This window comes from Micromonospora sp. I033, assembly GCF_053890995.1.
In genome coordinates this window covers 1-49,259 of sequence record NZ_JBSSLX010000017.1, presented here as the reverse complement: position 1 = coordinate 49,259, position 49,259 = coordinate 1, and the positions used below count along the sequence as shown (strand labels likewise).

Sequence of the window (49,259 nt, the reverse complement as noted above, 5' to 3'; positions counted from 1 at the left end):
GGTACGACACCCGGGAAACCTGCCGCCCCGCCCTCACCCGGGAGTTCCGTCGATCATGAGGTTGGCGGCACTCACGGAGGTCGACTTCGCCGTCAACCTCATGATCGACCACGGTCGGCGGGGGTCAGGTCAGGCGGGACTCCAGGAGGGTCAGGGCCTCGGGGACGGTGTCGGCCACCAGGAGGAGGTCCAGGCCGGCGGGCTTCAGGAAGTGCTGGCCGGCCAGGGTGCGCAGCCAGTCGAGCAGCGGGCGGTAGAAGCCGTCGGCGTCGACCAGCACCATCGGCTTGGCGTGCAGGGCCAGGGTGGCGGTGGTCCAGACCTCGAACAGCTCGTCCAGGGTGCCGAGCCCGCCGGGCAGCGTCACGAACGCGTCCGACTTGTCGATCATCAGGGTCTTGCGGCTGGCCATCCCCTCGGTGACCAGCAGCTCGTCGGAGGCGAGGTCGGCGACCTCCAGGTCGACCAGGGCCTGCGGGATGACGCCCAGGGTCCGGCCGCCGGCCGCCCGCGCCCCGTCGGCCACCGCGCCCATCATCCCCACGCACCCGCCGCCGCTGACCAGCGTGTGCCCGCGCCGGGCCAGCTCCGCGCCGGTCTCGGTGGCCAGGTCCAGCCAGCGGGCGTCGAGGGTACGGGAGGACGCGCAGAACACGCAGACGTTGGCCATGGTCAGCCCTGCTCCGCCGGCCCCTCGGGGGCGGCGTCGGCGGCGGCCCGCTGGTCGGCGGCGAGCCGGGCGACCGCCTCCTCGCGGACCGCCTCCTTCTCGGCGGAGAGCACCGCCTCGGCCTCCACGATGTGCCGGACCGCCTCGTTGACGTCGTCGGTGAGGCAGATCAGGTCCAGGTCGGTCGGGCCGAGCTTGCCCTCGGCGGCCATGGTGTCCCGCATCCAGTCGAGCAGGCCCCGCCAGTAGTCGACGCCCATGAGCACCACCGGGAAGCGGGTCACCTTGCCGGTCTGCACCAGGGTGAGCGCCTCGAAGAGCTCGTCCATGGTGCCGAAGCCGCCGGGCAGGACCACGAAGGCCTGGGCGTACTTGACGAACATGGTCTTGCGGGCGAAGAAGTAGCGGAAGTCGATGGCAAGGTCGACCCACTCGTTGATGCCCTGCTCGAACGGCAGCTCGATGCCGAGCCCGACGGAGAGCCCGCCCGCCTCGCCGGCGCCCCGGTTGGCCGCCTCCATCACGCCCGGCCCGCCGCCGGTGATCAACGCGTAGCCGGCCCGGGCCAGCGCGCCGCCCAGTTCCTCGGCCAGCCGGCACTCGGGGCTCTCCGGCTTGCTCCGGGCCGAGCCGAAGACGCTGACCGCGGCCGGCAGGTCGGCGAGGGTGTCGAAGCCCTCGACGAACTCGGACAGGATGCGCAGCGCCCGCCAGGCGTCCTTGGTCTTCCAGTCGCCCCGGCCCCGGGAGTCGAGCAGCCGCTGGTCGGCGGTGCTGGTCGGGATGGCCTGGTTGCGCAGCGTGACGGCGCCCCGGTGCCGCTCCCCGCTCGGCCCGCGGCCGGACGGCCGCCCGTTGCTCTGGCTCATGGGGCCACCGTAGTGGAGCCGGGGCGGCGCGGTGCGGAGGCGGGCGACGCGGAGAAATTCTTCGTGATCATGGGCAACTAAATGGCTCGCTCGTACGTCTTACTATTCACATACCGGGTATGCCCCGGCGCGCGCCTTCGGGGGAGGAGCCAGCGTTGATCAGCAACAGCGAGATGATCCGGATCCGCCGGCAGATGCAGCGGCGGATCCGTGACGTGGTGGCCGAGCGCCGCCGCGCCCGGATGATGGAAGCTCACCACACCGACGTCACCGGCGAGAGCAGCGAGACGGACGCCCCGTTCACGACCACCGTCTGACGGCCCGGCCGGGCGACCCGGGGGTCCGCGTCACCGACGCGGGCCCCCGGTCGCATGTTCAGGACGAGGCGAGCCAGCGGTGCAGGGTCGCCGCGCCGTCGCGGATCTTGGTCAGCTCGACGTGCTCGTCCTTGTGATGGGCCAGGTTGGGGTCGCCGGGGCCGAAGTTCAGCGCCGGGATGCCCATGGCCGCGAACCGGGCCACGTCGGTCCAGCCCAACTTGCCGATCGGGGCCGCGCCGACCGCGGCCAGGAACTCCTGGGCCGGCGGGTTGTCCAGGCCCGGGGCCGCGCCGGCCGCCGCGTCGGTGACGGTCAGGTCGAAGCCGGCGAAGACCTCGCGCAGGTGCGCCTCGGCCGCGGCCGGGTCACGGTCGGGGGCGTACCGGTAGTTGATTTCGATTTCGCAGCGGTCCGGGATGACGTTGCCCGCCACCCCGCCGGCGATCCGCACCGCGTTGAGGCCCTCGCGGTAGTCGCAGCCCTCGATGGTCACCCGGCGCGCCTCGTACGCGGTCAGCCGGCGCAGCACCTCGCCGGCGCCGTGGATGGCGTTCACCCCGTGCCAGGACCGGGCCGCGTGGGCCCGCTCGCCGTGCGTGGTGACGACCGCCCGCATGGTGCCCTGGCAGCCCGCCTCGACGATCCCGTACGTCGGCTCCAGCAGCAGCGCGAAGTCGGCCTGGAGCCAGTCCGGGTGCGCCTGGGAGACCAGGGTGAGGCCGTTGTACCTCGACTCGATCTCCTCGGCCTCGTAGAAGAGGTAGGTCACGTCGTAACGCGGGTCGGGCAGGGTCACCGCCAGGTGCAGCGCGAAGGCCACGCCGGACTTCATGTCGGAGGTGCCGCAGCCGTACATCAGGTCGCCGCGCATGGTCGACGGAAAGTTGTCGTTCAGCGGGACGGTGTCCAGGTGGCCGGCGAGCACCACCCGCTGCGCCCGGCCCAGGTCGGTACGCGCCATCACCGTGTTGGAGTGCCGGTAGGTGGTGAGGTGCGGCACGCCCCGCAGCACCTCCGCGACGCAGTCGGCGATCGCCTTCTCGTTGAGCGAGACGGACTCGATGTCGACCAGCGCGCGGGTCAGCGCCACCGGATCGGCCAAGACCTCGGGGGTCAACGGGTTCTGCATGGGTGGCACGGTACCGTCATTTTCGGTGAGCGCGAGGAGTGAGCTTGCGAGCCCCGCAGCCGCGAACGAAAGGTGAAACAGTGACGACCGCACAGTCTGCCTGGGGCATCGGCCTGGCCACGGTCACCGCTGAGGACCTGGTGCTGGACACCTGGTACCCGACCGGCAAGCTGGGGCTCGGCGAGCTGCCGCTGGTCCCCGGGGAGGACCAGGCCGACGTGCTCGACCTGCCGCCCGGCGCGGTCGGCGAGCGCGCGCTGCCCGGCCTGCGCACGGTCCAGGTGGTCACCGTGATCGGCTCGCTGGACGACCCGATCAAGGACGCGGCCGACGCGTACCTCCGGTTGCACCTGCTCTCCCACCGCCTGGTGCGGCCCAACGAGCTCAACCTCGACGGCATCTTCGGCAAGCTGGCCAACGTGGCCTGGACCTCGGCCGGGCCGTGCCCGCCGGAGCGGGTCGACGAGCTGCGGGTCATCGAGCGGGGCGCCGGCCGCCACCTGGCCGTCTACGGGGTGGACAAGTTCCCCCGGATGACCGACTACGTGGTCCCCTCCGGCGTTCGGATCGCCGACGCGGACCGGGTCCGGCTCGGCGCCCACCTGGCCGCCGGCACCACCGTGATGCACGAGGGCTTCGTCAACTTCAACGCCGGCACGCTGGGCACCTCCATGGTGGAGGGGCGGATCGTGCAGGGCGTGGTGGTCGGCGACGGCTCCGACATCGGCGGCGGCGCGTCGATCATGGGGACCCTCTCCGGCGGCGGCACCGAGAAGGTGCGCATCGGCGAGCGGAGCCTGGTCGGCGCGAACGCCGGCGTGGGCATCACCCTCGGCGACGACTGCGTGGTGGAGGCCGGCTGCTACATCACCGCCGCCTCGAAGATCAGCCTGCCGGACGGCCGGGTGGTCAAGGCCCGCGAGCTCTCCGGCGTGGACGGCCTGCTGTTCTGGCGCAACTCGGTGACCGGCGCGCTGGAGGCGAAGCCACGGACCGGTCGGGGCATCGAGCTGAACGCGGCGCTGCACGCCAACGACTGACCGGCGACGCGGGACGGGCCGGGGCACGACGCCCCGGCCCGTCCGCCGTCCGGGCCTCTCGGCCCGGACGACCGGTTCACCGCAGGCGGTACGCCTGGATGATCCGCTGCGTGACCGTGTTGCCGGTGCCGTCCCGGGCGGCGGCCCGCAGCGAGACGTAGCCGGGGCCGGCCGGGTGCCGGACGGTGGCCGCCCAGCCCGCGCCCCGCTTGTGCAGGGCCGCCTTCCGCCAGGTCTTCCCGCCGTCGTACGAGACCTCGACGGTGAGCGCCGCGACCGGGGACGCCGGCGCGCCGGGCTGGCGCTGGACCGTCACCGGGATGGTGAAGGTCCGGCCGGCCGGGGCGCTGTTGTCCACGGCCAGCGGCGGCGCGAAGCGGACCACCATGGCCGGCAGCCGAGCCCAGTCCTCACCCGGGACACGCCTGGAGCGGAACGTCCAGCTCGCCGAGACCTCGGTGCTGAGATCGGTGAAGCCCCGCGTGGCCGAGGTCTCCAGCCGGTAGCTCGCCGCGCCCGGCGGCACCTGGAACTCCCCGTACCCCGCGGCGGGCTGCTCGGCGAGCAGCTTCCCGTTGCGGTAGAGGGCCGTCCGTCCGGTGTCGTTGAGCGAGCCACCGGGATGACCGGCGGCGTCGCTGTGCACCGGCAGGGCGACGACGAGGGTGTCGCCGTTGCGCGTGATGCCCTGCTCCGGCCAGCGCGGCCGCGGGAACGACGGCCCGTACGGCGCGCTGTTCCAGTCCTCCCGGTAGGTCCGGCCGGCCTGGTACCGGGTGGGCACCGACTCCAGCACCGCCCGCACCTCCAGCCAGCCGTCCTCGCCCCGCTCACCGAAGCCCAGTTCGGAACTCCAGCGGGTGCGGGCCGTGCTGTAGTGCTCGACCCGCTTGCCGGGCACCGGCACGGGCACGACGATCGCCGAGCCGCCGATGTTGTAGTCGGACTCCGGGAAGACGATCCGCTCGTTCTCCAGCCCCGCGTAGCCGGCCGCGAACCGGTGGGTCACGGTGGCCAGGTCGGCCGGCCGGTAGTGCCGGACGAACCCGGTCGGCATCCGGCCCGGGAACAGCTCGTTGAGGGCGTAGAAGTACGGGCTGCGCTCCGGCGCCATCGGCTCGGCCCACTGGCTGGCCAGCGCGCCGACGAAGAGCGAGTCGGAGACGCCGCGCCCGAGTTGGCCGCTGTAGAGGCCGTCGAAGCTGGACGCCCAGAGCCCGAACCCGTAGGAGAACTCCTCGGTGGACCAGTTGGCCGAGAGGTCGATCAGCAACGGGGCCGCACCGCGCTGCGGCACGGTGGACCGGACCGGTTTCGCCCGCCGGGCGTCGACGGTGAGCCGCTGGTCGCCGCTCACCACCAGCTCCGGCTGGGCGAGCATGGACACCTCGGTCCAGCCCTCGTCCCCCGGCCGGTAGATCAGGCTGTTCAGGCCGTACCGGCCCTTCGGGAGGCGGATCCGCGCCTCGCCGTCCGGGTCGTACACGTCCCGGTACGCGACGCCGTCCAGCCCGACCAGGGTGGTGAAGTAGTCGCCGGTCAGCTTGCCGGCCCGGTCCCGGTGCGCGACGGTCAGGTCGTAGCTCTCCACCTCGCGGTTCATCGCCAGCGGGGTCACGGCGACCGCGTCGCCCGCGCGGGCGACCAGCCGGCCGGTCCAGTAGCCGTCCAGACCGCCGAGCCGGGTGTCCGCGGTGACGGTGACCTGGGCCGTCCCGCCGGCCGGCACGGCGAGCCGGGACGCGCCGAGGGCGAACATGCCGGCCGGGGCGGCACGCCCGTCCGGGCCGGTCACCTCGGCGGTGAGGTCGAGGGTGAGTGGGGACGTCCCGCCGTTGCGGTAGGTGACCGTGCGGGCGATCGGCTGGTCGTCGCCGTGCGGCCAGGCCGCCACGCCGAACGAGACACTGGGCGGGTCGCTGGTGACCTGCTCGGTGATCGCGTGCGCCACGTCGACCCGGCCCGCGCCCTGCTGAAACGCCGTCTGTCCGGGGTGCGGCCGCGCCGAGGCCATCAGGGTGGCCTTGTACCGCCCGGCCGTCCACCCGGGGTGCTGCTGGGCGAGCAGCGCCGCCGCGCCGGCCACGTGCGGTGTGGCCATCGAGGTGCCGGAGAGGGAGACGTACTTCTCCCCCACCGGGTCGCCGATCGCGCCGTTGGCGGCCCGGGCGGCCACGATCTCGACTCCCGGGGCGGTGATGTCGGGCTTGAGCCCGCCGTCGACCCGCGGCCCCCGGCTGGAGAAGTCGGCCAGGGCGTCGTCCCGGTCGACCGCGCCGACCGCCAGGGCGGCGTCGGCGGTGGCCGGCGAGCCGACCGAGCCGTCGGCGCCGTCGTTGCCGGCGGCCACCACGAAGAGCGTGCCGGTCTGCGCGGTCAGCGTCTCGACCGCCTGCTCCAGCGGGTCGACCTCGGGGAAGTCCGCGCCGCTGAGGCTCATGTTGACCACGGTGGCGTGCTTCTCGGCCGCGGCCCACTGCATGCCGGCGAGGATCGCCGACTCGGTGCAGCCCTGGTTCTCGCAGACCTTGCCGGAGAGCAGGGTGGCGTCGGGGGCGACGCCCCGGTACTTCCCGCCGGAGGCGGCCCCGCTCCCGGCGATGATCGAGGCGACGTGGGTGCCGTGCCCCACCACGTCGTCCGACTCGGCCGCCTCGCTGAAGTTGCGCGCGTCGGCGACCTTGCCGGCCACGTCGGGGTGGGTGAGGTCGACGCCGGTGTCGAGCACCGCGACGCTGACCCCCTTGCCGGTGAAGCCGGCGGCCCAGGCGGTGGGGGCGCCGATCTGCGGCACGCTGTGGTCGAGGGTGACCCGCCGCCGGCCGTCCAGCCAGATCCGGTCGACATCCCCCGCCGCGTCGACCCGGGTGCCGGCCCGGTTGGCCGTCACCGCGCCCCAGACCGCGCCGGCGTCGGCCTTCGCCGCGACCAGCGCCGCACCGCCGATGGCCGGCAGGCCGCGGGTCACCCGGGTGCCGGCCACCGGGGCCGCCGCCCGCCGGGCCGACCCGGGCCGGTACGACACCAGCAGCGGCAGCGTGTCCCGCCGGGCGTCGTCGTAGCCGGCCGCGACCAGCCCGGTGACGTCGAACAGCCGCCGGTCGACCCGGCCCGCCCGGACCAGGGCCAGCGCGTCCTGCGGCACCACGGTGAGGTGGCCGCGTTCCCGGCCGACCAGGAAGCCCATCCCGGCGCGGCCGGCGCCGGGGCGGACCGCCGCCTGGCCTGCGGCGGTGACGGTGACCTGGTCGCCGGTGATCAGGGTGACGGTGACCGGCTCGCCGGCGCGGGCGGCGCGGGCGGGGCTGCCGCCCGGGGCCGCCGGCGGGGCGGCCGAGGCCGGCACGGGCACGCCCAGGGCCAGCCCCAGGGTGAGGCCGAGGCCGGCGATTCTTCTTCGATTTCGGCGCAACGTTCCTCCTTCGCCAAGCGTCTTCATCGATGGGGATTACATCGACGGAGACCGTCAGAATTACATACCGCGTATGCAATCGGAAGTCGCCAATCCGACGGAACCGGTTCCCCGTCCACCGCCCGGCCGGGCATGATCCCCCCGTGAGCGCCATGAAGGACCGCATGCTCGCCGGCGAGCCGTACATCGCCGACGACCCCGAGATCACCGCCGACCTCGACCGGGCCGCACGGCTCACCGAACGCTTCAACCGCAGCTCCGCCGACGACCCCGAGGGACGCCTCGCCGCCCTCCGCGAACTGCTCGGGTCGGTCGGCGAGGACACCTGGGTGCGGCCGCCGTTCCACTGCGACTACGGCTACCAGACCCACATCGGGCCACGCAGCTTCGTCAACTTCAACGCCGTCTTCCTCGACGTCGCCCGGATCACCATCGGCGCGGACGTCCAGATCGGACCCAACGTGCAACTGCTCACCGCCACCCACCCCGTCGAGGCGGCGGCCCGGCGGGCCAAGTGGGAGGCCGCCGAGCCGATCACCATCGGCGACAACGTCTGGCTCGGCGGCGGGGCGATCGTGCTGGCCGGCGTGACCATCGGGGAGAACACCGTGGTCGGGGCGGGCGCCGTGGTGACCCGCGACCTACCCCCCGATGTGGTGGCGGTGGGTAACCCCGCCCGCCCGGTCCGGAGCCTGGAAGAACCCACCTGAGCGGGCGGTGGTGGCCCGGCTGCTGCGCCGGGCCGTGCCGTCACCCCGGCAGGGGGTCGGCCAGCCGGACCACCAGGTCGGCGTGCCCGGCGGTGTCGGCGACGAGCCGGGCGTTCGCCTCGTCGCTGCCCAGTGCCCAGGCGCGGGCCTGCTCCGGCGTCTTCCCGTACGCCTCGTGCCGGGCGGTGAGCCGGCGCACCCGCAGCTCGGCGTCGAGGTCGAGGAACCAGATCTGGTGCAGCAGGGTGCGCACCTCCTCCCACGGGTCGTCACGCAGCAGCAGGTAGTTGCCCTCGGTCACCACCAGCCGCACCTCGGGCGGCACCTCGATGGCCCCGGCGACCGGCTCCTCCAGGTCGCGGCGGAACGCCGGCGCCCAGACCGAGGTCGGCTCCAGCCGGCGCAGCCGGCGCAGGGTGGAGACGAAGCCGTTGACGTCGAACGTGTCCGGCGCGCCCTTGCGCGCCTCCCGGCCCAGCCGGGCCAGCTCCGCCTGGGCCAGGTGGAAGCCGTCCATCGGCACCAGCCGGGCGGCCGGACCGACCTCGGCGACGATCCGCTCGGCCAGCGTGGACTTGCCCGCCCCGGGCGCGCCGGCGATGCCGAGCAGCTGCCGCGGGCCGTCCCCGGCGAGAGCCCGGGCCCGGGCCACCAGCTCGCCGAGTGGGAGCACCTGCGCGGGCGGCATCAGCCGAGCACCGGCTCGCTGATGGTGAACCGGGCCTCGACCGCCGCCTGCACCGGTTGCGGCTGCGGATCCAGCTCCAGCTCGGGCGCGGCCTCCCCGGCCCGCGCGAAGCCCGCCTTCGCCAGCATCGGCGGGGCCGCGGCCAGGCCGGTGTCGGCGAGTTCCAGCAGGGCGGTCACCCGGGCGCCGAGCGCCTCGGCGTATTCCCGGGCGCGGGCCAGCGCGTCCGCGATCGCGGCGTGCCGGGCCTCCCGGTACGCCGGGCTGTCCGGCCGCAGCGACCACCACGGGCCGGCCACCTCGACCTGCTCCTGGTCGGCCAGGCGGAGCATCAGCTCGCCGAGCGCGGTGAAGTCGGCCACGGTGACCGTGGTGGTCACGCTGCCGTGGTAGGCCACCACCCGCTCACCGGAGCGCTTCGTCTCCGGCCAGACCCGCAGCTGGCCGGTCTCCCGCCGTTCCACGGCGGGCTCGGCCGCGTCGAGCAGCACCCGCACGGCGGCCGTCCGCTCGGCCAGCCGGGTCAGCGTGGTCTCCCGGTCGCGGTCCCGCGCGGTCGCGGTCACCGCGAACCGGGCCAGCTCGGGGGCGACCTCCCGGTAGGCCTCGCCGCGTACCGCCACGACCGGTGCGTCCGCCATGCCGCTCAGCCTAGTGGCGGGGTGGCCGGAAGGTGCGCGGTGTAGACGACCGCGTCGCCCACCACCCGGCACCCGGTCAGGTGGCCGCCGGCCGCGCCCAGCTCCCGCAGGTAGGCCAGCTCCCCGGCGTGGTCGGCGGCGGCCGGGAACTCCCTCCGGTGGGCGGTGAACGCCCGGCCGCGCAGCGCGGCCCGGGCGGTGCGGCCCTCGGCCAGCCGGCCGGCCAGCTTCCCGGAATCGCCGGCCCGGAGCGTCTCGGCCAGCTCGTCGAGGTAGGCCCGGACCGCGTCCAGCTCGGCCAGCACCCGCTCCCGGTTGCCGAGCAGCATGTTCGCGGTCCGCTCGGGCGGACCACCGGCGACCCGGGTGCCGTCGGAGAAGCTGCCGGCGGCGAGCGCGAGCACCGCGTCGCGCAGCGCCGAGCGCTGCACCGTCCCGGCCAGCGCACCGGCGAGCAGGTGCGGCAGGTGCGAGGCGAGCGCGGCGGCGCTGTCGTGCTCGGGGGCGGACATCGGCACCACCCGCGCGTGGAAGACCTCGATGAGCAGCGCGGCGAGCCGCCGGAACGCGGCCATCCCGGTCGGCCCCGGGCAGAGCACCCACGCGGCCCCGTCGAGCAGCGCCGGGGTGGCGGCGGCAAGACCGGCGCGGTCGGCGCCGGCCATCGGGTGGCCCGGCACGAACCGGTGCCCGAGCCCCTGCGTGGCGGCGGCGATGGCCACCTCGGCCTTGGTGCTGCCCACGTCGGTGAGCACGCACCGGTCGTCGGTGGCCGCGGCCACCCGGGCCAGCGTGCCGGGCAGGGTGGGCAGCGGGCCGCAGAGGAAGACCACGTCCCGGCCGGCGACCGCCTCCTCGATCGTGTCCGGCGCGGTGCCGCCCTGCTCCCGGACCCGCCGCCGGGTCGCCTCGTCCGGGTCCCAGGCGGCCACGTCGAGCCCGGCGTCGCGGAGCCGGAACAGCACCGATCCCCCGATCAGGCCGGTGCCGACCACCGCCGCGCGTGCCTGCCCGCCGGCCCCGCCCACCATCGGCCCACCTCGGCGTCCCGTCGTCCGGAGCCGGATCGGCCCCGCTGGAAGTCCCGCCGAGAATACCGTCCGGGATTCAGGCGGGGCTGTCCGTCACCTTCCGCCGCCACTTCCGGAACACCCGGACCGGGTTGCCGCCGTACGCCCAGGGCAGCTCGGTGACCTGGTCGCCGATCATCCGGAACTGCTCGGCCGCCGCGGCGCGGTCACCGCCCACGGCGAACGCCATGGCGAACATGTTGTGCGGGGTCGGCCAGCCGGCGTACCGCCCGTGCCGGGAGTGCCGCACCGAGTGGTCCGCCGCGGCGCGCAGCTCGGCGCGCACCTCGGCCCGCTGGAGGTACCGGTCGTCCTCGCCGGACCGCAGCTTCAGCCAGATCTGCAGGTGCGCCGAGGCCACCAGGTGGGCCAACCCGCTGGCCGCCGGCGCCTTGGCCGCCGCGGTGCGGGCGAAGTCGAACATCTGCTCGTCGCTGCCGAACCACTTCGCGCAGCGGTACTGGAGCATCTGGGCGTGGGCCAGCCGGTGCCAGGGGTGCCGGGTGACCACCTCGGCGAAGCGTCGGTCCGCCTCGTCCCGGTCCACCTGGCGGCCCCGTGCCGCGGTGACCAGGAAGGCCCGCGCCGTGGTGTCGTCCGGGTCCCGGGCGGCGACCTCGTCCAGCAGGTTCTCGGCGAACGTCAGCCGCCGGTGGAACTCACGGAACTGCTCCTCGCGGGTCCGGGAGGCGGAGGCGGAGCCCCGCGCCTGCCACGCCCAGTGCACGGCATGGGTGCCCCGGACCAGCAGGGGCAGGGTCGAGCGGGGCTCGGCGTCGGCCCACTCGCCGATCCACTCCTGGACGTCCGGCACCCGGCCGGCCGCGTACATGCAGAAGGCCCGGTCGTCGGGGTCGGTCACGGTGACCAGGACGTCCCGGGCGGCCCGCCAGTTCCGGTCCCGCAGCGCGGCGCAGAGGGCCCGGGCGGCCGGATCACCCATCGCCGGGTCCACCGCCGGGCCCGCGTCGTCCGGTCCCGTCCTCCGCCGGAACGGCCACATGTCTCGCTCCTCCCCCGTGCAGGTCGTCGCAGATCGTATGGGTGAGGACGATGCGGACGGAAGGGGCTTGTCCGAGTCGGACTCACGTCGTAGGGTCCCCCGGCGGCCCGACCGGCATCGACGGGGGACGGGCCTATCGCACGGGGAAAGGAAGCACATGTCCGCGACAAACCGGGCGCTCGCCTCGGTGGTCATGTTGATCGGTTTCTACGTCGTCGCGCTGCTCCAGCTCGCCGCCGTGGCCGCGCTCGGCGTCTGGCTGTTCAGCCACACCAGCGGCCTGGTCACCGGCAAGCTGCTGCTCCCGCTGGTGGTCGCCCTCGGCGCGGTCGGGGTCGGGCTGTGGAAGGCGATCCGTACGAAGAACGAGCCGGCGCCCGGCCTGATCCTGGACGAGCGGGCCGCGCCGTGGCTCTGGGCCACGGTGCGCGAGCTGGCCACGGCGGTCGGCACCCGCGCGCCGGACGAGATCCGCCTGGTGCCGGAGGTGAACGCGGCGGTCGGCGAGCAGAGCCGGCTGCTCGGCCTGATCGGCGGCCGGCGCACCCTCTACGTCGGACTGCCGCTGCTCCAGGCCATGCGGGTCGACCAGCTCCGCTCGGTGCTGGCGCACGAGCTGGGCCACTACTCCGGCCAACACACCCGGCTGGGCGGGGTCGCCTACCGGGGCCGGCTGGCCATCGGCGAGACCATCGAGCGGATCAGCCCGCGAAACCCGATCGGCTGGGTCTTCAAGCAGTACGCGAAGCTCTACCTGATGGTCGACAACGCCGCGTCCCGTCGCCAGGAACTGGAGGCGGACCGCGCGTCGGTGCAGATCGCCGGGCACCAGGCCGCGGCCTCGGCGCTGCGGACCCTGCCCGCCCTCGACGCCGCCTGGCGCTTCTACGAGACCCGGTACGTCGACCCGGGCTGGTCGGTCGGGCTGGCGCCGGACGACTTCTTCGGCGGCTTCGGCCACCTCCTCCAGGCGCGTCGGGACGAGATCGACAAGCTGCGGGAGAACGCGCCGGAGCTGCCGGCATCCCGCTGGGACACCCACCCGCCGATCGGCGCACGCGTCGCCGCGATGGACCAGATCCCTCCGGTGCACGTCGCGCCGGACGACCGGCCGGCCTGGACCATGCTCGCCGACGTGGTGGGCGCCGGCCGGGCGCTCCAGAGCCTGATCGTCGCGCACGGCTCCCGCCGCCTGCTGCCCTGGCCGGAGTTCATCGCCGAGTCGATCGCCGCCGGGGTGCAGCAGCGGGCGGACCGGATCTACCGCGCGGCCGGCCGGTTCACCGGCACGCCGGAGCCGGGCCTGCCCACCGTGCTGGACCTGGTCCGCACCGGCCGGCTCGGTGAGTTCGCCGAGCAGTTCTTCACCAACGCCACCCGCCGGGAGGCGGCGGCCGCCTTCGCCGGCCCGATGGAGACGCTGCTCGACAACGCGGCGGTCCGCTCGGGCCGGGCGTACTGGCAGCTCTCCTGGTCCGAACCCGCCCGGCTGGTCGGTCGCTCCGGCGAGCCGTGGGACCTGGCCGAGATCGCCAAGCTGGCGGTCGCCCCGGAGACCCTCGACGAGGCGCTCGCCCGGCTGGCCGAGCTGGGCGTCGACGTGCGGCAGTCGACGGTGGTCCAGGCCCGGGCGTCGGCGCGGAACGCCGACCTGATCGCCGCGCTCGCCAACATCAAGATCGACGGCCGGGAGCACGACGTGTACGTGCTGGACAACGGCCTGGTCCTGGTCCCCGACCCGGGGAAGGCGCACGAGGGTGAGAAGCGGCTCAAGGAGGTGCTGAGCGCGGCGCCGGTCGCCGAGGTGGCCAGCCGGAACCCGTTCCTGCCCTACGAGGAGATCCGCTCGGTCGAGGTGACCAAGCGGGTGCCGCTGAAGGCGGCCATCACCCTCCACGACGGCCGGACCGTGCAGGTGCAGGAGCTGATGGCCAGCGAGTTCCTGGAGAAGCACAGCCGGGACACCCTGCTGCGGGTGTTCGAGCAGATCAACGACTGACCCGGTCGCGGCGGTCGACCCTTCGGGGCCGGCCGCCGCGACGGACGGGTCAGAGCTGGGCGAGCCGGCCGGCGACCGCGTCGACGTGCTCGTCGGACTCGGTCAGCGCCACCCGGACGTGCCGGGCGCCGGCCGGGCCGTAGAAGACGCCGGCGGCGACCAGGATGCCCCGGCGGGCCAGCCAGTCGACGGTGTCCCAGCAGTCCTCGTCCCGGGTCATCCAGAGGTAGAGCCCCGCCTCGGAGTGCTCGACCGTGAAGCCGGCGCCGGTGAAGGCCGCGTACAGCTTCTCCCGCCGGGCCCGGTAGCGCTCCCGCTGCGCGTCGGCGTGCGCCTGGTCGCCCAGCGCGGCCACCATGGCGGCCTGCACCGGGGCGGGCACGATCATGCCGGCGTGCTTACGGATCTTGAGCAGCTCGGCCACCAGCGCCGGATCGCCGGCCACGAAGCCGGCCCGGTAGCCGGCCAGGTTGGAGCGCTTGGAGAGCGAGTGCACCGCCAGCACGCCCGCGTACGAGCCGCCGCACACCTCCGGCGAGAGGACCGAGACGGGCTCGGCGTCCCAGCCCAGCGGCAGGTAGCACTCGTCGCTGGCGACCACCGCACCGCGCTCCCGCGCCCAGTCGACCACCTTGCGCAGGTGCCCGGCGGGCAGCACCCGCCCGGTCGGGTTGCCGGGCGAGTTCACCCAGACCAGCCGGACCCGCGGGTCGGGACCGAGGGCGGTCAGCGAGTCGGTGCGCACCGTGGTGGCGCCGGCCAGCCGGGCCCCGTCCTCGTACGTCGGGTAGGCGATGGACGGCACCACGACCACGTCACCGGGGCCGACGCCGAGCAGCGTGGGCAGCCAGGCGACCAGCTCCTTGGAGCCGATCGTGGGCAGCACCCCGAGCCCGTCGACGCCCGCCCCGCAGGCGCGGGCCACCCAGGCCGCGATCGCGTCCCGGAGCGCCGGGGTGCCCGCGGTGAGCGGGTAGCCCGGCGCGTCCGACGCGTCGGCCAGCGCCTGCCGGATCAGCGCCGGCACCGGGTCGACCGGCGTGCCCATCGAGAGGTTGATCAGACCGTCCGGGTGCGCCGCGGCCGTCGCGGCCGCCGCGTCCAGGGTGTCCCAGGTGAACTCGGGCAGCCGCGACGAGACCGGCGCGGGCCGGTTCAGTGGCCCTCTCCGCGCGGCGGCTGCGCGGCCACGAAGGTCGCGTCCTTCTCCACCTTGCCGATCTTGGAGGCGCCGCCCGGCGAGCCCAGGTCCTCGAAGAACTCGTAGTTCGCCCCGGTGTAGTCCTTCCACTGCTCCGGGACGTCGTCCTCGTAGAAGATCGCTTCGACCGGGCAGACCGGCTCACAGGCACCACAGTCGACGCACTCGTCGGGGTGGATGTAGAGCATCCGATTGCCCTCGTAGATGCAGTCGACCGGGCACTCCTCGATGCATGCCTTGTCGAGCACATCCACGCACGGCTCGGCGATGATGTAGGTCACCGGTCTTCTCCTCCGCAAGACTCGTCGCGATCATCCGCGACGGTAAGAGCCTAGTATCTCGCCGGGGAGGGGGTCGATCGTGCTCCGACAGCAGGACGTGGGACACCGGATCGTGGTCCGCCGGATTGTGGGGATTCGCGAAGGCCGGCCGCTCTTCACCGACGCGCTCGGTGAACTGGTCGAGCTGAGCGAGACCCACATCACGCTGGCCACCGACCGGGGCCGGCTGCGGGTCCCCGTGGAGCAGGTGCACCGCGCGAAGCGGGTGCCGCCGGCCCGCCGGCCGACGGCCGCCGCCGTGGTCGCCCTGGAGCTGGCCGCCGACGAGGCGTGGCCCGCCCCGGTACGCGGCCGGCTCGGCGACTGGCTGCTGCGCAGCGCCGCGGGCTGGACCGGCCGGGCGAACACCGCGCTGCCGATCGGCGACCCGGACCGCCCGCTCCCCGCCGCGCTGGACGCGGTGCAGCGCTGGTACGCCGAGCGCGGCCAGCCCGCCATGGTCAACACCCCGCTGCCGCTGGCCGCACCGGTCGGCGCCGAGCTGGACGCGCGCGGCTGGTCCGCCCGCCCACCGGTGCTGGTGCAGACCACGCCGCTCGCCGCGCTGCCGCCGGGGCACCCCGACCCGCCCCCGGTCGGCCTCTCGCCGGCGCCCTCGGCGGAGTGGCTGGCGGTGGCCGCCGGCCGCAAGGGCGGGCTGCCGGACGCCGCCCGGCACGTGCTGACCGCCGTGGACCGGATCCGCTTCGCCCACCTGCACGTCGACGGCCAGCTGCTCGCGGTGGGCCGGGGCACGGTCACCGGCGAGGGGCGCTGGCTCGGCCTCACGCTCATCGAGGTGCTACCCGAAGCCCGCCGGCGCGGTTTCGCCGGCGCGGTCATCCGGGCGCTGGCCGACTGGGGCCGGGCGGAGGGCGCCACCCACGCCTTTCTCCAGGTGGAGCAGCGCAACGCCCCCGCCGTGGCCCTCTACCAGCGGCTCGGCTTCACCACCCACCACACCTACCTGACCCGGGTCGCCCCGGACTGATCGAAGGGTTCCGGCAGGTCGTCCGGGGTACGGAGAGATCCGTACCCCGGTGAGGAAGGACCTGCTCGATGGCCAAGCAGCACACGGCGCGGCGCGGGAGCGGCGCGGCGGCAACCAAGAACCAGCCCGGCAACCAGACGCCGGACACCCCCGACATCAACGAGAGCGAGATCGCCCGCCTGAAGGTGGACCAGCTCCGCGACCGGCTCCGCCGGCGCGGCGTCACCGGCACCGCCGACATGCGCAAGCCCGACCTCGTCGACGCGCTCATCCAGGCCCTGCGCGAGGGCCGGAAGACCACCCGTTCACGCGGCGGCTCGGGTTCCGGTCGCGACCGGGCCTCGTCCGCCTCCGGACCCGGCCGGCGCGGCACGGGCGGCCGCTCGGGCGCCGGTTCCGCGCCCCGCGGTCGCGGCACCGGCGGCGAACAACCCGGCAACCAGACACCGAACACCCCCGAGGTCAACGAGAGCGAGATCGCCCGCCTCACGGTCGACCAGCTCCGCGACCGCCTCCGCCGGCGCGGCGTCACCGGCACCGCCGACCTGCGCAAGCCCGACCTGGTCGACGCGCTCGTCAAGGCCCTCCGCGAAGGCCGGAAGACCACCCGCTCCAGCGGCAGCTCCGGCTCCCGGGGCAGCTCCGGCTCTCGCGGCAGCTCCGGCTCCCGCAGCGGCTCCGGCACGACCGCGCGCCGCTCGGCCACGCCGGCGGGCGCGGCGCCGGACACGACGGAGCTCGCGGAGGTGGAGCGGCGGGCGGCGGAACTCGCGGACGTCGCGCCGCAGGCCCCGGAGGTCGAGGAGGTCGAGCGCCGCGCCGCGGAGCTGGAGGGCGCCGGCACGGAGGCGACCCCGTTGCCGGCGCTGCCGGCCTCCCCGGCCGACCGCACGCCCGCGCAGCGCGACGGGGAGGACAGCGGCTCCGGCGCCCGCATCCCGCGGCACCGGTCGGGCACCCACGACACCGTCACGGACGACGGCGACCGGCAGCCGGTCCGGGTCACCGGCGATGCCCGCCCCGGGGCGTCGACGCTGGCGGCGGCGGACCGGGTGGTGGCCTCGATGGTGCCGCCGGAGATGGACCGGGTGGACGAGGTGGTCACGCCCGAGGGCACCATGATCACGACTGACGCCGGCCAGGCCGTCGAGTCGGTCGACTCGCCGCCCCTTCCCTGCACGCGGAAGCCCCGGCCGTAGCCGGCGCACGACAGCCGCACGCCGCAGCGGGCCGGTCCCGCCTGGACGCCGCGCCCCAGGGCCGGCGCCGGGCGGGATCCGCCGCCCGGGCCGGGCCCGGCCTCAGCGGCGGACGACCTTGCGGGGCTTGGTCGCCTTCAGCTCGGCGTAGCGCTTGAGCTGCCGCGAGCGGTGGTCGCGGCCCAGCGCGGTGAGGGTCAGGTAGCCGACCAGCACGCCGGCCACCGTGGCCGCGAGGTAGAGCCAGATCTGGGCGAAGAAGAGGCCGGCGCCCCCGTCGAACGGGTTCTCGCCGACCAGCAGCGGGCCGACGAAGACGGTCAGCGCCAGCGCCGCGACCACCGCGACGGCCAGGTCGCCGGTCCAGTGGGCGGCCGGCCGGTCCGCGCCCCAGCGGAACGCCGTCGCGGCCAGGATCAGCCCGATGACCAGGAACATCACCAGCGAGACGCGGCCGGCGGCGGTGTCGTCGTCCGGGTACGCGAACTTGATGACCAACCGGGCCGCCACGTTGACCACGAACAACGCGGCCGCCAGCACGCCGACCGCACGCCACCGCTGGAACATCGCACGCCTCCCGCCGTACCGCCCGCCGCCTTGGTGGGCTCCTGGCAGGAATATCTACCACCGCAACCTGTGCGGCGTCTGCACCCTCAGCGGACGGCGGGTGGCACCACGATCTGCCGGAAGCCCATCACCGCGAAGGTGATCGCCCCGGCCACGATCAGCCCGAGGCCGAGCGCGTTGTCGCCGCTGAGCGCGAGGTCTCCCTCGACGGTGCGGAAGCCGCCCGCGACGATCACCACGAACCAGGGCAGGGCGGCCAGCACCGCCGCCCAGCGGGTGCCGACCGCCAGGTGCGCGAACCAGCTCACCAGCACCGTCAGCACCACCACCGCGGCGATCCCGCCCACCGCCAGCGAGATGCCGACCAGGGCTTTTCCGGCCCCCGAAAGGCCTCCGACCACCTCCCACGCCCAGGTGGCGAAGAGCAGGTCGAGCACCGCGGCGAGCACGCCGGCCCAGACCGCCACCACCCCGCCGGCCACGCGCAGCGCGAGGTCGACCGCCCGCCCCGCCGGCTCGGGCGGCGCGGCGGGCTGCTGCTCGGGGGCGACCGACATGGGTACGGCGGGCAGCGTCACCGGAGACCGGCCGCCGTGACCGGGGACCGGTCCGGCCCGTTCACCGCCAACCCGGCGAAGAGGTCGTCCTCCCAGCCGTACGGGCCACTGCCCGGGCCCTTGCCGCCGACCGCGAGGGTGAAGTACTCGACCCCCATGAACTCGGCGCCGAAGTTGCCGGCGATCGAGTAGAGCCAGGAGTTCGCCGGGATCTGGGTGGCGTGCGCCCGCATCGCCGCCTCCTTGGCGGCGTGCTGGTCGGTGGCGTCGATCCGCGCGGCGATCCCCGCGTCCGGGGTGCCGAAGGGCAGGTCGTCGATGTTCTCGATGCCGGCGAAGGGGTTGTCCGCCGACTCGGTGAACGCGTCCAGGCCGGCCTCCAGCACGCCGCGCGGCATCGCCGTCCAGTAGACCTTCGCCGGGGCGATCCCCTCGGCCGCGGCGAGCTCGACAGCGCGCATCGCCACCCGGTGCGCCTGGATGTGGTCGGGGTGGCCGTAGAAGCCGTTCGGGTCGTACGTGATCATCACCTGCGGGCGGACCTCGCGGATCACCGCCAGCAGGTGGCCGGCGGCCTCGTCGAGGTCGGCCTGCCAGAACGCCCGGGGGTGCTCGTTGGTGGCCAGCCCCATCATCCCCGAGTCGCGGTAGCGGCCCGCGCCGCCGAGGAAGCGGTGGTCGGTGACGCCGAGCGCGGCGCAGGCGGCCGCCAGCTCGCCGATCCGGTAGCCGCCGAGCTGGTCGGCCTCGGCCGCGGCGAGCTGGGCCAGCGCCGGCACGTGGATCTCGCCCTCCTCGCCCAGCGTGCAGGTCACCAGCGTGACGTGGGCGCCGGTGGCGGCGTAGTGCGCCATCGTCGCGCCGGTGCCGATCGACTCGTCGTCGGGGTGCGCGTGGACCAGCAGCAGGCGTCGGTCGGGCAGCGTCGTCACGCCCGTCACTCTAACTGGCGGTCCTCCCCGCCCGATGCTTACGCGTCCGCCCAGGTCGGCCACATCACGCCCGGCGCGCGCCTACTCTCTACAGGCGTGGACTTTCCCGAGCTGGCCGCCCGCACCCGTCGGTTCAGCCACGGGGCGCCGCGCGCCGTCTCCGTCGCCGACGATGGTTCCCGGGTCGTCTTCCTGCGCTCGTCGGGTCCGGAGGACCCCGCCGACGCGCTCTGGCTGCTCGACGTCGCCTCCGGCGAGGAGCACCTCGTCGCCGATCCGGCGGTGCTGCTCGGCACCGACGGCGAGCCGGCCGAGCTGGCGCCGGGCGAGCGGGCGCTGCGCGAGCGGCTGCGGCTCAGCGCCGCCGGCATCGGCTCGTACGCCCTGGACGGCGCCGGCCGGGTGGCCGCGTTCGCGCTGGCCGGCCGGTTGTTCCGGGCCGACCTGGTGCACCGCGACGTGGTCGAGGTGACGGCCGTCGGCCCGGTGATCGACCCGCGTCCCGACCCGACCGGCGCGCGGCTGGCCTACGTCACCGACGCCGCCGAGGGGGTACGCCGCGGCCAGCTTCGGGTGGTCGAGCCGGACGGCACGGACAACCTGCTCGCCGGCGAGGACAGCGGGGTGACCTGGGGGCTGGCCGAGCACATCGCGGCCGAGGAGTTCAGCCGGTTCCGCGGCTACTGGTGGGCCCCGGACGGGCGCTCGGTGCTGGCCGCCCGGGTGGACGAGTCCCGGCTGGACCGCTGGCACCTGCACGACCCGGCCGACCCGGCGAGCCCGCCGACCACCGTCGCGTACCCCCGGTCGGGTGGGCCGAACGCGGAGGTCAGCCTGCACCTGCTGGACCTCGACGGCGGCTGGGTCGACGTGCACTGGGACCGGGAGACCTACCCGTACCTGACGTCGGTGGACTGGGCGGACGGCGGCCCGCTGATCACCGTGCTGCGCCGGTCGCAGCAGCACGGGCTGGTGCTGGCCGTGGACCCGCGCACCGGGGAGACGCAGGTGCACGCGGAACTGGCCGACCCGCGCTGGGTGGAGCCGATCCCGGGCACCCCGGCATACCTGCCCGACGGGCGGGTGCTGGTCGGCGGCGAGCTGGCCCACGACGGCTACGACGCCCGCTGCCTGTTCGCCGACGGCACCCTGCTCACCCCGCCCTCGCTCTACGTGCGGCGGGTGGTGGGCCGGCTGCCCGCCGGCCCGAACTCGGCGGCGGACCTGCTGGTCGAGGCGAGCGAGGGCGAGCCGAGCCAGCGCCACCTCTACCGGGTGCGGACGGCGATCGGCGGCGGGGTGGACGCCCGCCGGATGGGCAGCGACCCGGGCTGGCACACCGCCGCGATCGGCGGCAGCACGCTGGCGGTGGGCGTGGCCTCGCTGGAGCACCCGGGCACCCGGTGGCGGGTGTGGCACGGCGACCGCGAGGTTGGTGAGCTGGCCTCGCGCGCCGCGACGCCGCCGTACGCGCCGCGGCCGACGCTGGTCCGGGTGACCGACCGGCGGCTGCCGAGCGCGGTCCTCTATCCCGGGGAGCACGTCAAGGGCACGAAGCTGCCGGTGCTGCTGGACATCTACGGCGGCCCGGGCCACCAGGAGGTGATCGCCGCGCGGGGGGCCTGGCTGGAGCGGCAGTGGTGGGCCGAGCAGGGCTTCGCGGTGGTGACCATCGACAACCGGGGCACCCCGGGCATCGCCCCCTCCTTCGAGAAGGCCATCCACCGGCGCGTGGCCGACGTGATCCTGACCGACCAGGTGGACGCGCTGACCGCACTCGCCGGCAAGCACCCGGACCTGGACCTGGAGCGGGTGGCGGTGCGCGGCTGGTCGTTCGGCGGCTGGCTGGCCGGGCTGGCGGTGCTGCGCCACCCGGAGCTGTTCCGGTGCGCGGTCGTCGGCGCGCCGGTCACCGACTGGACGCTGTACGACACCGCCTACACCGAGCGCTACCTGGGCATGCCGGACGACGGGATGGACGTCTACGCCCACCACTCGCTGGTCGAGCTGGCCGCCGAGCCGGTCGGCGACCCGGCGCAGGCCCGGCCGATGCTGCTGGTGCACGGCCTGGTCGACGACAACGTGCTGGCCGCGCACACGCTGCGGCTCTCGGCGGCGCTGCTGGCCGCGGGCCGGCCGCACGCCGTGCTGCCGCTCACCGGGGCCAGCCACATGGCCGCCGGCGGGGTGGCCGAGCGGCTGCTCCGGCTGGAGTTGGACTTCGTCCGCCGGCACCTGTGAACGCGCGAGGGCCCCGGCCGGATCGGACCGGGGCCCCGCGCGCTCAGGCCGTCACTGCTTCACGTAGACGTTCGTGAAGGCGGGGTAGCCGAAGATGCTGGACAGGTAGATCCCGCCCACCTTGGAGCCGTGCAGGTAGTAGCCCTGCTCGACGAAGAGCGGCACGGCCGGGGCCAGCTCGGTCATGATCCGCTTGTCGAGCTTGGCCCACTCCTTGCCCTGCTCACCGGCGGGCATGGCGAGGATGCGGTCGAACTCCTTGTTGATCTCGTCGCTGTTCACGTACGAGGTGTTGCTGTTGCTCTCGGCCTTGATGGTGCGACCGTCGAAGAGCACCGGCAGGATCGCCGCGCCGCTCGGCCAGTCCGCCGCCCACTGGTCGGTCCAGAGGTCGTACGGGTTGTTCTTCTTGCTGGTCTCGTCGAGCTTGGCGTCGGTCGGGATGGTCTTCACCGTGATCTTGAAGCCGGCCTTCTCCAGGTTGGCCTTGAGCTGGGTGGCCAGCTCCGGCGAGTCGTCGCTGATGCCGAGCACCAGCTCCGGGGTCTTGCCGGCGAGCAGCTCCTTGGCCTTCTCGACGTTGCCGCTCGGGCCGGCCGGGTAGGCGTCGTAGTTCTCCCAGCCGATGGTCGACGGCGGCATCAGCGTGGTGACCGCCTTGGCGGAGGCCTCACCGCCGTACGCCTTGACGAAGCCGTCCCGGTCGATCGCGTAGTTGAGCGCCTGGCGCACCGACAGGTCGGTGACCCGCTGGGTGTTGATGGTCAGCCGCCACAGGCTGGGGGTCTGGCCGCGCACCGAGCGGTCCTTGAGCGACGCGTCGCCGGTGACCCGGGCGACAAGCGCCGACGGCACACCGTTCCAGGCCAGCGCCGACTGGTCGTCGCCGTTGTCGGAGATCACCCGGTTGGCGCCCGCCTCGGCGTCCGGGCCGTAGTTCCAGACGATCTTGTCGGGGTACGCGTGGCGCACCGGGTCGGTCTTCGGGTCCCAGTTCTCGTTCCGCTCCATCACCAGCTCGACACCGGCGGTGTTCTTGGTGATCTTGTAGGGCCCGGAGGAGAACGGCTGGTTGTCCAGGTTGACGCCGGTGTCCTTGTCGGCCTTCAGCGGCGCGGTGTACGGCAGGGACGCCGCGAACGGCAGGTCACAGTGCGGCTTGGCGAACTCGAACTTGAGCGTCTTCGCGTCCGGCGTGGTCAGGCCCGGCGGCAGCGAGGTCTTGTTCGCCTTGAAGTCCCACTTGGTGTCGTACTGCGGGTCGTTGGCGAGCCACTCCTGCAGGTAGGTCGGGCCGCCGGTCAGGTCCGGGTCGAAGGAGCGGGCGATGCCGTACGCGATCTCCTTGGAGGTGATCGGGCTGCCGTCCTCGAACTTCACCCCGTCCTTGATCTTGAATTCCCAGACCTTGCAGTCCTTGTTGACGTCGGTGCCCGGGGTCTCGGCGAGGTCGCCGACCAGGGTCACCTTGCCCGAGCCGTCGTCCTTGAACGTGGTCAGGAAGCGGCTGTAGAGCGGGGCGTTCATCAGGCCGGCGAACGAGTAGACCCGCTGCGGGTCGAGGTGCGAGATCTTGGTCTCCCGGATCACCCGGAAGGTCCCGCCCTTGGCCGCGCCCGGCACCTCGGCGGCCGGCCCCATCGAGTCCTTCGGGTCGGTGGCGATGGAGCCGCTCTGCACCCGGGTCTCGCCGGAGTCGCCGTCGGTGCCCTTGTTCTCGCTGCACGCCCCCATCACCACGAGCAGTGCGAGCGCGCCGCCCGTGGCGGCTGCCCTCTTCAGGCGCATCTGCGCCTCCTCCCTATCCGGAGCCTCGTCAGACGACGTAGGAAAACTACGGTTTGTGTAACAGAGAGCGGTGGATTTCTCCACGCCCTGCCGGGCGCCGTTGCGCTATCGCAACCGGACCCGGGGGTCGATGGCGGCATAGAGCAGGTCGACCACGATGTTGGCGACCACGATGAAGACCGCCGAGATCAGCACGGTGGCCATGATGGTCGGCAGGTCACCGCTCTTGACCGCGTCCACCGCGGTGCGGCCGAGTCCCTGGATGCCGAAGGTGGTCTCGGTGATGACCGTGCCGCCCAGCGCACTGCCCACGTCCAGGCCGGCGATGGTGACGATCGGCGTGATCGCCGCGCGCAGCGCGTGCCGGCCGTACACCTTGGGTTTGGCCAGGCCCTTGGCCCGCGCGGTGCGGACGAAGTCCTCGGAGAGCGTCTCCAGCATCTGGGCCCGGGAGAGCCGGGCGTAGATCGCCGAGAAGAGGAAGGCCAGGCAGACCCAGGCGAGGACGAGCCCGCTGGCCCACTTCACCGGATTGTCGAAGATGGAGGTGTAGCCGGGTGTCGGCGTGATCCGCAGGTTGTAGGTGAAGATCAGGAGCAGCACCGCGCCGACGAAGTAGAGCTGCATCGAGGCGCCGGCCAGCGAGAAGCCGATGGCCAGCCGGTCCAGCAGGGTGCCCCGCCTCAGCGCCGAGATCATGCCCAGCCCGACGCCGAGCACCAGCCAGAGCACCGCCGCCGGGATGACGATGCTCAGCGTCACCGGGAGCACCCGGGTCAGGGTGTCGGTGACCGCCTCGCTGTTGACGTAGGAGTAGCCGAGGCAGGGGGCGTCGCACCGGCCGCCCTGGGAGCTGCCCAGGTCCCGACCCGTGACGATGCCCTTCATGTAGTTGGCGTACTGCTCGGGCAGCGGGTCACGCAGGCCCAGTTCCTCGCGGACCCGCTCCATCCGTTCGGCGTTGCAGTTCTTCGGGCACATGCCGCTGACCGGGTCGCGGGGCAGGCCGAAGAACATGAGGAAGCTGAGCACGCTCACCGCGAAGAGGGTGAGGACCGCGGTGAGCAGTCGGCGTACCAGGAATCGGGTCATGAGGCTCCACCCCTACCGGGACGACTTCGGGTCGAGCGCGTCACGCAGCGCGTCGCCGAGCAGGTTGAAGGCGAGCACGAGGATGAAGATCGTGACGCCGGGGAAGAACACGTACGCCGGGTCGGTCTGCAGGTACGGGATGCTCTGGAAGATCATCCGGCCGAAGTCGGCGGTGGGTTCGAGGATGCCGATGCCGAGGAAGGACAGCGCCGCCTCACCGGTGATGTACGACGGCACGGCGAGCGAGAACGCGACCAGGATCGGCGCCCAGAGGTTGGGCAGGAGCTGCCGGAACAGCATGTGCCCCAGCCCGGCGCCGCTGGCCCTGGCGGCCTCCACGAACTCCCGTTCGCGCAGCGAGATCACCTGACCGCGGACCAGCCGGGCGGTGCTCGTCCAGCCGAACGCGGCGAAGATGCCGATGAGCACGGTCACCTGGAACGCCGGCGGCACCTCCTCCCGCGGGCCGTAGAAGCGCAGCCCCACGGTCGGCACCACGGCGAGGGCGAAGATGAGGAAGGGCAGGGCCAGCGCCACGTCGGTGATCCAGCTGATCACCGTGTCGACGATCCCGCCGAGGAAGCCGGCGAGGATGCCGGCCACCACCCCGATCGCGGTGGTCACCAGGGCGGCCGCGAACGCGATGAACAGCGACGTCCGCATGCCGTAGATCATGCGGATGAAGATGTCCCGGCCGAGCCGCGGCTCCAGCCCGAACCAGTGGTCGCCGGTGATCCCGCCGACGTAGCCCAGCGGCATGCCGTTGCCGTCCAGGAGGTGCTGGAACTGCTCGTTCGGGCCCACCCCGTACAGCCTGGAGATCAGCGGCGCGGCGAGCGCCAGCACGACGAAGAGCACCAGCACGGCGCCGCTGACCATGGCCGTGCGGTCCCGGCGCAGCCGGGCCCAGGCGAGTTGGCCGGGTGACCGGCCGACGATGCCCTGCTCGTCGGGCTTCACGGGGTCGGCGGCCGGCTCCAGATCGGCCCGCGCCGCGCCCTCGACCGGGGACAGGCTCATTGCGACACCTCCAGAGGCTCGCTGGTCGCGACGCCGATCGGTCCGCTCTCCGGATAGTGGCAGGCGGCCAGCTGGCCGCCGCCGTCCCGGGTGACCAGCGCCGGTTCCTCGGTGGCGCACCGCTCCTGCGCCTTCCAGCAGCGGGTGCGGAAGCGGCAGCCGGACGGTGGGTTGAGCGGCGTGGGCACGTCACCGGTGAGCCGGATCCGGCCGGCGGGCCCGAGGGTGGTGACGTCGGGGATGGCCGACAGCAGGGCCCGGGTGTAGGGGTGCTGCGGGCGCTGGTAGATGTCGTCGCGGTCGCCGATCTCGACGATCTTGCCGAGGTACATGACGGCGACGCGGTGGCAGAAGTGCCGCACCACGGCGAGGTCGTGGGCGATGAAGACGAAGGCCAGGTCGAGGTCGCGTTGCAGGTCGCGCAGGAGGTTGATGACCTGGGCCTGGATGGAGACGTCGAGGGCGGAGACCGGCTCGTCCGCGACGATGAGCTTGGGCCGCAGGGCCAGGGCGCGGGCGATGCCGATGCGCTGCCGCTGGCCGCCGGAGAACTCGTGCGGGTACCGGTTGTAGTGCTCCGGGTTCAACCCGACCAGTTCCAGGAGTTCCTGGACGCGCTTCTTGGTGCCGCCGGGCGGGTTGATGCCGTTGACCTGCAGCGGCATGGCCACGATCCGCCCGACGGTGTGCCGGGGGTTCAGCGAGGCGTACGGGTCCTGGAAGATGATCTGCAGGTCCTGCCGCAGCGGCCGCAACTGGCCCCGGCGGGCGTGGGTGATGTCCCGCCCGTCGAACTCGATGCTGCCGGCGGTCGGTTCCAGCAGCCGCACCAGCATCCGGCCCGTGGTGGTCTTCCCACAGCCCGACTCCCCGACCAGGCCCAGGGTCTCCCCCGGCCGCACGTCGAAGTCCAGGCCGTCGACCGCCCGCACGGCCCCCTTGGCGCGGAAGCCCTCCCGCACCGGGAAGTGCTTCGTCAGCCCCCGCACGCGCAGCAGCGGCTCGGTCTCGGTGCTCATCGGGCCACTCCCACCTGGGCGATGTCCTGCTGGTAGAGCCGGGTGCGCTCCTCCGCCGGCAGGTGGCAGGCGACCAGGTGCCCCGCCTCCCCGGCCGCCCGCAGCTCGGGCACCTCGGTGCGGGAGCGGTCGCCGTTGCGGCCGGCGTAGCGGCAGCGCGGGTGGAACGCGCACCCCGGCGGCAGATTGATCAACGACGGCGGGTTGCCCGCGATCGGCAACAGGTCCGCGTCCGCGTCACCGTGCAGCGACGGCACGCTCGACAACAACCCCCAGGTGTACGGATGCTGCGGCCGCCGCAACACCTGCTCCACACTGCCGTGCTCGACCGCCCGGCCCCCGTACATGACCAGGACGTCGTCGGCCACCTGCGACACCACACCCAGGTCGTGGGTGATCAGGATGATCGCCGACCGGAACTCCTCCTGGAGGTCGCTGAGCAGGTCCAGGATCTGCGCCTGCACCGTCACGTCCAGGGCGGTGGTCGGCTCGTCGGCGATCAGCAGGTCCGGGTCGTTGACCAGCGCCATCGCGATCATCGCGCGCTGCCGCATACCCCCGGAGAACTCGTGCGGATACTGGTCGAACCGCTTCCCGGGCTGCGGGATCCCCACCCGGCCCAGCATGTCCACGGCCCGGGTCCGGGCCTCCCGCTTCCCGGCCCTCGGGTGGTGCACCCGGTACGCCTCGGCGATCTGCTTCCCGACCGTGTAGTACGGGTGCAGCGCGGACAGCGGGTCCTGGAAGATCATCGCCATGTCCCGGCCCCGCAGCCGCCGGACCTCCTCCTCCGGCATGCCGACCAACTGCCGGCCACCCACCGAGATCTCCCCCGTGATGGTGGCCCGCTTGGCGTTGTGCAACCCGAGGATCGCCAGCGACGTGACGCTCTTCCCCGAACCCGACTCCCCGACGATGCCCAGGGTGCGACCCCGCTCGACGGCGAAGGAGACCCCGTCCACGGCCTTCACCACGCCGTCCTCGGTGTCGAACCGCACCCGCAGGTCCCGGACCTGCAGATAGGGGCTCTCGCCGGGGCGCTGTTCCGGCACCTCGGGGCGGTCCGGCTCCCCGGACGGCACCGACTCCGACCTGCCCATGACCGCCTCCCTCAGTGACGAAGAGAACCTACAGCAAACTTCTGGAGGCGAAAATAAGCTACAAGCGGCGGCCTGTCAGCGACCTGAGAGTAACGACTGAGTTTCCGGTCTGAACAGCCCTCATCCTGGAGATTCACGCCCACCGTTGGCGAGCACGCCGGACGAGCCGGGTGCGTTGTTGGCGCTGACCGAGCCCGTCCGGGCGACGATCCGGCCGGAGGATCTCGTCCCCTGACGGATGTCGGCGAGGTCGCCTAGGGTCGGGCGCATGACCGGATTCGACGCGGCGAGCGCCGCCGTCCAGGCCGCCCTCGACGCGGGAGCCCGGTACGCGGACGCCCGGGTGATGCACCGCCGCTACGAGTCGATGTCGGCCCGCAACGGGGACATCGAGGAGCTGACCCAGGACGAGAGCATCGGGCTGGGCGTGCGCGCCCTCGTCGGGTCGAGCTGGGGCTTCCACGCCGTACCCGAGCTGTCGGACGCCGCGGCCCGCGACGCCGGCCGGCGCGCCGCGGCGATCGCCACCGCGAGCGCGCGGGTTCCCGGTCCGGCGATCGACCTGGTCCCGGTCGAGGCGACGGTGGCGAGCTGGGCGTCGGCCTGCGCGGTCGACCCGCTCGGCGTGCCGCTCTCCGACAAGGGCGACCTGCTGGTCCGCGCCACCGCGACGATGCGGGAGCACGGGGCCGACCTGGCCGAGGGGCTCTACCAGATCTGGGACACCGCCAAGTGGTTCGTCTCCAGCGAGGGGCACCGCATCGACCAGCGCATCCGGGAGTGCGGCGGCGGCATCTCGGCCACCTCGATCGGCGACGGCGAGACCCAGCGCCGGTCCTACCCGAGCTACCGCGGCCAGTACGGCACCACCGGCTGGGAGCTGGTCACCTCGCTCGACCTGGCCGCGCACGCCGCCCGGATCGCCGAGGAGTCCCGGGAACTGCTCACCGCCCCCGAGTGCCCGTCCGGCGAGACCGACCTGATCCTCGGCGGCGAGCAACTCGCCCTCCAGATCCACGAGTCGGTCGGGCACGCCATCGAGCTCGACCGGATCCTCGGCTGGGAGGCGGCCTTCGCCGGCACGTCCTGGCTGGACCTGACCCGGCTCGGCACGCTGCGCTACGGCTCCGAGCTGATGAACGTCACCATCGACCCGACCATCCCCGGCGCGCTCGGCAGCTTCGGCTTCGACGACGAGGGCTCCCCCGCGGTCCGGCGGGACGCGGTCCGCGAGGGACGCTGGGTGGGGGTGCTCGCCGGCCGGGACTCGGCCGCCGTCGCCGGCCTCGACCACGGCGGCAGCGTACGGGCGGACGGCTGGGCCCGGCTGCCGATGGTGCGGATGACCAACGTGGGTCTGGAACCGGGCCCGCACACGCTCGACGAGATCATCGCCGCCACCGACGACGGGGTGCTGATGGACCTCAACCGCTCCTGGTCGATCGACGACAAGCGGCTCAACTTCCAGTTCGGCTGCGAGGTCGGCTGGGAGGTGAAGAAGGGCCGCCGGGGGCGGATGCTGCGCAACCCCACCTACACCGGGATCGGGCCGGTCTTCTGGCGCTCGATGGACATGCTCTCCTCCGAGATCGTGCCGTGGGGCACGCCGAACTGCGGCAAGGGGCAGCCCGGTCAGACCGGGCACACCGGCCATCCGGCCGCCCCGGCCCGCTTCCGCAACGTCCGGGTGGGGGTGCGGGCATGAGCGAGCTGGACCTCGCCGGCCGGGTGGTGGAGCTGGTCCGGCGGCTGGCCGGGCCGGACGCCCAGGCCGAGGTGGTGGTGAGCCGGGCCGACCTGGCACTGACCCGGTTCGCCAACTCGTTCATCCACCAGAACGTCGCCGAGTCCGTCACCACGGTCCGCCTCCGGCTGCACGCCGACGGGCGCACGGCCGCGGGCAGCGGCAGCCTGGTCGACCCCGACGGGCTGACCGCGCTGGTCGAGCGGACCCTGACCGCGGCCCGGCTCGGCCCGCCCGACCCGGCCTGGCCGGGGCTCACCCCGCCGGCGCCGGTCCCGTCCGGCGCGGCCGTCGACGAGGCCACCGCGGCCGCCTCACCCGACGAGCGGGCCGCCCGGGTACGCGCCTTCGTGGACGCGGTCGAGGGGCTGGAGGCCGCCGGCTACTGCCGCACGGCCCACCGGTCGGGGGCGTTCGCCAACTCGGCCGGGCACTGGGCGGTGGGGCGGTCGGCCGAGGCGGCGATGGACGGCATCGCCCGCACCGGCGGCGCCGACGGGGTGGCCCGGCACTGCGCGGACCGGCTGGCCGACCTCGACGGCGCGGCCCTGGGCGCCCGGGCGGCGGCGAAGGCGCGGGCCGCGGCCGACCCGGTCGAGCTGCCCCCGGGGCGCTACGAGGTGGTGCTCGAACCGGCCGCCGTGGCCGACCTCCTGCAGAACCTCGCCTGGTACGGCTTCAACGGCAAGCGGTACGCCGAGCGGCAGTCCTTCGCCGAGCCGGGCACGGCCCAGTTCGACCCGGCGGTGACCCTGGTGGACGACCCGCTGCACGCCTCCGGCCTGCCGTACGACCTGGAGGGCACGCCCCGCCGGGCGCTGACCCTGGTCGAGGCGGGCATCACCGAAGCCGTGGCGCACGACCGGCGCAGCGGCGCCGAGGCGGGCACCGGGTCCACCGGGCACGGGATGGTCGGCGCGTCGACCTTCGGCCCGCTCCCGCGCAACGTCCGCCTGCTGCCGGCCGGCGACCCGGCGGAGGTCGCCGCCGGGCAGCTCAGCGCCGGGGTGACCGGCGCGGTGGCCGACCCGGACACCGCCGCGCTGGTCGCCGGCATGACCCGGGGCCTGCTGGTCAGCGACTTCTGGTACACCCGGGTGCTCGACCCGAAGCAACTGGTCGTCACCGGGCTGACCCGCAACGGCGTCTGGCTGGTGGAGGACGGGGTGCCCACGCGGGCGGTGCGCGACTTCCGGTTCACCGAGTCGTACCCGCGGGCGATGGGCCCGGGTCGGGTGCTGGGCCTCGGCCGGGCGCCGGCCCGCCAACCGGACCGGGTGGACGGCTTCTGGTGGGAGACCCCGGCGCTGCGGTTGGCGTCCTGGAACTTCACCGGCGGCGCGTCCGGCTGACGGTCCAAGATATTGATCTTGGTCCGGGTCTTTCCAACCTCCGGGACACACGGGACACTGCGTTGCGCGGCCGGGCCGCGAAGATCGGCGTAACGTGTGTCACTTAGCTGCGCCGGTTCGCCGGTGCGGTCGTTGGTGTGCGCAAGACGTGGCAGTGGACGCGGTCTCGCCGGTCCGCTGACCGGTACGGAAGGTGTGATCCGCCGCCCCCGCGAGGGCGCCGTCAGGGAGACGACTAATGACATCAACGGCAACGAGGCCGCGGGGAGCGCGCGGGCGCGCCGCGATCGCGGCCAAGACGTTGCGGACCGACCGCTGGTGGCTCGCGCCACTGATCACCGTCGTCGGGCTCAGCGCCTGGGTCATCTACGCGACGGTCCGGGTCTTCATGCACAAGTGGTACTGGGTGGACCAGTACCACTACCTGACGCCGTTCTACTCCCCCTGCGTCACCGAGCGGTGCGTCGAGGGCTCCTCGCACTTCGGCAGCTTCCTGCCGGGCTGGTGGATCATTCCGGACGCGGCGCTGACCCTGCCGTTCCTGCTGCTGTTCCGGCTCACCTGCTACTACTACCGCAAGGCGTACTACCGGTCGTTCTGGCTGTCGCCGCCGGCCTGCGCCGTGCCGGACGGGCACCAGGCGTACGGCGGGGAGACCCGGTTCCCGCTGCTCGGCCAGAACCTGCACCGCTACTTCTTCTACGCTGCCGCGATCATCTCGATCATCAACACGTACGACGCGATCTACGCGTTCCACTCGCCCAAGGGCTTCGGCTTCGGCCTGGGCAACCTGGTGCTGCTGGTCAACGTGGTGATGCTCTGGGCGTACACCATCTCCTGCCACTCCTGCCGGCACATCATCGGCGGGCGGCTCAAGCACTTCTCCAAGCACCCGCTGCGCTACCGGGCCTGGACGGGCGTGTCCTGGCTGAACGTCCGGCACATGCAGCTCGCCTGGATCACCCTCGGCACCCTGGCGCTGACCGACTTCTACGTCATGGCGGTGGCGGCCGGCTGGTTCAACGACCTGCGGTTCATCAACTGAGAGCCTGGACATGACTGAGACGCGAATCGAACGACACCACTACGACGTCGTCGTGATCGGGGCCGGCGGCGCCGGCCTGCGCGCGGCGATCGAGGCCCGGCTGGCCGGCAAGAAGACCGCCATCATCTCGAAGTCGCTGTTCGGCAAGGCCCACACGGTGATGGCCGAGGGCGGCGCGGCGGCCGCCATGGGCAACGTGAACTCCCGGGACAACTGGCAGGTGCACTTCCGGGACACCATGCGCGGCGGCAAGTTCCTCAACAACTTCCGGATGGCCGAGCTGCACGCGAAGGAGTCGCCGCAGCGGATCTGGGAGCTGGAGACGTACGGGGCGCTCTTCGACCGCACCAAGGACGGGAAGATCTCCCAGCGGAACTTCGGCGGCCACGAGTACCCGCGGCTCGCGCACGTCGGCGACCGCACCGGCCTGGAGCTGATCCGCACCCTCCAGCAGAAGATCGTCTCGCTCCAGCAGGAGGACAAGCGGGAGTTCGGCGACTACGAGGCCCGGATCAAGGTCTTCTCCGAGACCACCATCACCGAACTGCTGCTCGACAACGACCGGGTCGCCGGCGCCTTCGGCTACTACCGCGAGTCCGGCGAGTTCATCCTCTTCGAGGCCCCGGCCGTGGTCCTCGCGACCGGTGGTGTCGGTCGCTCCTACAAGGTCACCTCGAACTCCTGGGAGTACACCGGGGACGGTCACGCGCTGGCGCTGCGCGCCGGGGCGACGCTGATCAACATGGAGTTCCTCCAGTTCCACCCGACCGGCATGGTCTGGCCGCCCTCGGTGAAGGGCATCCTGGTCACCGAGTCGGTCCGCGGTGACGGCGGCGTGCTGAAGAACTCCGAGGGCAAGCGGTTCATGTTCGACTACGTCCCCGACGTGTTCCGCAAGCAGTACGCGGACAACGAGGCCGAGGCGGACCGCTGGTACAAGGACCCGGACAACAACCGGCGCCCGCCGGAGCTGCTTCCCCGCGACGAGGTCGCCCGCGCCATCAACAGCGAGGTCAAGGCCGGTCGGGGCACGCCGGCCGGCGGCGTCTACCTGGACATCGCCTCCCGGCTGCCGGCCGAGGAGATCCGCCGCCGGCTGCCCTCGATGTACCACCAGTTCAAGGAGCTGGCCGACGTCGACATCACCAAGGAGCCGATGGAGGTCGGCCCGACCTGCCACTACGTGATGGGCGGCGTCGAGGTGGACCCGGACTCCGGCGCGGCGTACGGCACGGTGCGCGGGCTCTTCGCCGCCGGTGAGGTCTCCGGCGGCATGCACGGCTCCAACCGGCTGGGCGGCAACTCCCTGTCGGACCTGCTCGTCTTCGGCAAGCGGGCGGGCGGCCACGCCGCCTCGTACGCCGACCAGCTCACCGCGCGCCCGGCGGTGTCGGTGGCGGCGGTGGAGGCCGCCGTGGAGACGGCGCTCGCCCCGCTCCAGCGGGACACCGGCGAGAGCCCGTACGTCCTCCAGCAGGACCTCCAGGCGGTGATGGGGGATCTGGTCGGCATCATCCGGCGGGAGGGCGAGCTGGTCGACGCGCTGAGCCGGCTGGCCGAGCTGCGCGAGCGGGTGGCCAAGGTGAGCGCGGCCGGCGGCCGGCGCTACAACCCGGGCTGGCACCTCGCCCTGGACCTGCGCAACATGCTGGTGGTCTCGGAGTGCACCGCGAAGGCCGCCCTGGAGCGGCAGGAGTCGCGCGGCGGGCACACCCGGGAGGACCACCCGGCCATGGACCCGAAGTGGCGGCGGGTGAACCTGGTCTGCTCGCTGGACGGCGATACGGTCCGGCTGAGCCACAAGCCGCTGCCGAAGATGCGCCCGGAGCTGATCTCGCTGTTCGACCGGGCCGAGCTGGCCAAGTACCTGACCGATGGGGAACTCGCCGAGTTCGACGCCCTCACCGAGGAGGAGCGCTGAGGAATGGGAACTGACAAGACGCAGGCGACCGGCAAGCCGGGCGCGAAGCGACCCTTCCGCATCTGGCGGGGCGACGAGAACGGCGGCGAACTGCGGGACTACACCGTCGAGGTCAACGAGGGCGAGGTCGTCCTCGACGTGATCCACCGGCTCCAGGCCACCGACGCGCCGGACCTGGCGTGCCGGTGGAACTGCAAGGCCGGCAAGTGCGGCTCCTGCTCCATGGAGATCAACGGTAAGCCCCGGCTGAGCTGCATGACGCGGATGTCGACGTTCGAGGAGGGGGAGACCGTCACGGTCACCCCGCTGCGCACGTTCCCGGTCATCCGGGACCTGGTCACCGACGTCTCGTTCAACTACGAGAAGGCGCGGGAGACCCCGGCGTTCGCGCCGCCGGCCGACGTGGCCCCGGGCGACTACCGGATGCAGCAGGTCGACGTTGAGCGCTCGCAGGAGTTCCGCAAGTGCATCGAGTGCTTCCTCTGCCAGAACGTCTGCCACGTGATCCGTGACCACGAGGAGAACAAGCAGGCGTTCTCCGGTCCCCGGTTCTTCATCCGGGCCGCCGAGCTGGACATGCACCCGCTCGACGCGAAGACCGACCGCAAGGAGTACGCGCAGTCCGAGATGGGACTGGGCTTCTGCAACATCACCAAGTGCTGCACCGAGGTCTGCCCCGAGCACATCAAGATCACCGACAACGGGATCATCCCCATGAAGGAGCGGGTCGTCGACCGCAGGTACGATCCCCTTGTGTGGCTTGGTAGCAAGATCTTCCGGAGGGGTCAGGTGCCTCAGACCAGCGTGACCAGCGGGCATTCGAGCGGCGCCGTGACCGCCCCCGCCGCCCACGGCGGGGTGCACTCGCACGCCGGCGGCTCGCACGACACGGCGGCCGAGCGGCAGGCGCAGCAGGGCGTCAACTGGCACCGCGAGGTGCCGCACCCGACCGCTCCCGCCGTCGACGTCAACGGCAAGCTGCCGCTGACCGAACTGACCTTCGACCGGGCCGCCGCGCCGTCGCCGTTCGGTGACGACGTGACCTTCCCGCTGCCGCCGGAGCACCTGAACTTCGCCCACCCGCAGCAGGACGAGCCGAAGCACTGAACAACACGACGACAACGACGGGGGCCGCGGCGGATGCCGCCGGCCCCCGTCCCGTTTCCGCCCCCGCGTCCGCTTCCGTTGCTCAGGCGTCGGTGAGCAGCGGGCGCAGGGCGGCGACGATCGGCACGTCGGCCGGCAGCCAGGGCACCGTGTCGAGTTCGGCGGCGGAGAGCCAGCGCAGCTCGGAGTGCTCCAGGGCCTTGGGCTGGTCGCCATGGAGGAGGCGGGCCACGTACACCCGCAGGACGGAACGGCCGTGGGCCATCCGCACGTCGCGGCCGAGCCGCGTGCCGATCTCCACGCGGACGCCGAGTTCCTCGGCGCACTCACGGACCAGCGCGTCGGTCTCGGTCTCCCCGGGCTCCACCTTGCCGCCGGGGAACTCCCAGCGACCGGCCACCTCCGGTGGCGCGGAGCGCGCGCAGCCCAGGACCCTGCCGTCCACGATGATCGCCGCCCCGACGACAACCCTCGGCTCTCGTCGGTCCTGCCCGTTCCCGCTAACCCGTTCGGTCCGCACGGGCGTCCAGCGTGCCAGATCAATCGGCGGTTTGGGTAGCTGAGTCGACCGTCAGGTCAGCAGAACACGGAAGTGTGGGCGTGGACACACCATCTGTGCGACGACAGACTAGAGGGCGTCGACTGGGACACGGGATGGCGACGATTTGGCCACAAGCCGGCAACGACGCCTGGGAGGTGCGGTGATGCGCGTGCTGTTCAACGGCCGGGCTAAGCACGACTACCTCAGTGACGCCCTCGCCCTGCTGTCCGGGTGGACCCGCGAGGGCGAACAGATCCGCCGCACGATCGTCCTCGACGACACCCAGCACGCCGCGCTCACCGAGCGGGTCGCGGTGGTCGCCGACGCGCTGCGCCTGCGCCCGGAGATCAGCCGCCGGGCCGACCGCACCCAGATCAGGGTGGGCCACGGCGACGGCGAGCCGCTCACCGAGGGTGAGGTTCTCCTGGCCGCGCGCATCGAGGACGCGGTCCGGGCGGTCACCGCCCCCTGAGCGGCCTTCTGACAGGTTCCTGAAAGTTTCCGGTTAGCAAGTAATCCCGTCGGGGTAGCAAGTCCGACACCGGGGGCCAATGACCCCCCTTCGAGGACGAACTACGTGATACCCGACTGAGGAGCTGACCATGACGACGCCCACCGCGGCCACCAACCGGGCCACCGACCACGCGCACACCGCTCACGTCGACCGCGACGTCCGGCACCTGCACCGGCACGGCGAGGAGACCAAGCCGGCGTGGAAGACCACCGAGCTGGCGGTCTACCTGCTCTCCGTGATCGGCGTCCTGATCGCCTCGAACGCCGTCGGCGACGGTGCCGCGAACAACGGTGGCGACTACTTCGCCGCCGACAAGGCCTGGTGGTACATCACCCTGCTGACCGTCGGTTACCTGATCAGCCGCGGCCTGGCCAAGGCCGGCAGCCGCAGCCGCGACCACGACCCGCGCGTCGACCACTGACCCGCGCCTCCCGCGGCCCCGTCCTGCTGGACGGGGCCGCCGTCGTGCACGGGGCTTCGGCCGGCTGGCGCGCCCCGCCTACCGTCGGGGACATGGCCGACCCGACGTACGACCGCAGGGAACAGTTCCAGCAGATCCAGAGCGGGCTCCTGCCCGGCGAGCAGATCATCGCCGTCTACGACGCGATCGGCACGGGCACCGGGTTCATCGGCCTGACCGACCGCCGGGTCATCATCCAGGACCGCTCCTTCGTCGGGAAACGGTACGCCATCACCAGCATCCCGTACGCGAAGATCACCAGCGTGAGCGTGGTGAGCAACAAATCGTGGGGCGGCTCGTTCTTCTCCACCGGGGCGATCGCCGTCCACGTCGGCACGCACACCTACGAGGTGGAGTTCCGGGGCGCGCAGAAGGCCCACCACGTGCACAACGTCATCCTCCACCACATCTCCTGACGTGCCGGTCGACCTGCCGGCGGCGCTCTACGACGCGGACAACGCGTGGGGGCGCGACGACGACTTCTTCCTCCGCTTCGTCGGGGCGGCGCCGACCCGGGTCCTCGACCTGGGCTGCGGCACCGGACGGCTCACCGTGGCCCTGGCCGCCGCCGGCCAGCGGGTCACCGGCGTCGACCCGGAGCCCGGATCGCTCGCCGCCGCCCGGGCACGGCCCGGCGGTGACCGGGTCACCTGGATCCCGGGCACCGCCGCCGACCTGCCCGACGCCGCGTACGACGTGGCCGTGCTGACCAGCCACGTGGCACAGGAGATCCGGGACGACGTGGCGTGGGCGGGCACCCTCCGCCACCTACGCCGGGCCCTGGTCGACGGCGGCCGGCTGGCGTTCGACTCCCGCGACCCGGCCGCGCGACGCTGGGAACGCTGGAACCCCGCCGACTCCCGCCGCCGGCTCACCCTGCCCGACGGCACGACTGTGGACGCCTGGACCGAGCTGACCGCGGTGCGCGACGGCCTGGTCAGCTTCCTGCACCACTACCTGCTGCCCGACGGGGCGGAGGTGCGCCAGCCGGGCACGCTGCGCTTCCGCACCGAGGCGGAGCTGCGAGCGGCTCTCGCCGGGGCCGGCTTCACCGTCGAACGGGTGCTCGGCGGCTGGGCCGGGGAGCCGCCCGGCGCGAGCGACGACGGAGAACTGATCGTCCTCGCCCGCGCGGCGCGGTGACCCGGCCGGAAGGCATCAGCGGCGGTAGGCCAGACGGAAATCGAGCGCCCAGTCAGTGCCGTCGGTGGACCGCTCCCAGCGGCCGTCGATCGCGGCGCCGTCCTCGCGCAGTGTCCCGATGAACCGCTGGTGGAAGCCGGGCGCCTCCCGCCACATGCGCCAGACGCCGTCGGCGAACGTCATCCGGTAGACCCGGTGCACGCCGCGGGCGTCGGCGTAGAGCACGGTGAACTCCTCCCCCGAGTCGTCCAGGCCGACGAGCTGGGTGGTGGGCAGCGGGTTGTTCTCCCGCCACGCCTGCGGCGCCGTCTCCGGCACCGGCTCCGCGTCGCTGAACTGGCGGAGGAACCGGCCGTCCTCCACCCAGGCGAACTCCGTCCAGCCGGCACCGAGACCCTCGACCTCCGGCTGCACCGTCCACCGTCCGACGAGCACGTCGAGCCGCGCGAGCGCGGGATGCCGCTTCCCCATCGTCGTCCTCCTCCTGCCGCTGGGAACCCGGTGCGCTCTCCCGCCTGACAGAATCGCCCGCATGCGGGGACGATTCGCACGGGTCAGGGGATGGTGCACCAGCCGCAGACCGACCGTACGCCGGATCCGCCGTGTCCTGGTGGTGGTCGTCGCCGGTGCGGCGCTGCTGGCCGCCGGCACCGCGGCCAGCGTGGCGTGGGTCCGCGGCGGCGCCGAGGGGCACCTCTTCACCGAGGCCGACGTGCCGGAGGCCCCGGTGGCCCTGGTCCTGGGCACCATGGTGGAGGCCGACGGCACCCCGTCGCCGTTCCTCGCCGCCCGGCTGGAGATCGCGCAGCGGCTCTACGCCGCCGGCAAGGTCCGGGTCATCCTGGTCTCCGGCGACCACATGAACTACGACTACGACGAGCCCGACGCGATGCGGCGCTGGCTGGTCGACCGGGGCGTGCCGGCGGAGAAGGTGGTGCTGGACCACGCCGGCTTCGACACCTACGACTCCTGCGCGCGGGCCCGCCGCATCTTCGGCGTGGACCGGGCGACCGTGGTGACCCAGTCCTTCCACCTCCCCCGCGCCGTGGCCGTCTGCCGGCACCTCGGCGTGGCCGCCAACGGGGTGGGCGACGACACCGCCCGACGCTACGGGCAGGGCTGGCGGATCAGCGCCACCCGGGAGTACGGGGCCTGCGTGAAGGCCGCCGTGGACGTGTTCTCCGGTCGCGACCCGGTCCACCTGGGTCGCCGGGAGACCGGAGTGGACGACGCCCTGCCCGCGGGGTGACGCCCGGCCCGGCCGGACGGCGGTAGGGTCGCGGCGTGGTGAAGCTGGCCGAGGAGACGCTGGCCGCGGTCGGTCGGATGACCGTCGCGGCGACCGAACTGGAGCACGTGCTGTCCCGGCTCGGCGCGGGTGACGCCGACGCCGACGAGATCTTCGCGCGGGCCGGGGCGCCGCTGCTCGCCGCCCGCGCGGCGGCGCGGTCCGCCCCGCCGGCGATCCGCGACGAGTACGCCAACCTGGTCGAGGGGGCGGCGACCCAGCTGGCCGTCGGCCAGGCCGCGCTGCGGGCGGTGTGGCGCGGCGGCCGGACCGACCCGGCGCTGTTCGACGAGATCACCGCGCGACTGCTGCGCTGCCGCGACGCCCTGCACGACCGGGTCCTCGTACCGACCGAGGGTTGAGAGAGCCGCTTTCCCGGGCGGCGGCGGAGGGACGGCCCGGGTGCCTTCGCGGACCTCGGCGCCCACCGCCCGGGGCGCCAGGCGCAGAGGCCGGCCAGGGCCGGCGCTATCGTCGGCGGATGCCCGAGCTGATCGCACCCACCGTCCGGATGCACACCGCCTGGCTGGCGGCGCACGACGAGTGGGGTCCCGGGCGCCACGAGGACGGCTTCGGGCTGCGCCCCACGGACGAGGTGGTCTCCCCCGCCGGGTTCGCCGCCTGGGTGGCCCGGCTGGCCGACGACCGGACGCCGGATCCGGGCGAGGTGCGGTGCACATACCGGTGGATCGTCGAGGATGACCGGGTGCTCGGCGGGATCGCATTGCGGCACGAACTCGACGACTTCCTGCTGCGGGTCAGCGGCCACATCGGCTACGGCATCCGACCGTCCGCCCGGCGGCGGGGCCTGGCCACGTGGGCGCTGGGCCGGATGCTCGACGAGGCACGAAGGCTCGGCCTGGACCGGGTGCTGGTCATCTGCGCAGACGGGAACGTCGCCTCGGCGCGGACCATCGAGCGCCAGGGTGGCGTCCTCGAAGACACCCGGGACACCGAACCGGGGCCGGCACGGCGCTACTGGATCACGCTCTGAGCACGTCCCCGCGGGCCGCCAGTGCGTTCAGGTCGCGCTGCGCGTACAGCCGGTGCTCCCACTCCTCGTTGAGCACGATCAGCAGGCACTCGCGCACCGGGTAGCTGCGGGGCTGCGGCCAGCCGGGGCCGTCGACCGGCTCGGTGTGGGCGGCCAGCGACTCGTCGGTCAGCGCCTCGATGATCTGGCGCACGGTCGACATCCGGTCGTCGCGCAGCGCGAGCACCGCGTCGAGTGAGGGCCGCGCCGCCCGGTCGCGCGGCACACCGGGAACGTCCGGCATCTCGTCCCAGGGCAGATCCAGGGGATCCCACGGCGACGGATCGCCGAGGATCGCCCGCCGGACCCACCCGTCGGTGGCGAAGACCAGGTGCCGCAGCGTCTCGATGAAGGACCACTCGCCGTCGACCGACTCGTGCAGCAGCTCGGGCCGCAGCCGGCGCGCCCGTTCGACCGTCTCACCCCAGAGCCGTTCGAGGATGTCCCATGCCGCCCGGAAACCGGCCGGGTCGGTCGGGCGCATCCGGGCCCGGTCCGGATACCGCCGGTCCAGCTCCGCCTCGACCAGCGGCCCGACGTCGACGCCGTTGATCGTCAGATTCTCGATGTCGCCGTGGATGTCGACGCCGACCAGCTCGACGCCACGCATGGTGGCCCCGCTCAGGTCGACACCACGGAACCGGGCGCCGGACAGGTCGACGGCACGGAACTCGGTGCCGCTGAGGTCGACCCGCTCGAACCGGGAGCCGCGCAGATCGGCGGCATTGAATTCGGCCACCCGGGCAGGCTAAACCCGAGGAGCCTGACATGTCGCGCCCCGGAAGACCCGGCGGCGCAGCTCAGGGCGGGTCTCAGCGGGCAAGCCGGCTTCGAGGAAGGACGAGGTGCCGGCGGTACCGGCGTCCGTGTCCGTGCCGGACGCCGGTACCGGTCGGGTCAGGCCGGTCGCGTGGCGGCCCGGACGAGGTGCCGGGCCAGGAACTCGTTGTCGACCCCGACCCAGCGGATGGTGCGATGGTCACCCGGGTTGGCGTGCAACGTCTTCTCCGTCGAGGCGAAGGCGTCGAACAACGCGAGAGCGGACTGGCGGTCGACGTGCTCGTCGTCCCACGGGAGCAGGAACTGGATCGGAACGGTGATCCGTTGCGCCGCCTCGATCAGCGCCTCGTACACGAAGAACCCGCCACCGAAGATGGCAGCGGTGATCCGGGGTTCGATCGCCGTCAGCGGCACCCCGATCGCGGTGCCCAACGATATTCCGCCGCCGTAGCCGATCGGCGCTCCGGTGCCGATCTCGGGCAGTTCCTGGAGGGCGTCCAGGGTCGCCTGCCATTCCGGTACGGCACGCTCCGCCAGCGAGGTGACGTAGCGAACACTGACCGACTCGAACCGCTCGGTGTCGCCAACCGCCCGGGCCTGCCGGAACTCGGCGCGGGCCAGCTCGTCCTCGGCCGTGCGCGGGCGGTCGCCGTGTCCGGGCGCATCGATGGCGACCACGGTGAAACCCCAGGTGGTCACGGTGTCGTGGGCGCGGGCCACGAGTGCCGGCGTCTTCTTGTGCAGGCCGCCACCGTGACCCATCAGCACCAGGGGCGCGTGATCGGAGCCGGATACGGGCGACCAGAGCACGCCGGGGACCTCGCCCACGAGGAAATCGCGTTCGACGACGCCGTTCGACGAGGTCTCCGCAATGAAACACACAGAATGCATGGGTTGGTGCCTTTCGGGAGTGCCGTGGTGTTGAGGCGCTCCCGGCGACCCCTACGTCAACCGCCTGACCGTGACGACGAGGGGAGCACCCACGTGCGTACAACGTTCATGGGTCTCACCTCCTCGTGCCGGTGTCACGGCTCGGGCACGTTACCAACCCGAACGCGGCCCCACCCAACCATTTCCCGTCGACTCAGGCGCGGTCGGACAGCACCTCCCCCACCGCCCGCCGGCCGACGGCGTACATCGTGGGGTTGGTCTCCCGGTAGTAGGTCAGCGCGCTGATGAAGGTCAGCGCCCAACCCTTGCCGCGCGCCCAGGTCGCGTCGTCGAACCCGGCCGTTTCGCGGAACACCGCGCGGGAGTCGGCGTCGAGGAGCGTCCACGCCGCCATGGCGTCGCAGGCGGGGTCGCCGACGCCGGCCGCACCGAAGTCGATCAGGCCGCAGAGCCGGCCGTTCCGGACGAGGACGTTGCCCGCAAGCAGGTCACGTGTGTCCAGACGGGCGGACCGTCCCAGGCCGGGGCGGCCAGCGCCGCCTCCCAGACCGACAGGACCGCGTCGGTGTCGACCGTGCCGTGGGCGGCCGCGGTCCACTCCCGCAGGTACGCGTCGCGGCTGCTCAGTGGCCCGCTGCGGTACCCGGCACGGGCGCCGGTGGTGTCCGCCCGTCGCAGGCCGGCCACCACCTCGCCAAGGTCGGCGGCGAAGCGTCGCGGATCGGTGTTGCCCTCGGTCGGATGTCCGCCGTCGAGCCAGCGGTAGACCGACCACGACCACGGATAGCCCTCGCCCGGTCGGCCGACGGCGCGCGGCTGCGGCACCGGGACCGGCAGGTGCCTCGCGAGCACCGGCAGCCATTCGTGCTCGAACTCGACCTGGTCGATCGCGGCTTCGATGCGGGGCAGCCGGACCGCGAGTTCGTCACCGAGCCGGTAGATCGCGTTGCCCGTGCCGCCGGAGGGCACGGGCGTGACCGGTTGGTCCGCCCACTGCGGGAACTGCCCGGCGATCCGCCGTCGGACCAGGGCGCTGTCCGTGCGCACCTCGTCCTCGTGCATCAGTCCACCGGCCATTCCGAGCCCTCCTCCGGTCGCGGGTCGCCCGTGCACGCTAGCCGCACGCGGCACCCGTGTCCGGGGATTTGTCCGTCGCCCGGTGCGACAGAGCCCATCGGCGGGCCCGCGCTCACTTCGCCCCCGGACGGCCGTCATCCGAAGTGGAAGCCGAACGGCAGCAGGAATGGCAAGTAGGTGATCCAGATCGCGGTCGGCTGGCCATCGCGGCCGACGTGGCTCGCCGTCGCCGCGGCGATCGCGCCCACGGTGAGGCTCACGAACACCACGATGGCACTCCTGTCGGCACGCCGGAGCACTGCGAACGCCCTTCGCTGGAGAGACGTGATCTAAGCGCTGCTCCCGCCGGCTCAGTCGCCGTCCTCGCCTCTTGCCCCTCGCCGCTCCTCGCGCCACAACTCGTGCCCACGCATCAGCCAGCCAACCCAGAACACCGCGAACAAGATCAGGAAGCACGCGAACAGCACAACGGCGAGCACTGCCGCGATCGGCTGGAACCGACCCCCATCGCCGTTCCATCCGCTCGCCGCGAGCGCTCCAAGGCCGGCACTTATGATCATGAAGACGACGAGGCCCGGCCGGTCGACCGGGTGAGGCTCACGGGGCAGACGCAACTCGGCTCCTCGGTCAGCACACGAGACGTCCACCCACGGCCGCCTCCGATGGCCAGCATCGTTGCAGGACCGAGCCAGAGATCAAAGACCGAGAATTCGGCTCCCGTGGTCCGGGTCAGCCTGCCGGAGAACAGGCCGGAGTCAGACGTTGAAGCGGAACTCAGACGGGCGCTCGCGTGACCTGCGGCAGGCTACTCGACACGCTGGCCATGCCCCGTCTTGGTCTCATGTCGTTGGTGGTTGGTTGCCGACGTCTCACGCTGTCTTGTGCCCCGTGTGTGCCCCAAGCCCGGCGAGCGGTACTTCCTCCAACGGCGGAAACTTCCCCCCGTCATGCCGCCGCCTACCGCACCTAATATCGCCTCGTTGAAGGGCCCTGGTTGCTCCACGTACCCCAATGCGACCATGAGGCCCGCCCCTGCCGTCATCACGCCCGCAGCGAGCACAGCGAGGTAGAGGAGGCGACCACGCATCCCAGCAGTAAATCAGACCTACACAACCCCTCGCTTGTAAGGCGCTTCCGGCAAAGGTCGCAGGGTCCGCTGACGTCCACAGGGTTCGGCTCCAGAGCGCCAGCCGTCCGTACTCGTCCGGCCTCAGCCAACACCGTTGATGTCAGCGACTGATGTCAGGTCGCCGCTTCTGACGCACCCTGCCCGTTGAGGGCTGACCCCCGCCGGGGGGATCCGGTCACAAGCTGTCGGCTGGTGCTGGCTGGTGCCGGCACGCGTTGGCGGGCAGGTGCCGGGCCTCGTCGGTTGACGTTCGGGTCCGGCCCCCATCAAGGGTCGCGCTGCTTTCTTGCTGCCTCACTGCCTGACGGTTCGCTTACAAGATCTGTGCAGGTCGTCCGGATACGTCCCCGTCCGGGACCTCGGGCGACTGTCAGCGCTCGGCGACCGGCGGCTGTCCTCGTCCGGGCTTGCTTGCAGGCCCCTTCGCCCACCTGTTTCGGCATCGACGCCCCGAAGTGGTGGTATTACTGCCTAGACACGAACACAACTGGTAGAAGCGGGCGTTCTGATGACGACAAGCAGGGCGGCCGCGCTGCTGCGGAAACCGGGGCAACCAAAGCGGGCGACCTTCCTGGACCTCTTCTTCGACCTGGTGATCGTCTTCGCGCTCACCCGGGTCTCACAGCGGCTACTCGCGGACATAACTTTCCAGCGGCGAGTTATCCTCACCGAAGTCGGCCAGACGCTGGTGGTGCTGTTGGCCCTGTTGATCGTCTGGTTCGTCACAGCGTGGGTAACGGATCTGTACGACCCGACGCGCCCGGAGATCCAGCTGGTGGTCGTCGGGACCATGTTCGGCGCCCTGGTGATGGCGGTCGCGGTGCCCCAGGCGTTCGGCAATCGGAACCTGGCCTTCGCCGGCGCGTACGTCGCGATCCATATCGGCCGTCACCTCGTCCTCGTGCCGGCCCTACGCGGCCACAAGGCGCAGCGCCGATCGACGGCGGTTCTCCTGTGGTTCGCGGTATCCGCCGTGCCGTGGATCATCGGGACGACCTTTCCCGAGAGTCCAACACGTGGAGTGTTGTGGACGCTGGCGATAGCCATCGACCTCGCGGGAGCCATGCTGCTCTGGCCCGCACCGTGGGTTGGCCGCATGACATCCGAGTGGCCCGTCGTGGCCGAGTACCTGTCCGAGCGCTACCGGCAGTTCTTCATCATCGCCCTCGGCGAGTTGATCCTGGTCACCGGTATCACCTACAGCAACAAATACCTCCCAGGAGGCCACGCCGCCGCGTTCGGAGTGGCGTTCGCCACCACCGCCCTGCTCTGGCGGATCTACATCCACCGAGCCGGCGAGCTGCTGCCCGATGCCATCGCGGCGGCTCCCGAGCCAGGCCGACTCGTCCGACGGGCGATCCTCGCTCACCTGCTCATGGTGACCGGCATCGTCGCCGCCGCCGTCGGCTTCGAGCTGGTCATCGAGCATCCCTTCGGACATACCGACTCGGCCTGGATCGGCGTCATCCTCGGCGGACCGGTCCTGTTCCTAGCCGGACGCGCCCTCTTCGAGTACGCGGTATTCGCCCGGGTGTCCCGCTCCCGGCTGACCGGGGCACTCGTGCTCGCCGGCATCTCACCAGCGATGATCCTGCTGCCGCCACTGGCCGTCGCCATCACCGCTGCTGTCGTCCTAGCCGGCATCGCCACCTCCGACGGGCTCCGCGCCAAGGGACGCCCACCCGAACTGCCGTCACCGCCCCGCTAGACAATGACCTGCGGCGCAATGCTCAGCCCAGAAAGGGACGCCCCCCGCCGGGGGGAGCCTGGTCGTGATTGTCAGCCAGTGGCGACGGGTGTCATCCCGCCCGCTTACGCACGGTAGCTACGTTGTTCGTTGCGCCCACTGTCGTCGTGCAGCGGGCTGTTTGCTGACTCGCTGCTGACTCCCCCTGACTCCGACATCTCGATTACAAGTTCTGTGCGTCGCGTCCGCACGCGTCCGGCAACGGCTGCACCCGCGGAGCTTCGTCCATACCAGCGCTCGTCAGTGTGCGGCCGTCCGGTCGCGTTGCTGTCAGCGTTGCTGTCGACAGCCGTTCCGCCGCCACCCCAGACCGACCCCCGCCGGGGGGATGCGGACCGAGGCTATCGGCTACTGCCGCATGTTGGCGGCCAGAGGCGTCCCGCAGGTGCTTGCCGTCGTTGATTGACGATTGGAGCCAACTCAGATCAAGGCGCGCGCTGCATTCTCGCTGCCTCCTGGCCGCCCTCGCCGCCGCCGTCGTGCTGCTCGGCGTCGCCCTCGCCGACGCCCGGAAAGCCGCCGGCGGCCCACCAGAGGCACCATCCCCATCCGCCTAGCGGGGACCAGCCGGACGGGGCCATCAACCAAGCCGCGGGCAGGAGGCAGCGTGTCGGCAGAGACTAGCTCTGGCGGGCCCAAACGCTCTCCGCTAGGGCCTGCGTGTAAGTCCTTGCCGCCGGCGATGCCAGGTACTTCTTCTCTTCGAGGACTCGCCTTAGCCAGGCTGCCTTGTTGTCAGACGGAACTTCCGGATGAAAGCCTTCAAGCTCCCCAACTGGCACTAGGAAGATGCCAAGGCTGCGCAGGTAAGCGTCAATCCGATCGAACGCTACGATAGCCTGCCCTCGCAACCAACTTCTGCCGACCTTCTTAAAGGCTTTCCAACCCGTGCTCGGCGTGACCAGCTTACGAATAGAGTTCAGGTCACCCGAGGTCAAGAACCGATCCCGCCTTTTCTCCAAAATCTCCTTCATGTGATGCTCAAAATTGCTCCGTTCCACTTTCTCGCCGCCTGTTCTGATTGCGTATCAGGACCTGGGTGACACTCCGCCACCTGTAGCACGGGCCGGCACCTAAGCGAAGCTCGGCGGCCTGATCCGCCCGGGCAGCGAGGGAAGCGCTGGCCTCTAGCGTCGCCTCCACGTGCAACGCGACCCGCTCGACCTCTGGCCACACCGACCATCCGCACTCCACCAGCGCTTGGGCGTGGTACGACTGCTCAAAGCACCACAGAAACGGCAGAAACGGGCGAGCGGATGACGACTAGGGCAGCCGAGTTCCTGCGACCATCCGGGAAACCACGGGCGACGTTCCTGGAACTGTTCTTCGACCTCGTGTTCGTCCTGGCACTCGCACAGCTGTCACAGGCACTACTGCAAAATCTCAGCTGGACCGGCGTCTTCCAGACGCTGGTGATGCTCCTCGCCCTCTGGGCCGTTTGGGCCAACACGGCAGGGCTCACCGACAGATTGGACCCACAGCAGCCACTGATACAGCTGCTGGTGATCGCGACCATGTTCGGCACCCTGATGATGGCCATCACGGCGCCCGAGGCGTTCAGCGACCAAGGCATGACCTTCGCCATCGCATACGTCGCAGCCCAGATCAGTCGCAACGCCGGCGCCGTGCTCGTCGTGCGAGGCCACGAGGCGCGGGGCGCCTTCGCGCGACCGCTCTTCTGGTTCGGCGTATCCGCAGTGCCATGGATCGCCGGCGCTGTCGCACACGACACGGCGCGTGGAGTGCTGTGGGCGCTGGCGGTAGCCATCGAGTACGGCGCACTCGCACTCGGCTTGCCCACACCGGGGCTGGGTCGCGCGTTCACCCGGAAGGCCGAGTTCGCGGTCTCCGGCGCGCACGTGGCCGAACGCTTCCAGCAGTTCTTCATCCTCGCCCTCGGCGAGCTCATCCTGGTCACCGGGCTGACCGCCAGCCGCAGCAGCTTCGAGCCCGACCGCAGAGCCGCGGTCGTTATCGCGTTCGCCACCACGGCGTTGCTGTGGCGGATCTACATCCACCGCACCGGGGAACTGCTGGCGGATGCCATCGCGGCCGCCCCCGACCCAGTCCGCGCCTTGATCACGGTGGTAAACGTCCATCTGGTCATGGTCGCCAGCATCGTCGCGATCGCCGTTGGCAACGAACTCGTCATCGAGCACCCGTCCGGCGACCCCCAGCCGGCCTGGACCGCCGTCCTCCTCGGCGGTCCCGCACTGTTCCTCGTTGGACGCGCCGCCGTCGAGTACGCGGTATTCAGCCGCGTGTCCCGGAGTCGGCCGATCGGGGTACTCCTGCTCGCCGCCATCTCACCTGCGGCCTTCTTCCTACCGCCGCTGCTGGTCGCCATAGCGCCAGTCCTCGTCCTGGCCGGAATCGCCGTATCCGACGCGATCCGCGCCCGAGGACGCCCACCCGAGCGGCCGTCACCACCCGCCTAGCCGAAGTGTCACCCACGTCCCGAGACTGATTTGTCACGCACGTCCTGAGACCCGACACCGCCGGAAGCCGGCTGACTCGTACGCCTGTTCGACTAGATTAGTGCCGGTGGAGGTACGGGGACGCTGGTGGAACGGGTCGTGGGGCCGTATGGCCCGGCGGGACATCTGGCTGCTCTCCGACGGCCGGCTGTGGCGAGTGCGAGGCCGCCTGGGCGGCGACGAAGGCCGGGAGGTCTCGTACGACTTCTCGGATGAACCCGCTGCCGTTCGATGGTTGACCGGATGATGAAGACCTCGGCCGGCACCTGGCGGGATCTCACGGAGGCGGTCCGGCAGGAGTCCAACCGCCGGCAGGCTCACTAGATAGTCGTCGTCGCCCTCTATTCCCTGGTCCGCTCCGGATGCACACCGCCGACCATGTCGTGCCCCGGCAGTTTGATGCACTGCCTACCTGGCTCGGCCCCGCACACCGGGCAGGGCCGCCAATCCTCCACCGGGCCGGGGTCATGTCCGAGCTCGCGAGCCATGCGGCTGATTTCTTCCGCCGCGCGGTGCAGGTCGTCGTCCCGATACCGGGTGGCGGCCCGATGAATCTCACGCACCGCCTTCTTCGCACGCTCCTCCCTGGAGTCCGGCATGGCGGCGCCATTCCCGAGAGGCGTGACTCGAAACCCACCCAGCTACCTGCCGGTAGCGCTCAGCGGCAGGTGTCTGCCCGGACGTGCACACCGCACCACGCGGGCAGCTCGGCCGCCCACACCCGCCAGCCGCCGGCGTCTCGCCGAGTCTCGAACCGCCACGGGTGGGCTGTACCGCTGAGGTTGACCTGTTCGTTCCACCAGACCGCATGGACCTGGGCGGTCACCGTGGCGCGGTCGTCGGCCTGGTCCTCGACGCCGATCGGTCCGACCACTTCAAGCCCTGGTCCTGTCCACGTACGGGCATCTGATGCCGGACTCGGAGGAGCGCACCCGTCGGGCGGTCGACGAGGCGTGGGGTTGTGCCCCTGGTGTGCCCCGAAGCGAGGGCACACCCTCCTGACCTGCGAGAACGGGCCTGATTCAGACGTTGAAGCGGAACTCCACCACGTCGCCGTCCTGCATGACGTACTCCTTGCCCTCGATCCGGACCTTGCCGGCGGCCTTCGCCGCCGCCATCGATCCGGCCTCGACCAGGTCGGCGTAGGAGACCACCTCGGCCTTGATGAAGCCGCGCTGGAAGTCGCTGTGGATGACCCCGGCGGCCTCCGGCGCGGTCGCGCCCACCGGGACGGTCCAGGCCCGCGCCTCCTTGGGGCCGGCCGTCAGGTACGTCTGGAGCCCGAGCGTGCGGAAGCCGACCCGGACGAGCTGGTCGAGCCCCGGCTCGGACTGCCCGATCGACTCCAGCAGCTCGCGGGCCTCCTCCTCGGGCAGGTCCACCAGCTCGGACTCGATCTTGGCGTCCATGAAGACCGCCTCGGCCGGGGCCA

General features: G+C 72.4%; 48 protein-coding genes and 1 pseudogene. 21 read left to right on the top strand and 28 right to left on the bottom strand.

What is annotated here, in order from left to right; translation table 11 throughout:
• Nucleotides 1-124: 124 nt before the first annotated feature.
• On the bottom strand, nt 125-670 hold the full coding sequence (locus tag ACW0Q9_RS05365) for an LOG family protein (RefSeq protein WP_456178817.1): 546 nt from the start codon (nt 668-670) through the stop codon (nt 125-127).
• A gap of 2 nt (nt 671-672) precedes the next feature.
• On the bottom strand, nt 673-1,539 hold the full coding sequence (locus tag ACW0Q9_RS05360; protein ID WP_456178816.1) for an LOG family protein: 867 nt from the start codon (nt 1,537-1,539) through the stop codon (nt 673-675).
• A gap of 155 nt (nt 1,540-1,694) precedes the next feature.
• On the opposite strand from ACW0Q9_RS05360, the gene ACW0Q9_RS05355 reads away from it, so the two are divergent.
• Nucleotides 1,695-1,856: a hypothetical protein gene (locus ACW0Q9_RS05355; RefSeq protein WP_456178815.1), complete on the top strand. Its 162-nt coding sequence runs from the start codon at nt 1,695-1,697 to the stop codon at nt 1,854-1,856.
• 58 nt (nt 1,857-1,914) lie between these two features.
• Here ACW0Q9_RS05355 and dapE read toward each other — a convergent pair whose 3' ends face one another.
• Entirely contained in the window at nt 1,915-2,988 is a 1,074-nt protein-coding gene (gene dapE, locus ACW0Q9_RS05350) for a succinyl-diaminopimelate desuccinylase (RefSeq protein ID WP_456178814.1), read from the bottom strand.
• Between the two features lie 80 nt (nt 2,989-3,068).
• Here dapE and dapD point away from each other — a divergent pair, with 80 nt between their 5' ends.
• Nucleotides 3,069-4,028 carry a 2,3,4,5-tetrahydropyridine-2,6-dicarboxylate N-succinyltransferase gene (dapD, locus tag ACW0Q9_RS05345; protein WP_456178813.1) on the top strand — a complete coding sequence of 320 codons (960 nt, stop codon included), beginning with the start codon at nt 3,069-3,071 and terminating at the stop codon, nt 4,026-4,028.
• Between the two features lie 76 nt (nt 4,029-4,104).
• Here dapD and ACW0Q9_RS05340 read toward each other — a convergent pair whose 3' ends face one another.
• Nucleotides 4,105-7,467 carry a S8 family serine peptidase gene (locus tag ACW0Q9_RS05340; protein ID WP_456178812.1) on the bottom strand — a complete coding sequence of 1,121 codons (3,363 nt, stop codon included), beginning with the start codon at nt 7,465-7,467 and terminating at the stop codon, nt 4,105-4,107.
• Nucleotides 7,468-7,583: 116 nt separating this feature from the next.
• Between ACW0Q9_RS05340 and ACW0Q9_RS05335 the strand changes: the two genes are divergently transcribed.
• Entirely contained in the window at nt 7,584-8,150 is a 567-nt protein-coding gene (locus ACW0Q9_RS05335) for a sugar O-acetyltransferase (protein WP_456178811.1), read from the top strand.
• A 40-nt stretch (nt 8,151-8,190) separates the two neighbouring features.
• Here ACW0Q9_RS05335 and ACW0Q9_RS05330 read toward each other — a convergent pair whose 3' ends face one another.
• The 4 genes from ACW0Q9_RS05330 to ACW0Q9_RS05315 form a co-directional block, all read right to left on the bottom strand.
• Nucleotides 8,191-8,838, bottom strand: a complete 648-nt coding sequence (locus ACW0Q9_RS05330; protein ID WP_456178810.1) for a nucleoside/nucleotide kinase family protein — start codon at nt 8,836-8,838, stop codon at nt 8,191-8,193.
• Nucleotides 8,838-9,479, bottom strand: a complete 642-nt coding sequence (locus tag ACW0Q9_RS05325) for an SIMPL domain-containing protein (RefSeq protein WP_456178809.1) — start codon at nt 9,477-9,479, stop codon at nt 8,838-8,840. Before ACW0Q9_RS05325 ends, ACW0Q9_RS05330 begins: the two co-directional genes overlap by 1 nt.
• Nucleotides 9,480-9,484: 5 nt before the next feature.
• A complete protein-coding gene (locus ACW0Q9_RS05320) occupies nt 9,485-10,510 on the bottom strand; it encodes a prephenate dehydrogenase (RefSeq protein ID WP_456178808.1) in 1,026 nt (341 codons plus the stop codon).
• 76 nt (nt 10,511-10,586) lie between these two features.
• Entirely contained in the window at nt 10,587-11,492 is a 906-nt protein-coding gene (locus ACW0Q9_RS05315; RefSeq protein WP_456178807.1) for a DUF4034 domain-containing protein, read from the bottom strand.
• 217 nt (nt 11,493-11,709) lie between these two features.
• On the opposite strand from ACW0Q9_RS05315, the gene ACW0Q9_RS05310 reads away from it, so the two are divergent.
• Nucleotides 11,710-13,551, top strand: a complete 1,842-nt coding sequence (locus ACW0Q9_RS05310) for a M48 family metallopeptidase (RefSeq protein WP_456178806.1) — start codon at nt 11,710-11,712, stop codon at nt 13,549-13,551.
• A gap of 49 nt (nt 13,552-13,600) precedes the next feature.
• Here the strand turns inward: ACW0Q9_RS05310 and dapC are convergent, their stop codons facing one another.
• The gene (gene dapC, locus ACW0Q9_RS05305) at nt 13,601-14,710 is read right to left on the bottom strand and encodes a succinyldiaminopimelate transaminase (RefSeq protein WP_456178818.1); all 1,110 of its coding nucleotides are present in this window, start codon (nt 14,708-14,710) and stop codon (nt 13,601-13,603) included.
• A complete protein-coding gene (fdxA, locus tag ACW0Q9_RS05300) occupies nt 14,707-15,033 on the bottom strand; it encodes a ferredoxin (RefSeq protein WP_007464872.1) in 327 nt (108 codons plus the stop codon). The genes dapC and fdxA overlap by 4 nt, the downstream gene beginning before the upstream one ends.
• Before the next feature lie 79 nt (nt 15,034-15,112).
• Between fdxA and ACW0Q9_RS05295 the strand changes: the two genes are divergently transcribed.
• Entirely contained in the window at nt 15,113-16,063 is a 951-nt protein-coding gene (locus ACW0Q9_RS05295) for a GNAT family N-acetyltransferase (protein ID WP_456178805.1), read from the top strand.
• Between the two features lie 68 nt (nt 16,064-16,131).
• On the top strand, nt 16,132-17,262 hold the full coding sequence (locus ACW0Q9_RS05290) for a hypothetical protein (protein WP_456178804.1): 1,131 nt from the start codon (nt 16,132-16,134) through the stop codon (nt 17,260-17,262).
• Between the two features lie 102 nt (nt 17,263-17,364).
• On the opposite strand, the gene ACW0Q9_RS05285 is transcribed toward ACW0Q9_RS05290, so the two are convergent.
• The 3 genes from ACW0Q9_RS05285 to mshB all read right to left on the bottom strand — a co-directional run bounded on the left by ACW0Q9_RS05285 (nt 17,365) and on the right by mshB (nt 19,327).
• A complete protein-coding gene (locus ACW0Q9_RS05285; protein ID WP_456178803.1) occupies nt 17,365-17,829 on the bottom strand; it encodes a hypothetical protein in 465 nt (154 codons plus the stop codon).
• A gap of 86 nt (nt 17,830-17,915) precedes the next feature.
• A complete protein-coding gene (locus ACW0Q9_RS05280) occupies nt 17,916-18,386 on the bottom strand; it encodes a hypothetical protein (RefSeq protein ID WP_456178802.1) in 471 nt (156 codons plus the stop codon).
• A 17-nt stretch (nt 18,387-18,403) separates the two neighbouring features.
• Nucleotides 18,404-19,327: an N-acetyl-1-D-myo-inositol-2-amino-2-deoxy-alpha-D-glucopyranoside deacetylase gene (gene mshB / locus ACW0Q9_RS05275; protein ID WP_456178801.1), complete on the bottom strand. Its 924-nt coding sequence runs from the start codon at nt 19,325-19,327 to the stop codon at nt 18,404-18,406.
• A gap of 87 nt (nt 19,328-19,414) precedes the next feature.
• Here mshB and ACW0Q9_RS05270 point away from each other — a divergent pair, with 87 nt between their 5' ends.
• Nucleotides 19,415-21,559, top strand: a complete 2,145-nt coding sequence (locus tag ACW0Q9_RS05270) for a prolyl oligopeptidase family serine peptidase (protein WP_456178800.1) — start codon at nt 19,415-19,417, stop codon at nt 21,557-21,559.
• Nucleotides 21,560-21,610: 51 nt separating this feature from the next.
• Here ACW0Q9_RS05270 and ACW0Q9_RS05265 read toward each other — a convergent pair whose 3' ends face one another.
• From ACW0Q9_RS05265 to ACW0Q9_RS05245, 5 genes are all read right to left on the bottom strand, one after another.
• Complete coding sequence (locus ACW0Q9_RS05265; protein ID WP_456178799.1) at nt 21,611-23,347, bottom strand: ABC transporter substrate-binding protein; 1,737 nt, start codon at nt 23,345-23,347, stop codon at nt 21,611-21,613.
• Between the two features lie 105 nt (nt 23,348-23,452).
• The gene (locus tag ACW0Q9_RS05260) at nt 23,453-24,439 is read right to left on the bottom strand and encodes an ABC transporter permease (protein ID WP_456178798.1); all 987 of its coding nucleotides are present in this window, start codon (nt 24,437-24,439) and stop codon (nt 23,453-23,455) included.
• A 12-nt stretch (nt 24,440-24,451) separates the two neighbouring features.
• The gene (locus tag ACW0Q9_RS05255) at nt 24,452-25,459 is read right to left on the bottom strand and encodes an ABC transporter permease (protein WP_456178797.1); all 1,008 of its coding nucleotides are present in this window, start codon (nt 25,457-25,459) and stop codon (nt 24,452-24,454) included.
• Complete coding sequence (locus tag ACW0Q9_RS05250; protein WP_456178796.1) at nt 25,456-26,478, bottom strand: ABC transporter ATP-binding protein; 1,023 nt, start codon at nt 26,476-26,478, stop codon at nt 25,456-25,458. The genes ACW0Q9_RS05255 and ACW0Q9_RS05250 overlap by 4 nt, the downstream gene beginning before the upstream one ends.
• Nucleotides 26,475-27,578: an ABC transporter ATP-binding protein gene (locus tag ACW0Q9_RS05245; protein ID WP_456178795.1), complete on the bottom strand. Its 1,104-nt coding sequence runs from the start codon at nt 27,576-27,578 to the stop codon at nt 26,475-26,477. The genes ACW0Q9_RS05250 and ACW0Q9_RS05245 overlap by 4 nt, the downstream gene beginning before the upstream one ends.
• 268 nt (nt 27,579-27,846) lie before the next feature.
• Here ACW0Q9_RS05245 and ACW0Q9_RS05240 point away from each other — a divergent pair, with 268 nt between their 5' ends.
• From ACW0Q9_RS05240 to ACW0Q9_RS05220, 5 genes are all read left to right on the top strand, one after another.
• Nucleotides 27,847-29,283, top strand: coding sequence for a TldD/PmbA family protein (locus tag ACW0Q9_RS05240; RefSeq protein ID WP_456178794.1), 1,437 nt, complete (start codon nt 27,847-27,849; stop codon nt 29,281-29,283).
• Complete coding sequence (locus ACW0Q9_RS05235; protein WP_456178793.1) at nt 29,280-30,674, top strand: TldD/PmbA family protein; 1,395 nt, start codon at nt 29,280-29,282, stop codon at nt 30,672-30,674. Before ACW0Q9_RS05240 ends, ACW0Q9_RS05235 begins: the two co-directional genes overlap by 4 nt.
• Before the next feature lie 238 nt (nt 30,675-30,912).
• Nucleotides 30,913-31,719, top strand: coding sequence for a hypothetical protein (locus ACW0Q9_RS05230; RefSeq protein ID WP_456178792.1), 807 nt, complete (start codon nt 30,913-30,915; stop codon nt 31,717-31,719).
• Between the two features lie 10 nt (nt 31,720-31,729).
• Nucleotides 31,730-33,640, top strand: coding sequence for a fumarate reductase/succinate dehydrogenase flavoprotein subunit (locus ACW0Q9_RS05225; protein WP_456178791.1), 1,911 nt, complete (start codon nt 31,730-31,732; stop codon nt 33,638-33,640).
• Between the two features lie 3 nt (nt 33,641-33,643).
• Entirely contained in the window at nt 33,644-34,747 is a 1,104-nt protein-coding gene (locus ACW0Q9_RS05220) for a succinate dehydrogenase/fumarate reductase iron-sulfur subunit (RefSeq protein ID WP_456178790.1), read from the top strand.
• Nucleotides 34,748-34,829: 82 nt separating this feature from the next.
• On the opposite strand, the gene ACW0Q9_RS05215 is transcribed toward ACW0Q9_RS05220, so the two are convergent.
• Entirely contained in the window at nt 34,830-35,267 is a 438-nt protein-coding gene (locus tag ACW0Q9_RS05215) for a (deoxy)nucleoside triphosphate pyrophosphohydrolase (RefSeq protein WP_456178789.1), read from the bottom strand.
• Nucleotides 35,268-35,451: 184 nt separating this feature from the next.
• On the opposite strand from ACW0Q9_RS05215, the gene ACW0Q9_RS05210 reads away from it, so the two are divergent.
• The 4 genes from ACW0Q9_RS05210 (at nt 35,452) to ACW0Q9_RS05195 (ending at nt 37,405) form a co-directional block, all read left to right on the top strand.
• Nucleotides 35,452-35,760 carry a 4a-hydroxytetrahydrobiopterin dehydratase gene (locus tag ACW0Q9_RS05210; RefSeq protein WP_456178788.1) on the top strand — a complete coding sequence of 103 codons (309 nt, stop codon included), beginning with the start codon at nt 35,452-35,454 and terminating at the stop codon, nt 35,758-35,760.
• Between the two features lie 130 nt (nt 35,761-35,890).
• Complete coding sequence (locus ACW0Q9_RS05205) at nt 35,891-36,223, top strand: hypothetical protein (RefSeq protein WP_456178787.1); 333 nt, start codon at nt 35,891-35,893, stop codon at nt 36,221-36,223.
• Between the two features lie 92 nt (nt 36,224-36,315).
• The gene (locus ACW0Q9_RS05200) at nt 36,316-36,678 is read left to right on the top strand and encodes a PH domain-containing protein (RefSeq protein WP_091318309.1); all 363 of its coding nucleotides are present in this window, start codon (nt 36,316-36,318) and stop codon (nt 36,676-36,678) included.
• A gap of 1 nt (nt 36,679) precedes the next feature.
• Complete coding sequence (locus ACW0Q9_RS05195; protein ID WP_456178786.1) at nt 36,680-37,405, top strand: class I SAM-dependent methyltransferase; 726 nt, start codon at nt 36,680-36,682, stop codon at nt 37,403-37,405.
• 15 nt (nt 37,406-37,420) lie between these two features.
• Here ACW0Q9_RS05195 and ACW0Q9_RS05190 read toward each other — a convergent pair whose 3' ends face one another.
• The gene (locus ACW0Q9_RS05190) at nt 37,421-37,876 is read right to left on the bottom strand and encodes a hypothetical protein (RefSeq protein WP_456178785.1); all 456 of its coding nucleotides are present in this window, start codon (nt 37,874-37,876) and stop codon (nt 37,421-37,423) included.
• Nucleotides 37,877-37,937: 61 nt separating this feature from the next.
• On the opposite strand from ACW0Q9_RS05190, the gene ACW0Q9_RS05185 reads away from it, so the two are divergent.
• From ACW0Q9_RS05185 to ACW0Q9_RS05175, 3 genes are all read left to right on the top strand, one after another.
• On the top strand, nt 37,938-38,654 hold the full coding sequence (locus ACW0Q9_RS05185) for a SanA/YdcF family protein (protein WP_456178784.1): 717 nt from the start codon (nt 37,938-37,940) through the stop codon (nt 38,652-38,654).
• 35 nt (nt 38,655-38,689) lie between these two features.
• Nucleotides 38,690-39,055, top strand: a complete 366-nt coding sequence (locus ACW0Q9_RS05180) for a hypothetical protein (protein WP_456178783.1) — start codon at nt 38,690-38,692, stop codon at nt 39,053-39,055.
• A gap of 119 nt (nt 39,056-39,174) precedes the next feature.
• Nucleotides 39,175-39,687, top strand: coding sequence for a GNAT family N-acetyltransferase (locus ACW0Q9_RS05175; RefSeq protein WP_456178782.1), 513 nt, complete (start codon nt 39,175-39,177; stop codon nt 39,685-39,687).
• On the opposite strand, the gene ACW0Q9_RS05170 is transcribed toward ACW0Q9_RS05175, so the two are convergent.
• From ACW0Q9_RS05170 to ACW0Q9_RS05150, 5 genes and pseudogenes are all read right to left on the bottom strand, one after another.
• Nucleotides 39,677-40,465 (bottom strand): DinB family protein, encoded by a 789-nt coding sequence (locus ACW0Q9_RS05170; protein ID WP_456178781.1) that lies wholly within the window; start codon nt 40,463-40,465, stop codon nt 39,677-39,679. The genes ACW0Q9_RS05175 and ACW0Q9_RS05170 overlap by 11 nt on opposite strands.
• Nucleotides 40,466-40,623: 158 nt before the next feature.
• A complete protein-coding gene (locus ACW0Q9_RS05165; protein ID WP_456178780.1) occupies nt 40,624-41,397 on the bottom strand; it encodes a dienelactone hydrolase family protein in 774 nt (257 codons plus the stop codon).
• Between the two features lie 193 nt (nt 41,398-41,590).
• Nucleotides 41,591-42,459, bottom strand: a pseudogene (locus tag ACW0Q9_RS05160) (aminoglycoside phosphotransferase family protein).
• Between the two features lie 149 nt (nt 42,460-42,608).
• Nucleotides 42,609-42,743: a hypothetical protein gene (locus tag ACW0Q9_RS05155; RefSeq protein WP_456178779.1), complete on the bottom strand. Its 135-nt coding sequence runs from the start codon at nt 42,741-42,743 to the stop codon at nt 42,609-42,611.
• An 81-nt stretch (nt 42,744-42,824) separates the two neighbouring features.
• The gene (locus ACW0Q9_RS05150) at nt 42,825-43,088 is read right to left on the bottom strand and encodes a hypothetical protein (protein WP_456178778.1); all 264 of its coding nucleotides are present in this window, start codon (nt 43,086-43,088) and stop codon (nt 42,825-42,827) included.
• Nucleotides 43,089-44,111: 1,023 nt separating this feature from the next.
• Here ACW0Q9_RS05150 and ACW0Q9_RS05145 point away from each other — a divergent pair.
• Both ACW0Q9_RS05145 and ACW0Q9_RS05140 read left to right on the top strand, forming a co-directional pair.
• Entirely contained in the window at nt 44,112-45,311 is a 1,200-nt protein-coding gene (locus ACW0Q9_RS05145; protein ID WP_456178777.1) for a low temperature requirement protein A, read from the top strand.
• Nucleotides 45,312-46,606: 1,295 nt separating this feature from the next.
• The gene (locus tag ACW0Q9_RS05140) at nt 46,607-47,788 is read left to right on the top strand and encodes a low temperature requirement protein A (RefSeq protein ID WP_456178776.1); all 1,182 of its coding nucleotides are present in this window, start codon (nt 46,607-46,609) and stop codon (nt 47,786-47,788) included.
• 380 nt (nt 47,789-48,168) lie between these two features.
• On the opposite strand, the gene ACW0Q9_RS05135 is transcribed toward ACW0Q9_RS05140, so the two are convergent.
• The 3 genes from ACW0Q9_RS05135 to ACW0Q9_RS05125 all read right to left on the bottom strand — a co-directional run.
• Nucleotides 48,169-48,426, bottom strand: coding sequence for a zinc finger domain-containing protein (locus ACW0Q9_RS05135; protein ID WP_456178775.1), 258 nt, complete (start codon nt 48,424-48,426; stop codon nt 48,169-48,171).
• Nucleotides 48,427-48,485: 59 nt separating this feature from the next.
• A complete protein-coding gene (locus tag ACW0Q9_RS05130; RefSeq protein WP_456178774.1) occupies nt 48,486-48,701 on the bottom strand; it encodes a hypothetical protein in 216 nt (71 codons plus the stop codon).
• 148 nt (nt 48,702-48,849) lie between these two features.
• A partial coding sequence (locus ACW0Q9_RS05125) for a DUF933 domain-containing protein (protein WP_456178773.1) occupies nt 48,850-49,259 on the bottom strand: 410 nt, incomplete at its 5' end.

Coding starts and splice junctions, on each gene's coding strand:
- ACW0Q9_RS05185 (WP_456178784.1), top strand. CDS start 37,938: ATGCGGGGACGATTCGCACGGGTCAGGGGATGGTGCACCAGCCGCAGA.
- ACW0Q9_RS05205 (WP_456178787.1), top strand. CDS start 35,891: ATGACGACGCCCACCGCGGCCACCAACCGGGCCACCGACCACGCGCAC.
- ACW0Q9_RS05340 (WP_456178812.1), bottom strand. CDS start 7,467: ATGAAGACGCTTGGCGAAGGAGGAACGTTGCGCCGAAATCGAAGAAGA.
- ACW0Q9_RS05175 (WP_456178782.1), top strand. CDS start 39,175: ATGCCCGAGCTGATCGCACCCACCGTCCGGATGCACACCGCCTGGCTG.
- ACW0Q9_RS05190 (WP_456178785.1), bottom strand. CDS start 37,876: ATGGGGAAGCGGCATCCCGCGCTCGCGCGGCTCGACGTGCTCGTCGGA.
- ACW0Q9_RS05330 (WP_456178810.1), bottom strand. CDS start 8,838: ATGCCGCCCGCGCAGGTGCTCCCACTCGGCGAGCTGGTGGCCCGGGCC.
- ACW0Q9_RS05260 (WP_456178798.1), bottom strand. CDS start 24,439: ATGACCCGATTCCTGGTACGCCGACTGCTCACCGCGGTCCTCACCCTC.
- ACW0Q9_RS05230 (WP_456178792.1), top strand. CDS start 30,913: ATGACATCAACGGCAACGAGGCCGCGGGGAGCGCGCGGGCGCGCCGCG.
- ACW0Q9_RS05365 (WP_456178817.1), bottom strand. CDS start 670: ATGGCCAACGTCTGCGTGTTCTGCGCGTCCTCCCGTACCCTCGACGCC.
- ACW0Q9_RS05320 (WP_456178808.1), bottom strand. CDS start 10,510: ATGGTGGGCGGGGCCGGCGGGCAGGCACGCGCGGCGGTGGTCGGCACC.
- ACW0Q9_RS05140 (WP_456178776.1), top strand. CDS start 46,607: ATGACGACTAGGGCAGCCGAGTTCCTGCGACCATCCGGGAAACCACGG.
- ACW0Q9_RS05200 (WP_091318309.1), top strand. CDS start 36,316: ATGGCCGACCCGACGTACGACCGCAGGGAACAGTTCCAGCAGATCCAG.
- ACW0Q9_RS05280 (WP_456178802.1), bottom strand. CDS start 18,386: ATGTCGGTCGCCCCCGAGCAGCAGCCCGCCGCGCCGCCCGAGCCGGCG.
- ACW0Q9_RS05315 (WP_456178807.1), bottom strand. CDS start 11,492: ATGGGTGATCCGGCCGCCCGGGCCCTCTGCGCCGCGCTGCGGGACCGG.
- ACW0Q9_RS05290 (WP_456178804.1), top strand. CDS start 16,132: ATGGCCAAGCAGCACACGGCGCGGCGCGGGAGCGGCGCGGCGGCAACC.
- ACW0Q9_RS05135 (WP_456178775.1), bottom strand. CDS start 48,426: ATGCCGGACTCCAGGGAGGAGCGTGCGAAGAAGGCGGTGCGTGAGATT.
- ACW0Q9_RS05245 (WP_456178795.1), bottom strand. CDS start 27,578: ATGGGCAGGTCGGAGTCGGTGCCGTCCGGGGAGCCGGACCGCCCCGAG.
- ACW0Q9_RS05310 (WP_456178806.1), top strand. CDS start 11,710: ATGTCCGCGACAAACCGGGCGCTCGCCTCGGTGGTCATGTTGATCGGT.
- ACW0Q9_RS05325 (WP_456178809.1), bottom strand. CDS start 9,479: ATGGCGGACGCACCGGTCGTGGCGGTACGCGGCGAGGCCTACCGGGAG.
- ACW0Q9_RS05250 (WP_456178796.1), bottom strand. CDS start 26,478: ATGAGCACCGAGACCGAGCCGCTGCTGCGCGTGCGGGGGCTGACGAAG.
- ACW0Q9_RS05285 (WP_456178803.1), bottom strand. CDS start 17,829: ATGTTCCAGCGGTGGCGTGCGGTCGGCGTGCTGGCGGCCGCGTTGTTC.
- ACW0Q9_RS05220 (WP_456178790.1), top strand. CDS start 33,644: ATGGGAACTGACAAGACGCAGGCGACCGGCAAGCCGGGCGCGAAGCGA.
- dapE (WP_456178814.1), bottom strand. CDS start 2,988: ATGCAGAACCCGTTGACCCCCGAGGTCTTGGCCGATCCGGTGGCGCTG.
- ACW0Q9_RS05240 (WP_456178794.1), top strand. CDS start 27,847: ATGACCGGATTCGACGCGGCGAGCGCCGCCGTCCAGGCCGCCCTCGAC.
- ACW0Q9_RS05360 (WP_456178816.1), bottom strand. CDS start 1,539: ATGAGCCAGAGCAACGGGCGGCCGTCCGGCCGCGGGCCGAGCGGGGAG.
- ACW0Q9_RS05165 (WP_456178780.1), bottom strand. CDS start 41,397: ATGCATTCTGTGTGTTTCATTGCGGAGACCTCGTCGAACGGCGTCGTC.
- ACW0Q9_RS05210 (WP_456178788.1), top strand. CDS start 35,452: ATGCGCGTGCTGTTCAACGGCCGGGCTAAGCACGACTACCTCAGTGAC.
- ACW0Q9_RS05235 (WP_456178793.1), top strand. CDS start 29,280: ATGAGCGAGCTGGACCTCGCCGGCCGGGTGGTGGAGCTGGTCCGGCGG.
- ACW0Q9_RS05145 (WP_456178777.1), top strand. CDS start 44,112: ATGACGACAAGCAGGGCGGCCGCGCTGCTGCGGAAACCGGGGCAACCA.
- ACW0Q9_RS05265 (WP_456178799.1), bottom strand. CDS start 23,347: ATGCGCCTGAAGAGGGCAGCCGCCACGGGCGGCGCGCTCGCACTGCTC.
- ACW0Q9_RS05225 (WP_456178791.1), top strand. CDS start 31,730: ATGACTGAGACGCGAATCGAACGACACCACTACGACGTCGTCGTGATC.
- ACW0Q9_RS05255 (WP_456178797.1), bottom strand. CDS start 25,459: ATGAGCCTGTCCCCGGTCGAGGGCGCGGCGCGGGCCGATCTGGAGCCG.